The sequence below is a fragment of the Bacillus sp. P14.5 genome (assembly GCF_003316765.1).
Taxonomy (GTDB): Bacteria; Bacillota; Bacilli; order Bacillales; family Bacillaceae_B; genus Rossellomorea.
The window spans coordinates 1-57671 of record NZ_NIJF01000052.1 but is presented as its reverse complement, the minus strand read 5'-3'; the positions used below and the strand labels follow the sequence as shown (position 1 = coordinate 57671).

The 57671-nt window shown below is 43.7% G+C and carries 57 protein-coding genes, 3 pseudogenes and 2 other annotated features (1 of these 62 running past the window's edge); of the genes and pseudogenes, 13 read left to right on the top strand and 47 right to left on the bottom strand.

Annotated features, from left to right (window positions below; translation table 11 throughout):
* From B9Z54_RS06755 to acpS, 14 genes and pseudogenes are all read right to left on the bottom strand, one after another.
* A pseudogene (locus B9Z54_RS06755) lies at window positions 1-871 on the bottom strand (Tex family protein); it reaches 1264 nt to the left of the window's first position.
* Window positions 872-1584: 713 nt separating this feature from the next.
* The gene (locus tag B9Z54_RS06750) at window positions 1585-2181 is read right to left on the bottom strand and encodes a PP2C family serine/threonine-protein phosphatase (protein ID WP_113927695.1); all 597 of its coding nucleotides are present in this window, start codon (window positions 2179-2181) and stop codon (window positions 1585-1587) included.
* The gene (sigB, locus tag B9Z54_RS06745) at window positions 2178-2975 is read right to left on the bottom strand and encodes an RNA polymerase sigma factor SigB (RefSeq protein WP_113927694.1); all 798 of its coding nucleotides are present in this window, start codon (window positions 2973-2975) and stop codon (window positions 2178-2180) included. Before sigB ends, B9Z54_RS06750 begins: the two co-directional genes overlap by 4 nt.
* The gene (rsbW, locus tag B9Z54_RS06740; RefSeq protein ID WP_275887792.1) at window positions 2953-3420 is read right to left on the bottom strand and encodes an anti-sigma B factor RsbW; all 468 of its coding nucleotides are present in this window, start codon (window positions 3418-3420) and stop codon (window positions 2953-2955) included. Before rsbW ends, sigB begins: the two co-directional genes overlap by 23 nt.
* On the bottom strand, window positions 3420-3752 hold the full coding sequence (locus tag B9Z54_RS06735) for an anti-sigma factor antagonist (RefSeq protein WP_113927692.1): 333 nt from the start codon (window positions 3750-3752) through the stop codon (window positions 3420-3422). The genes rsbW and B9Z54_RS06735 overlap by 1 nt, the downstream gene beginning before the upstream one ends.
* A 70-nt stretch (window positions 3753-3822) precedes the next feature.
* The gene (locus B9Z54_RS06730) at window positions 3823-4833 is read right to left on the bottom strand and encodes a PP2C family protein-serine/threonine phosphatase (RefSeq protein WP_113927691.1); all 1011 of its coding nucleotides are present in this window, start codon (window positions 4831-4833) and stop codon (window positions 3823-3825) included.
* A gap of 10 nt (window positions 4834-4843) precedes the next feature.
* Window positions 4844-5245, bottom strand: a complete 402-nt coding sequence (locus B9Z54_RS06725; RefSeq protein ID WP_113927690.1) for an anti-sigma regulatory factor — start codon at window positions 5243-5245, stop codon at window positions 4844-4846.
* Window positions 5246-5248: 3 nt separating this feature from the next.
* The gene (locus B9Z54_RS06720) at window positions 5249-5605 is read right to left on the bottom strand and encodes an STAS domain-containing protein (protein ID WP_006838632.1); all 357 of its coding nucleotides are present in this window, start codon (window positions 5603-5605) and stop codon (window positions 5249-5251) included.
* Window positions 5602-6432 carry an RsbT co-antagonist protein RsbRA gene (locus B9Z54_RS06715; protein ID WP_113927689.1) on the bottom strand — a complete coding sequence of 277 codons (831 nt, stop codon included), beginning with the start codon at window positions 6430-6432 and terminating at the stop codon, window positions 5602-5604. Before B9Z54_RS06715 ends, B9Z54_RS06720 begins: the two co-directional genes overlap by 4 nt.
* 453 nt (window positions 6433-6885) lie before the next feature.
* Entirely contained in the window at window positions 6886-7236 is a 351-nt protein-coding gene (locus tag B9Z54_RS06710; protein ID WP_113927688.1) for a type II toxin-antitoxin system PemK/MazF family toxin, read from the bottom strand.
* Between the two features lie 4 nt (window positions 7237-7240).
* Window positions 7241-7522, bottom strand: coding sequence for a CopG family ribbon-helix-helix protein (locus tag B9Z54_RS06705; RefSeq protein WP_113927687.1), 282 nt, complete (start codon window positions 7520-7522; stop codon window positions 7241-7243).
* A gap of 259 nt (window positions 7523-7781) precedes the next feature.
* The gene (gene alr / locus B9Z54_RS06700; RefSeq protein ID WP_113927701.1) at window positions 7782-8966 is read right to left on the bottom strand and encodes an alanine racemase; all 1185 of its coding nucleotides are present in this window, start codon (window positions 8964-8966) and stop codon (window positions 7782-7784) included.
* Between the two features lie 670 nt (window positions 8967-9636).
* On the bottom strand, window positions 9637-10653 hold the full coding sequence (locus B9Z54_RS06695; RefSeq protein WP_113927686.1) for a LolA family protein: 1017 nt from the start codon (window positions 10651-10653) through the stop codon (window positions 9637-9639).
* A gap of 490 nt (window positions 10654-11143) precedes the next feature.
* The gene (gene acpS, locus B9Z54_RS06690) at window positions 11144-11497 is read right to left on the bottom strand and encodes a holo-ACP synthase (protein WP_113927685.1); all 354 of its coding nucleotides are present in this window, start codon (window positions 11495-11497) and stop codon (window positions 11144-11146) included.
* Window positions 11498-11669: 172 nt separating this feature from the next.
* Here acpS and B9Z54_RS06685 point away from each other — a divergent pair, with 172 nt between their 5' ends.
* Entirely contained in the window at window positions 11670-12272 is a 603-nt protein-coding gene (locus B9Z54_RS06685) for a rhomboid family intramembrane serine protease (RefSeq protein WP_113927684.1), read from the top strand.
* A 326-nt stretch (window positions 12273-12598) separates the two neighbouring features.
* Here the strand turns inward: B9Z54_RS06685 and B9Z54_RS06680 are convergent, their stop codons facing one another.
* The 6 genes from B9Z54_RS06680 to B9Z54_RS06660 form a co-directional block, all read right to left on the bottom strand.
* On the bottom strand, window positions 12599-14062 hold the full coding sequence (locus tag B9Z54_RS06680) for a PH domain-containing protein (RefSeq protein ID WP_113927683.1): 1464 nt from the start codon (window positions 14060-14062) through the stop codon (window positions 12599-12601).
* On the bottom strand, window positions 14055-14534 hold the full coding sequence (locus B9Z54_RS06675; RefSeq protein WP_113927682.1) for a PH domain-containing protein: 480 nt from the start codon (window positions 14532-14534) through the stop codon (window positions 14055-14057). Before B9Z54_RS06675 ends, B9Z54_RS06680 begins: the two co-directional genes overlap by 8 nt.
* Window positions 14535-14602: 68 nt before the next feature.
* A complete protein-coding gene (gene uvsE / locus B9Z54_RS06670; RefSeq protein ID WP_113927681.1) occupies window positions 14603-15568 on the bottom strand; it encodes a UV DNA damage repair endonuclease UvsE in 966 nt (321 codons plus the stop codon).
* 313 nt (window positions 15569-15881) lie between these two features.
* Window positions 15882-17348 (bottom strand): degradosome RNA helicase CshA, encoded by a 1467-nt coding sequence (gene cshA / locus B9Z54_RS06665; protein ID WP_113927680.1) that lies wholly within the window; start codon window positions 17346-17348, stop codon window positions 15882-15884.
* Between the two features lie 460 nt (window positions 17349-17808).
* The gene (locus tag B9Z54_RS26415) at window positions 17809-18027 is read right to left on the bottom strand and encodes an alpha/beta hydrolase (RefSeq protein WP_345840698.1); all 219 of its coding nucleotides are present in this window, start codon (window positions 18025-18027) and stop codon (window positions 17809-17811) included.
* Between the two features lie 5 nt (window positions 18028-18032).
* Window positions 18033-18494, bottom strand: a complete 462-nt coding sequence (locus tag B9Z54_RS06660) for an alpha/beta hydrolase (RefSeq protein ID WP_345840697.1) — start codon at window positions 18492-18494, stop codon at window positions 18033-18035.
* A gap of 84 nt (window positions 18495-18578) precedes the next feature.
* Here B9Z54_RS06660 and B9Z54_RS06655 point away from each other — a divergent pair.
* Window positions 18579-19106 (top strand): annotated as a pseudogene (locus B9Z54_RS06655) (HAD family hydrolase); the annotation flags it as partial.
* 233 nt (window positions 19107-19339) lie between these two features.
* On the opposite strand, the gene B9Z54_RS06645 reads toward B9Z54_RS06655, so the two are convergent.
* The 7 genes from B9Z54_RS06645 to B9Z54_RS06610 form a co-directional block, all read right to left on the bottom strand.
* The gene (locus B9Z54_RS06645; RefSeq protein WP_113927677.1) at window positions 19340-20719 is read right to left on the bottom strand and encodes a UDP-N-acetylmuramoyl-tripeptide--D-alanyl-D-alanine ligase; all 1380 of its coding nucleotides are present in this window, start codon (window positions 20717-20719) and stop codon (window positions 19340-19342) included.
* 121 nt (window positions 20720-20840) lie between these two features.
* Complete coding sequence (locus B9Z54_RS06640; protein WP_113927676.1) at window positions 20841-21917, bottom strand: D-alanine--D-alanine ligase; 1077 nt, start codon at window positions 21915-21917, stop codon at window positions 20841-20843.
* A gap of 393 nt (window positions 21918-22310) precedes the next feature.
* The gene (locus B9Z54_RS06635; RefSeq protein ID WP_113927675.1) at window positions 22311-22727 is read right to left on the bottom strand and encodes a universal stress protein; all 417 of its coding nucleotides are present in this window, start codon (window positions 22725-22727) and stop codon (window positions 22311-22313) included.
* An 890-nt stretch (window positions 22728-23617) separates the two neighbouring features.
* On the bottom strand, window positions 23618-25090 hold the full coding sequence (locus B9Z54_RS06625) for a SulP family inorganic anion transporter (RefSeq protein WP_481747782.1): 1473 nt from the start codon (window positions 25088-25090) through the stop codon (window positions 23618-23620).
* Window positions 25091-25619: 529 nt separating this feature from the next.
* Window positions 25620-25775: a YjcZ family sporulation protein gene (locus B9Z54_RS26635; protein ID WP_397541241.1), complete on the bottom strand. Its 156-nt coding sequence runs from the start codon at window positions 25773-25775 to the stop codon at window positions 25620-25622.
* Window positions 25776-25923: 148 nt separating this feature from the next.
* On the bottom strand, window positions 25924-26763 hold the full coding sequence (locus tag B9Z54_RS06615) for a protein-glutamine gamma-glutamyltransferase (protein WP_187444452.1): 840 nt from the start codon (window positions 26761-26763) through the stop codon (window positions 25924-25926).
* A 271-nt stretch (window positions 26764-27034) separates the two neighbouring features.
* Entirely contained in the window at window positions 27035-27415 is a 381-nt protein-coding gene (locus B9Z54_RS06610; RefSeq protein ID WP_113927672.1) for a VOC family protein, read from the bottom strand.
* Between the two features lie 297 nt (window positions 27416-27712).
* On the opposite strand from B9Z54_RS06610, the gene B9Z54_RS06605 reads away from it, so the two are divergent.
* Window positions 27713-28282 carry a GNAT family N-acetyltransferase gene (locus B9Z54_RS06605; protein WP_113927671.1) on the top strand — a complete coding sequence of 190 codons (570 nt, stop codon included), beginning with the start codon at window positions 27713-27715 and terminating at the stop codon, window positions 28280-28282.
* A 380-nt stretch (window positions 28283-28662) separates the two neighbouring features.
* Here B9Z54_RS06605 and B9Z54_RS06600 read toward each other — a convergent pair whose 3' ends face one another.
* Window positions 28663-29481 (bottom strand): hypothetical protein, encoded by an 819-nt coding sequence (locus tag B9Z54_RS06600; protein WP_113927698.1) that lies wholly within the window; start codon window positions 29479-29481, stop codon window positions 28663-28665.
* A gap of 114 nt (window positions 29482-29595) precedes the next feature.
* On the opposite strand from B9Z54_RS06600, the gene mgtE reads away from it, so the two are divergent.
* From mgtE to argS, 3 genes are all read left to right on the top strand, one after another.
* Window positions 29596-30954: a magnesium transporter gene (gene mgtE / locus B9Z54_RS06595; protein WP_113927670.1), complete on the top strand. Its 1359-nt coding sequence runs from the start codon at window positions 29596-29598 to the stop codon at window positions 30952-30954.
* 646 nt (window positions 30955-31600) lie between these two features.
* A complete protein-coding gene (locus tag B9Z54_RS06585) occupies window positions 31601-32779 on the top strand; it encodes an FtsW/RodA/SpoVE family cell cycle protein (protein ID WP_187444453.1) in 1179 nt (392 codons plus the stop codon).
* Window positions 32780-32837: 58 nt separating this feature from the next.
* Window positions 32838-33044, top strand: a binding site (T-box leader).
* A 74-nt stretch (window positions 33045-33118) separates the two neighbouring features.
* On the top strand, window positions 33119-34807 hold the full coding sequence (gene argS / locus B9Z54_RS06580) for an arginine--tRNA ligase (RefSeq protein ID WP_113927667.1): 1689 nt from the start codon (window positions 33119-33121) through the stop codon (window positions 34805-34807).
* Between the two features lie 225 nt (window positions 34808-35032).
* Here argS and B9Z54_RS06575 read toward each other — a convergent pair whose 3' ends face one another.
* The 4 genes from B9Z54_RS06575 to B9Z54_RS25215 form a co-directional block, all read right to left on the bottom strand.
* Window positions 35033-35848 carry a DUF368 domain-containing protein gene (locus B9Z54_RS06575; RefSeq protein ID WP_187444454.1) on the bottom strand — a complete coding sequence of 272 codons (816 nt, stop codon included), beginning with the start codon at window positions 35846-35848 and terminating at the stop codon, window positions 35033-35035.
* A gap of 345 nt (window positions 35849-36193) precedes the next feature.
* Complete coding sequence (locus tag B9Z54_RS06570) at window positions 36194-37111, bottom strand: diacylglycerol/lipid kinase family protein (RefSeq protein ID WP_113927666.1); 918 nt, start codon at window positions 37109-37111, stop codon at window positions 36194-36196.
* Between the two features lie 95 nt (window positions 37112-37206).
* Window positions 37207-37491: a hypothetical protein gene (locus B9Z54_RS06565; RefSeq protein WP_240189831.1), complete on the bottom strand. Its 285-nt coding sequence runs from the start codon at window positions 37489-37491 to the stop codon at window positions 37207-37209.
* Window positions 37492-37563: 72 nt separating this feature from the next.
* Entirely contained in the window at window positions 37564-37713 is a 150-nt protein-coding gene (locus tag B9Z54_RS25215; RefSeq protein ID WP_187442897.1) for an Lmo0850 family protein, read from the bottom strand.
* Window positions 37714-38234: 521 nt separating this feature from the next.
* On the opposite strand from B9Z54_RS25215, the gene safA reads away from it, so the two are divergent.
* From safA to B9Z54_RS24720, 4 genes and pseudogenes are all read left to right on the top strand, one after another.
* Window positions 38235-38855: a SafA/ExsA family spore coat assembly protein gene (safA, locus tag B9Z54_RS06560; RefSeq protein ID WP_113927665.1), complete on the top strand. Its 621-nt coding sequence runs from the start codon at window positions 38235-38237 to the stop codon at window positions 38853-38855.
* Between the two features lie 105 nt (window positions 38856-38960).
* Window positions 38961-39482: a hypothetical protein gene (locus B9Z54_RS06555; RefSeq protein ID WP_113927664.1), complete on the top strand. Its 522-nt coding sequence runs from the start codon at window positions 38961-38963 to the stop codon at window positions 39480-39482.
* Between the two features lie 88 nt (window positions 39483-39570).
* A pseudogene (locus B9Z54_RS06550) lies at window positions 39571-39908 on the top strand (CBS domain-containing protein).
* A gap of 225 nt (window positions 39909-40133) precedes the next feature.
* A complete protein-coding gene (locus tag B9Z54_RS24720) occupies window positions 40134-40292 on the top strand; it encodes a hypothetical protein (RefSeq protein ID WP_162785118.1) in 159 nt (52 codons plus the stop codon).
* On the opposite strand, the gene B9Z54_RS06545 is transcribed toward B9Z54_RS24720, so the two are convergent.
* The 3 genes from B9Z54_RS06545 to B9Z54_RS06535 form a co-directional block, all read right to left on the bottom strand.
* Window positions 40275-40781 carry an NUDIX hydrolase gene (locus B9Z54_RS06545; protein WP_113927663.1) on the bottom strand — a complete coding sequence of 169 codons (507 nt, stop codon included), beginning with the start codon at window positions 40779-40781 and terminating at the stop codon, window positions 40275-40277. The two genes, B9Z54_RS24720 and B9Z54_RS06545, sit on opposite strands and share 18 nt — an antisense overlap.
* Complete coding sequence (locus tag B9Z54_RS06540) at window positions 40778-41365, bottom strand: histidine phosphatase family protein (protein ID WP_113927662.1); 588 nt, start codon at window positions 41363-41365, stop codon at window positions 40778-40780. Before B9Z54_RS06540 ends, B9Z54_RS06545 begins: the two co-directional genes overlap by 4 nt.
* A 767-nt stretch (window positions 41366-42132) precedes the next feature.
* Entirely contained in the window at window positions 42133-43515 is a 1383-nt protein-coding gene (locus B9Z54_RS06535; RefSeq protein ID WP_113927661.1) for an L-cystine transporter, read from the bottom strand.
* Between the two features lie 252 nt (window positions 43516-43767).
* Here B9Z54_RS06535 and cls point away from each other — a divergent pair, with 252 nt between their 5' ends.
* Window positions 43768-45216, top strand: a complete 1449-nt coding sequence (gene cls / locus B9Z54_RS06530; protein ID WP_113927660.1) for a cardiolipin synthase — start codon at window positions 43768-43770, stop codon at window positions 45214-45216.
* Window positions 45217-45366: 150 nt separating this feature from the next.
* Here the strand turns inward: cls and B9Z54_RS06525 are convergent, their stop codons facing one another.
* The 4 genes from B9Z54_RS06525 to B9Z54_RS06510 all read right to left on the bottom strand — a co-directional run bounded on the left by B9Z54_RS06525 (window position 45367) and on the right by B9Z54_RS06510 (window position 48970).
* Entirely contained in the window at window positions 45367-46263 is an 897-nt protein-coding gene (locus B9Z54_RS06525) for a 3-hydroxyacyl-CoA dehydrogenase (RefSeq protein WP_113927659.1), read from the bottom strand.
* A gap of 185 nt (window positions 46264-46448) precedes the next feature.
* Window positions 46449-47465: an NAD-dependent epimerase/dehydratase family protein gene (locus B9Z54_RS06520; RefSeq protein ID WP_113927658.1), complete on the bottom strand. Its 1017-nt coding sequence runs from the start codon at window positions 47463-47465 to the stop codon at window positions 46449-46451.
* Between the two features lie 13 nt (window positions 47466-47478).
* Window positions 47479-48069 carry a hypothetical protein gene (locus tag B9Z54_RS06515; protein ID WP_113927657.1) on the bottom strand — a complete coding sequence of 197 codons (591 nt, stop codon included), beginning with the start codon at window positions 48067-48069 and terminating at the stop codon, window positions 47479-47481.
* A 145-nt stretch (window positions 48070-48214) separates the two neighbouring features.
* A complete protein-coding gene (locus tag B9Z54_RS06510; protein WP_113927656.1) occupies window positions 48215-48970 on the bottom strand; it encodes a (S)-benzoin forming benzil reductase in 756 nt (251 codons plus the stop codon).
* A 40-nt stretch (window positions 48971-49010) separates the two neighbouring features.
* Between B9Z54_RS06510 and B9Z54_RS24715 the strand changes: the two genes are divergently transcribed.
* Window positions 49011-49169 (top strand): hypothetical protein, encoded by a 159-nt coding sequence (locus tag B9Z54_RS24715; protein WP_162785117.1) that lies wholly within the window; start codon window positions 49011-49013, stop codon window positions 49167-49169.
* A 235-nt stretch (window positions 49170-49404) separates the two neighbouring features.
* On the opposite strand, the gene B9Z54_RS06505 is transcribed toward B9Z54_RS24715, so the two are convergent.
* From B9Z54_RS06505 to B9Z54_RS25570, 8 genes are all read right to left on the bottom strand, one after another.
* Window positions 49405-50088: an ABC transporter permease subunit gene (locus B9Z54_RS06505; protein ID WP_162785116.1), complete on the bottom strand. Its 684-nt coding sequence runs from the start codon at window positions 50086-50088 to the stop codon at window positions 49405-49407.
* 12 nt (window positions 50089-50100) lie between these two features.
* On the bottom strand, window positions 50101-51387 hold the full coding sequence (locus B9Z54_RS06500; protein WP_113927654.1) for an ABC transporter permease subunit: 1287 nt from the start codon (window positions 51385-51387) through the stop codon (window positions 50101-50103).
* 298 nt (window positions 51388-51685) lie between these two features.
* Window positions 51686-52606: a DUF1002 domain-containing protein gene (locus B9Z54_RS06495; RefSeq protein WP_113927653.1), complete on the bottom strand. Its 921-nt coding sequence runs from the start codon at window positions 52604-52606 to the stop codon at window positions 51686-51688.
* A gap of 71 nt (window positions 52607-52677) precedes the next feature.
* Window positions 52678-53205, bottom strand: coding sequence for a GNAT family N-acetyltransferase (locus tag B9Z54_RS06490; RefSeq protein ID WP_113927652.1), 528 nt, complete (start codon window positions 53203-53205; stop codon window positions 52678-52680).
* Window positions 53206-53372: 167 nt separating this feature from the next.
* Entirely contained in the window at window positions 53373-53573 is a 201-nt protein-coding gene (locus B9Z54_RS06485) for a cold-shock protein (protein ID WP_113927651.1), read from the bottom strand.
* 116 nt (window positions 53574-53689) lie between these two features.
* Complete coding sequence (gene tyrS, locus B9Z54_RS06480) at window positions 53690-54937, bottom strand: tyrosine--tRNA ligase (RefSeq protein WP_113927650.1); 1248 nt, start codon at window positions 54935-54937, stop codon at window positions 53690-53692.
* 115 nt (window positions 54938-55052) lie between these two features.
* Window positions 55053-55463 (bottom strand) — a binding site (T-box leader).
* Between the two features lie 161 nt (window positions 55464-55624).
* Window positions 55625-55852, bottom strand: coding sequence for a hypothetical protein (locus tag B9Z54_RS25575; RefSeq protein ID WP_240189829.1), 228 nt, complete (start codon window positions 55850-55852; stop codon window positions 55625-55627).
* Entirely contained in the window at window positions 55849-56136 is a 288-nt protein-coding gene (locus B9Z54_RS25570; RefSeq protein ID WP_240189828.1) for a CBO0543 family protein, read from the bottom strand. The genes B9Z54_RS25575 and B9Z54_RS25570 overlap by 4 nt, the downstream gene beginning before the upstream one ends.
* Before the next feature lie 203 nt (window positions 56137-56339).
* Between B9Z54_RS25570 and liaG the strand changes: the two genes are divergently transcribed.
* Window positions 56340-57206, top strand: coding sequence for a LiaG family protein (gene liaG / locus B9Z54_RS06470; RefSeq protein WP_113927649.1), 867 nt, complete (start codon window positions 56340-56342; stop codon window positions 57204-57206).
* Window positions 57207-57671 lie beyond the last annotated feature (465 nt).

Sequence of the window (57671 nt, the reverse complement as noted above, 5' to 3'; positions counted from 1 at the left end):
GGTCTTCCGCCTTCTCCGTTAAATTATTTCTGATTTCTCTTTCGATCGAAGGCTGAATCAAACGTTTGTAGCTGTCTTCCACAGCTTGTTCAATCACTTTCGACACCGCTGATTCTTTCTTGATGACATTTTTGACAAGGAAGTTATGTGCCCGCTCTGCATTGGGTTCAATAGAAGCTTTCAGAATCCCTTCCTTTTCCCCCCTGTTTATGGCGAGGACACGGTGAGGCACAATCTTGCTAACCGGTTCACTATAGTCATAATACATTTCAAACACATTCTTCTCATCCTGAGCATCTTTTTTCACGGAAGTCACTAAGGTTCCTGTCTTGAACGTGTCATTCCGTATCCATTCTCTATACTTCGCATTGTCAGAAACGAGTTCCGCTATAATATCTTGCGCACCTGCAATAGCATCTTCGACTGAATTTACTTCATGCTCCTCAGAAATATACTTTTCCGCTTCGCTTTGTAAGTTCCCGTTCACAGGAAAAGACAATATCCATTGCGCCAACGGTTCCAGCCCTTTCTCCTTCGCGACAGTCGCTTTCGTTCTCCGTTTTTGTTTGTAAGGCCTATATAGGTCTCCGACTACTTGAAGCTTATCTGCTTTTTCAATATCGTTTTTCAATTCCGGCGTCATCTTTCCCTGCTCTTCAATTAAGCGGAGAACTTCTTCTTTACGGTTCTGCAGGTTCTGTACATAATTCCACGCATCCATGATAGCCCGGATCTGAACTTCATCCAATGCACCCGTCTGCTCTTTACGATAGCGGGCAATGAATGGCACCGTATTTCCTTCATCCAGAAGAGAGATTACACTCTGGATCTGCTTTATATTGATTGCTAGGTCTTTAGAAATTTTCTCTATAAGATTGGTCTTTTCTTTTAATAACGTCACTACTGCATAACCTCCAGTTTATTTCTTTACTTATCAAGTTTACCATAGCTTTCTGTATATATACGGCTTGAGTATGGTGCATTCCTTCTGGCCTTTTTTCTTTAACTCTTTTCGGATCATATACAAAGCAGAATGTTTTCTGTGTCAGTTTATTATAAAGGCTCTTTTCGTAAACTTTGTTGCTATTTAATATGTAATTCGGAAAATAATGCCGGAATTCCCCCGAAATATCCTGGTAAGCAAGAAAGAAATGAGCTACACCCTCCGTTTATAGAGAAAACCTTCGTATCCGGGGAAAAATCCGGCTCTTGGGATTTTTCCGAAAGCAACAATCAATGCGAAAACAGCCATTATAAAAAGCACAGTTCGAAAAGATTGTGGCCATAGAGAAGTAAGGTATTTCCGCTTCAGGCGTATAACCACGCTGGGATAGGCGGTGAATTAAAAAGCGGAAGCGGCAAAGTCAGCACAGAAAAGGAAATGTTCAATAGCGAAAAAGGGCTTTCCTATTATTCTCTTGGGGTTATTTGAGCACGATGGGCTAGCGGAAAAAATAAGGGGAGATTTCCCCTTTAATTGCAGATTGAACCTCATCTTGCAGGTGAATAGAGGATATTTTTCCCTCTAATTGTTAAAGAGCAAGCGTCCCTTCAAGAGCCATACAAAAAGAAAAAGCCTACTCCTTAGAGTAAGCTCCCTACTATAAAAGTTGTATCATCTATCGGCTCTGCCAAATGCATGCTGATTTCATCATTGATGTTTCTTAAAGAATTGCTTGTCTGCAGCAAGGTTTTAATATTGGTGATATTCAATCCATCAGAATGCAGCAAGAATTTTGATTGGGGTTCATAAGTGAATCTTTGCGTTCGGTACTTTTGGGGTCTGCCCGAAAGATAGCCAGTCACTGGCAGGGGATACGTCATCTTGCCTACCGAAGAATAAAGATAGAAACGTATATTGCCTACACAGCTATATTCGAATTCATTACTGTCATAGTAGACTTTCATGATTGCCACAGCTGCGCCTCTTTTATGCATTAATTCATCGTTGCAATAGTTCATTAAAGTGGAGACATCTTCTTGATGATGTCTTTCCACCAATTCCACTACAGCATTCGAGGATTCATATGCAAACTTTCCGCTTCCCAAACCATCTGCCAGTATGCAGATAAAGTAGTCGTCAGTGGATGTAAAAAAGAAGCTGTCACCGCAATAAGAGTTTTGACCTTTTGACACTTGCTTGGCATAGACCTCAATTTGATCTTGAACTAAATGGGTCATTCAGAATAACTCTCCGAATTTCTCATTTCTGCATCGATAGCTTCCTTCAACTTCTTGATTGCCCGCCTTTGGAGTCTGGATACATGCATCTGTGAAATCCCCAATTTATCTCCGGCGTCTTTTTGGCTGAGGTTATCCAAATAAGTATATTGAATAATAAGCCTTTCTCTCTCTGATAAAACATGAAGTACTTTTTCCAGAACAAGTTTCTGGTTAATTCTCTCATAGCCCTCATCTATACTGCCGACAATGTCCAGCAGCGTGACAGTACTTCCTTCTGAGTCTGCCTCGATAGAATGGTCCACAGACAAAGCCTGATAACTCTTGCCCATCTCCATTGCTTCCAAAACTTCTTCTTCTGTCACTTCAAGATACTCTGCAATCTCATCAACTCTCGGGGACCTTTCCAATGTATTGGTAAGCTCTTCGACAGTCGATTTGATTTTAGGGCCTAATTCCTTGATTCGTCTTGGCACATGCACACTCCAAGTCTTATCACGGAGGAAACGCTTAATTTCGCCCACAATTGTAGGAATCGCAAATGCTTCAAAAGTCTTTCCAAAGGAATCATCATATCGGCGGATGGCACCTAACAAGCCAATCATACCTACTTGAACAATATCCTCGTGGAATGATTTCCCCTTCGAATATTTGCGGGCTATGGAAATAACAAGGTTTTCATAGTGCAGCACCAGATTACTCTGGGCTTCCTCGTCATTTTCTTCTTGATATGCTTTTATCCACTGTTTTACTTTCTCTTTTGTTTGCTGGTTAGGTTGAGATAGTTTCGGCATCCGTCTCCACCTGCTCTCCTTCTAGGAACTTAGTCATAAAGACTGTTACCCCTTCTTGATGGTGGACTTTCACCTCATCCATCAGACTTTCAATAAGGTACAGCCCAAGCCCGCCTTCTCTTAGAAACTCCACAGAGTTTTCCGCATCGTATGGACCGACTTCTTCACGGGTCTTTTTAAAATCAAAGCTTTCACCATTATCTGCTACCATAACTTCCAAACGTTCATTATATAAAGCAAATCCGACGATGACTTCCCCGGTTTCATCCCTGTAGGCATGCTGGACCGCATTGGTGATCGCTTCGCTGGTAGCAATTTTCAAGTCTTCAATTGCATCATAGGTAAAACCCATTCTGCTGGCAATCCCGGAAAGAGTCAGTCGAATTACACCAACGTATTCTGGTTTAGCAGGAATCTTCATCTCGATGTAGTCAAAATCTTGCATTATTCTACGCCACCTTTTACCTCGGAATTAATATTCATAATATCTCCAAGTCCTGTAATATCAAACAGGCGTCTTAAGCGTTCTGATAAACCAGTAAGGTAAAGTTGACCACCGTTTGCATTAATGGTTTTGAATAAGCCCACAAAAACCCCTAAGCCTGTACTGTCCATATAGGAAACCTCGGAAAGATCCACGTTCATGACCACATTCTCCTCTTCGGCAGAAGAGCTCAGTGCATCTTTAAGTTTAGGGGCCGTGTACGCGTCTATTTCCCCATTTATTTTTACGTCGATCACTTTATCATTTTCATTTAAATCTATCGTCAAATTCATCAATTTCACCTCTTCTGAACAAATCCATTGCTATATTCGTTTACCCTATCGAGCGAATATTAAACATTTATCAACAAATTCTTTTTAGAATGATGAGTGTGAAGTCATCCCGCAGCTGGAAGTGCTGCAGTCTTTCCAGCTCTTTATAGACACTCGTGACAATATCCTGGGCAGGGAGATGGATGTATTTTTCAATATAAGCAACCAGATCTTCCCTTTCAATGAACCCTTCTTCTGTACGGCATTCCGTCACACCATCCGATAGCAGGATGATGAGGTCGCCGACATTGACCTGCCTCTCATACTGGTGGTACTTGGCTCTCTTGTCTACTCCAAGCAGGAGCCCCTTTGCATCAAGGTCTTCAAATTCGTTGGTCTGGGAGTTATAAATAAAGCCGGGTTCATGTCCGGCAGAAGAATAGTTGAATACATGCTTGTAAGGATCATACATACCATAGAACATAGTGATGAACATGCTTGGGTCTACATTCATTTCCACTACTCGATTCAGGCTTTCCAAGACAGAACTTGGATAATGCCTGTGTTCTGGAAGGCTGTCCATGGCATACTTGATCATGGACATACACAGCGCCGCAGGTATCCCTTTTCCGATGACATCGGCAATCGCAACGCTTATATAGTCGTTGTCATCCTGGACAAAGTGATAGTAATCTCCATTCATTCTCTTGGCAGGCACACTCAGCGCCCCGACATCAAGTGAATCAATTTCAGGGACGGTTGTGCCGAGGAGCGTCTGCTGCATGTTGGAAGCAATTTCAATTTCATTATTCAGTTCCTGCTGCTTAGAGCGCAGGCTTTGATGTTCTCTATAGGCAAATCCATAACCTATCATTACCTCTAGTAAAATATCAAAAGAGTCCAGCACACTTTCTGATAGGCCGGGTTCCATATCGAGCATGATGCTCTTATGGAGGCTGATGATTTCTTCCGGGGAGATGTTGTGTTCAATCGACTTGCGGCTGAACTTCTGCCCAAGGTACAACGCCTGTTCGTCCTGTGCCTTCAAATAGTTTTCGATGATTTCTTTATATTTCACATCCATCAATTCTCTAAAATCCATGTCACTCCCCCTAGCGGAGCCACTTTGTAGCTCTTATATCGGTTCCTTCTCCCGGGGTGGACTCAACATTGAATTCATCCATCAATCGTTTCACACCCGGCAGTCCGGCTCCAAGGCCTCCTGAAGTTGAAAAGCCGTCTTCCATTACTTTTCTGATATCCTTTATTCCTGGACCTTCATCCAAAGCAATTATACGAACACCGCTTTTTCCGTTTTCACTTAACTTCTCTATACATATTTGCCCCTGTCCGGCATAGAGATATATATTTCTAGCCAATTCAGAGATTGCTGTGGTTATCCGGGCTTGGTCGACAGTGCCAAATCCCAAATCCTTCGCTACATTCCTGCCAAGCTGTCGGGCCGCAACGATATCCCACTCATTTGTAATTTTAACGCAGGATTGGATTTCCATTCACTAGTCCCCCAATTCCTGTTGTAATTTCTCCAAACCTTTTTCTAAATCCAACGCTGTCAGGACATCATCCAGATGAATGCCAAGTTCAATCAGTGTGATTGCAACAGCCGGCTGAATTCCAGTGATGACAACTTTCGCTCCCATCAGCCTTGACATATTGATCACGTCACCCAGAACCTTGGCAATGAAGGAGTCGATGAAATCGATGGAAGTGATATCGATCACAACGCCGCGGGCGCTTGTTTCGTGAATTTTATGCAGCAGATCTTCCTGAAACTGAAGTGCTGTTTGGTCGTCAAGTTCCCATTGGATAGATATTAACAGACAATCGTGCAGTTTTAAAATTGGTATTCTCACTTTGTTCCCTCCGTTGAAACAATTTTTCTATTCGTCATTTCCAAGGCTTTTTCAATGCCCTTTCTTAATGTACTGTTAGTGCTGAATTGATTCAGATCAATGCCCAGGTTCACAATTGTCTGGGCAATTTCCGGCCTGATCCCAACAAGCATGCACTGAGCACCCACAAGCCTTACAGCTTCAGAAGCTTGAATGATATGGTGTGCCACCATCGTATCCACCACCGGTACCCCGGTAATATCTATCAGAACGACTTCTGCCCGGTGTTTCACAACCCCCGTCAGCAGGTTCTCCATGATCAGCCTTGCCCGCTCCGTATCAATAGTTCCCACGAGGGGCATGACGGAAATCTTTTCAAAGACAGGAATCAGCGGTGCTGAAAGTTCTTGAAGAGCAATCTTTTGCAGGGAAACCGTTCTTTCCCATGTCTTTGCATATGCATTGACAATTTCGTTATACATTGGTGAAAGCCACTTGTCAAAGTACTCAACCGCTTCCATATGATTTTCCTTATTGATTGTCCCATTTTCGTTCAGGAAGTCATAAACGATTCGACCAAACATCCTTAAGCCGGAAGTGACAAAAGTCAAAGGCCAGCCCAGCCCGACAATCTTTTCGGAAAAATCCGCAAGCCTTACAGAGTACTCTTCGGAATCCTCAAGATTTGAGACGACCAAATCAACGAATTCATGGCTTGTCTTAATGAAAACCTGGTCCGACACGACACCGGTCACAAAATCATCTGATTCATCCTTCATAATCTCTATCCATTTGGTGACAAACTCCGATTTATTCTCTTTGATTGTTCCAATTAAATCGTTAAACATCTAGTCCTCCCTATATTATCATAAAAATTTTCCGTTCCTTGTCAGAGGCGCCAGTTGTAACCTCGATTTAAAGATAGTAAAAATATATGAAGACATAACCGGAACCGGAATCACCCTGTCCTGCTCGAAAATTTATATCAAGAAACAGAATATCTAATTACCTAACTGAGTGTTTTACCCCTAATCTCTTCTATTATAAATATTTTTTCAGTATTTGTCATATATTGTCCACTTTATAACAGACAATGCACACAATCCAGCCGCAAACATAACTTAAAAGAATTATGATATGCAAGTGTACTACCGGTAACAAGGTTTTCTTACAGCCGGTATATTCACCTTTTTCTTCGCAGGCGTAAGTGCAGTCCTTATGGCAGACAGCACCGCCAGCTCGCCACTACAAATTTCAGCCAATATAAAAAAGAACACCCTTCCCTGAAGAGCGTTCTTTTGTCAAAACTGTATGAGGCCCACACTGATCTGAAGGGCATCATCCACTTTTTCCATCATTTCATCATCTAGATGTGTAATCTTATCCGTTAAACGCTGTTTGTCGATCGTTCGAATCTGTTCGAGCAAGATAACGGAATCTCTTTCAAAGCCATATCGCTTTGCGTCAATCTCAACATGAGTAGGCAGTTTAGCTTTTTGGATCTGGGCTGTGATGGCAGCCACAATCACAGTGGGACTGAACCGATTGCCGATATCGTTCTGTATGACAAGAACAGGCCGAACGCCTCCTTGCTCGGATCCGACTACTGGGGAAAGGTCCGCAAAAAAGACGTCACCACGCTTGACAATCAAAGGATTAGCCTCCACTCACTAAACGTTCGACTGTATGGTCTGCCTCATATTCCGCCTGGATGGCTTCAGAAGCGATGGCAAGGTTGATCTTTGCCATTTCCATATATCCACGTCTCATTGTTTCACGGATTTGGCGCTTCTTACGTTCACGAAGATACATTTTAGTCGCACGATAGATATACTCATTGCGATTTACATTTTCTTGTTCTGCAAAGCCGTCTAATTCTGTAACGAGCTGTTGCGGTAAGCGAATTAAGATTTCTGTTGTTGTGCTGGATTCAGACACAAACTACACCTCCACCAATCACTATGAACCGTTTCATTTTACTACCATGACTATCATACCATCAAATGCCTGAAGATAAAAGACTTAAAATAAAATCCTTCTCTATTATCGGCCTATCCCTTGGAGAATTATGCATCTTTTACCTGATTCTCCGAATTCTGAAGAATGGACAATGATTTTTGTCCGCCACCGCTTCCAACATTATCGCTTCAATCAGAAAATTTGGGCTCAGAACAATTTCAGTACAAGAAGCACGTCTTTACTTTTTATAAAACCCGCTGGTGGAAAGCAGCTGATTGGATACTTCCACAGGGGCTCCGGCCTTGATATAAATTCTTGGCACCCGGTTGGAAATGATGCAAGGCACTTCATAATTGATGGTATCAAGGTTCCCCGCAATCTCATCCATTGATATAAAATCCTCTCCCTGTCTCCCAATCAGGGTCACTTTTGTTCCTGGCTTAATTTCGCCAGGGAGGCTGATCATGCATTGATCCATGCAGATCCGGCCTACAATCGGAGCACGTTCTCCCTCAACCAAAACCTCCTGCCCCTGAAGTTTCCTTAACCAGCCGTCAGCATAGCCAATGGGCAATGTCCCTATCCATTCATTTCTTTCTGTTTCGTATGTGGCGCCGTAGCTGACCTTTTCACCAGCTTGCAATTCTTTTACTTGTACCACCCTTGTGTGAAGGGAGAAGACTTGTTCCAATGGAAACGGCAAAAGGCTTTTCATTTCCTGTGACGGCGAAAGTCCATACATGGCTATTCCGGCTCTTACAGCATTAAAATGAGATTCCGGATGAGATAGCGTTGCCGCGCTGTTTGAGCTGTGGATATATCTGGGACGTTCTGACAGAACCGAGATCATTTTTTTAAAGACCGTCAATTGCCTGTCAAAATAATGCCTGTCCAGCTCGTCAGCTGTGGCGAAATGGGTGAATATTCCTTCAAGCCTGAATTTGTTTCCTTTCCGGATGAACGCTTCAATCTCCTGCAGCTCTTCTGAAGTGCGCACCCCTATGCGTCCCATCCCGGTATCACACTTTATATGCAGGTTCAGCACTCCCTCTTCGTCCAGCAGACATTCTTTTGCTGATTGGAGCCATCCATAATCAAAAACGGTCAGCGAAATCTGATGATTTAACGCCAGGAATGCATCCTCCGCCCTTGTGGCCCCCAGCACTAAAATAGGAGCATCTATACCATGCTCCCTCAGCGAGATGGCCTCATCCAAAAACGCCACAGCAAGCCCTCCCGCCCCTGCCTTTAGGGCTGTACGGGCTGTTTGGATATCTCCATGACCGTATGCATTGGCTTTGACCACGGCGAACATCGTGACATCCTCCGGTAAATGCTGCTTGATATTTTGAACATTTTTATATAAATTATCTAAATCGATTTCCACCCAGGTATCTCTGAAGAAACGGGTTTGAGCTATCACTGAATTCACTTCCTCTTCCTGTAACAAAAACTGCTTAACTTTATAGGACAGCGTATTATAAACTTGATTATCCACGCAGACCAATCCGGCTGTCAAAGCCCATATTACCTATTAGCCACCGAAAACCGCCAGTGCCTCAAACGTTTAAGAAACTGGCGCTTGCCGGAAAAATGGGATTTTGAGAAGGCTGCTTTCTCATATATCACAGCTCTAGGAAATAACATTAGAGCCCGATATTTCCCATAAATTTCTCTCTGAATTTCTTACTCACCAGGATACTTCAGGTGAAATATTTTTTTGCGAAATTGATATTTATGAAAAGAGCCTTTTTGAAATTATATCAAATACCGGAATGATTTATCTAACTCCAGCCGTCACAAGGGGAAAACTCCCAAAAGTGATTGCTTCACTTCAAACTTCTGGATTTCCAAAAAAAGCTGCGATTCCGACGGCCGCTCATACTCATTATAAGAGGCTGTGTTCATGAAGATTATTGCTTACCAAGAGCCGGTTCACGGATTCTAAGGGTTTTTTCTCTGAATGGCGGGATCAGCCATTTTCTTTCTTACCAGGATAGAATTGCACCAATATTCTTCGCATTAAATACCAGCGAAGTTTGATGAGCTCTACAAAAATAGGAGCCGCCCTATTAGAGCAGCTCCTCGTAACTTTATTTCACCATCGACCCTTGAACGGAACGGGCGATTTCTGTCATTTCTTCCGGAGTCAAATCATTGGAAGCAAGCATATAATCAACACCATCATACGTCCAAGTAATGGAGCGGTCGGTCATGGCAGCAACCGTAAATCCAAGATCCTGGATTTCGCCGTTTACTGTCGTGGAAACCGTCACAGCCGGAACGACTGTTGATTTCTCCTGTACCAAGGTGAATGACTTTTCACCGTCATAAGTAAGAACCACACGTTTACCATCATCAGTCTTCACTTCTTTTTCCTCCACAAGCTCTGCCCCTTTTTCAGCAGCTGCAAGCGGATAATTCACAGTGAATTCACTGTCTCCGACGCTTGCGGTCACAGGCATCTCCAGCTGGGCGCCAGTCATATTCTTCTTCATATCAAAATCATTTTTATCAAATGCCGCTTTTGTATCCATTTTCGAAAATTCAACCGTCACAAGCGCATTGCGGTCTGCATCCATCACTTTCACAGAAGCAGGCGTCAAATCCTTCTTGTTAAAGCTGATTTCCTGGACAGGAAGCATTTGGCTGTTTTGATATCGTGTTGCCGTTTCGAATACATAGTGATCCTTTGTTTCACTGAACTTTGCTTCTTTGTCATTTTCAATATCTTTCACCAATGACTCAAAAAGATAAGCCTGGCTGCTGTTATTCGGCCAGTCGCTTTCAAACTTGAAGCTTTTGTTCAACGCGGGCGTCAACACGAAGACTCCTTCATCATTGCGCAAAATCATCTGGCTTTGTTCTTTTGCAGGATTAGATAAATTCACGCGGTAATAATTAGGATCATTATGCCATATATCCACATCATACGTCTGCGGCTCATCACCGACCTGAAGAGTCATCTTGGCTTTCGCTTTATATCCCTTCATATCTTCCGCTTTGGCAGTCAAATCCTTAAGAACATCTTCCTGTGACTTAGCGCCGCAGGCTGCAAGCATCAATATCGACAAAATCGCCGCAACCAAAACCACTAACTTCTTTTTCATCCTTTCAACCCCTTTTATCTCAGTTAACGTATTTGAGAGAGGGGAAAACCAGACAGCAAGAATGAACCATTCCCATTTAAGCCGCTCACCATCCGCCGTCCAAATTCCTTCGGGAACAGCAATCCTTCACCGGCTGGTCTTGTCTCTCCTATTGCACTATGAATATATGAGACAACCTTGGGGTTTATGCTAGGAAAGATGACAAGCCCGGAAAATTTATTGGATGCGGGATTGGGGGTTATCTGCTCATTCCAAAGGGTTATTTGGTGAGGGAATTGAAGAACAAGAGGTGTTGCACCCCTTCAACCAGATGTTTTTCAGGAGGGCGGGGAGCTTCACTGATATCTGCCCCGGTTTACGCTGAATGGTCTCAACAGGAATCCCCAAAACCAAACAAGGGACCTTCACTTTGAAAATTTTTTTCCAGAAACTCCCTAACTATAAAAGAATTAATTTACACTCTAAAAGCGCGGTGGACAAAAATACAATCCTAGACCTCTTCGATAATAACCTGTGCAGCAGCGAAGTCCCGGCTGTGCGTGATAGAAAGGTGCACACCTTTTTCAACAGGAAGCGCAATATATGGCTTGCCCAAAGAATCTTTCCTCACTTCAATATCCATAAACGAAAGGTCCCCTCCGATACCTGTACCTCGCGCTTTGGCGAAGGCTTCTTTTGCAGCAAACCTTCCGGCAAGAAATTCATGCCTGCGTTCCCCTGTTAAAGAGCTGTAATGATCGATCTCCGCAACCGTTAAAATCCTTCTTATGAATTTAGGCTGCCTTTCTACAAGCTGTGCAATTCTTTTGATTTCCACAATATCCAGGCCGATTCCTCTGATCATGTAAATCCTCCTCATTCTATTTCTTTCTTATGTAACATATTATTAGTACAAGTTTCTCTCTTGTATCCTTACTGCACATCAGACTACACACTTACCGTCCCAGCATGTAGAATGTTAATCATGTATGGAAGGAAATCCATCTGGACATACCGCTTATTAAAGGAGGCAATATATGTTTATCCGGACAGAAAGTTTTTCTCAATTCATCCGTCTTTATCCAATAGTTTCTCTTATTATACTCATTCATCTGCTGTTATTCAGTGTGACCCTGATTCCATTTCTTCCCGAGATATGGGTTTATGAGCATCTTGCCGGAATCAACCTATTAATATACAACGGAGAATGGTGGAGACTGATCACTCCCATTTTCGTTCATTTAGGTTTTGCTCACCTTTTATTCAACTCTTTTTCACTTATTCTTTTCGCTCCTCCACTGGAAAGAATGCTTGGAAAAGCAGGGTTCACCTTAGTTTATCTCAGCTGCGGCGTCATCGCCAATGCCGCTACCTACTTTCTAAAGCCGCTCACCTATAATCATGTTGGCGCTTCGGGAGCGATATTCGGTTTGTTCGGCATTTACGTCGGGATGACCCTGTTTCATAAACACCTTATTTCACAGCAAAATAAGCAGGTCATCATTCCGATTGTTGTCATCGGGCTGGTCATGACATTCTTTCAGTCGAACATCAATATCACTGCCCATCTCTTCGGCTTGCTTGCAGGGGTTATCATCTCCTGGCAGCTGATCCCTTTCATGGTCAAAAAACGGTATTAACATACCAATAATCCATTCCGGCAGCAGGAGCCCATCGATGCCTGCTTGCTTGAAAATTGGTGCTGTTAACAGGATGGTTTTAGCAACATCATGGCTTATAAAAAAGTTGATGCTGTTAACAGGGTGGTTTTACAGCATCGAAAACTCACAAAAAGAATGTTGATGCTGTAAAAAGGACGTTTCTACAGCATAGAATCATTAAATAGAAAACGGCATCCACTGGGATCTCCCTCAAGTGGATGCCGTTTTCATTTACCAGGCTAAGCCAAAAGGCAAATCACAATAGCATGGCTGACCGGTTCTGGGCCCTAGTCTCACCAGCTTTCTTAGAGACTTTGCTTCTCTGGATAATACCAGTGATAGATGCTCCTCACGCTTTCATCGTCCAGGTCAATAACCTTGCCAGCTGCCCCGGCCTCGCCTGATTTCACAGTGGCCGTAACATTTGCCAGCTCTTTTTTTGTCTGAAATAAATTTTGAGTGGTTTCTAAAGATTGAATACGATACTTTTTCATGAATAGTGTACTCTTCTCAATAAAACGGTGTCTCAAAGTGAGCTGAGTGTCGTTGATACTCCAGCCCGCACTGCGGTATTTAGCATACCCAAACAGCCAAAACGGCAGATAAAGCAGCAAGGACCAAAGACCAAGCGGCCAAAAGGCGATGGACAGCCCTATGACAGCTGCAGTTACAAGCAGACTTTCCCTGAACAAATATCTTTTTAAGGATCTTTTCGGCACCGGGTGCAAATCAACGTTAAAATCGTACTCAGGGAGAACATTTTTCAAAATTTCCGCTACCTTCCGCTTTTTTACCATTGGCAGGATTTGAATAGTGCTGCTTTCCTTTTCCAATATAGATCCGCCGGCACTCTCTATTTTTACTGCCGCAAAACCCAGAGGCTGTCTGAGAATATTCTCTTCCATTCTGACACCCTGGATTCTATTGAGTGGTACAGTCATCTGCTTCTTTTCCAATAAGCCCCTTGTGATAATGAGGTCATCTCCCTGCTTTCTGACGGTGAAATCAGCATAAACAAGCAGAGTGCCAATGATTGCTATAATCCAGGCAAGAAGGAGTCCAGCAGTCACGACAATTGTCACAAGCAGAACACCACTGCGCACAAACTGTTCCACTTCATTAAAAACCCGCTCATATGGAATGAGTTCATCAAATTGCGATAGAAAGATCAGCACCCCTGATATCACAACCCCGGCTCCTCCTGAAGTAGTCGCCATCAGAAGCAAATCCTTGAAGGTCATCTTAAAAACCACTTCTCCAGAATCTTGGACAACCTGTTTTTCTTCTTCTGCTACTTTGTTTCTTTTCGAGGCTTTCGCTTCATTAATGATTCTCTGCAGTTCTCCGGCTTCCGCCTTACTAATTGCGGTCAGCTCGGCTTCTGCCTGCTTCATATCGGTAGATCCGGCTGTTTCAACCTTTACCTTTACAAGCCCGAACGGCCTTTGCAGAATTCCTTCCGTCAGGTCCAGGCTTTGGATTCTTTCAAATGGGATGTACCTCTTTTTCTTGACGAACAATCCGTATTCTATCCTTAGCTCCCCATCTTCAAGCCAGTAGGAAAAGCGGAGCCATTTGATAATTCCCACGATGAGGAGAACGACCAGGACCGCCGCTCCAATGATAAACGGAAGCCAGCCCCAGATCCCCTCAGCACTCTCTCCTCTGTTGATAAAAACAAGAAACACGAACGGTATAATGAGTTCTTTAAGCTGTTTAAGAAAGTTTGCGACCGCCGAAATCGGGTGAAGCTTCTTTTTCTCAGACATCATCTTCAGCCACCCTTGCCAGTGAAGAAATGGAATTCCGAAGATCATCTGCCTCGTACATATCCAGTGCTGGTATTTCATGCGTCGTGGCGGCAGTTGAGATAGTTATACTCGCCAGGCCATACTTCCTCAGCAGCGGACCCTGAACAGTATCAACATGCTGAACCCTTACCATCGGCACCAGGGTTCTCTTTACAAAAAAGACTCCTCTTTGAAGCTCAATCTCCTGCTCCCTTACTTCATAACGCCATCTTTTCCAACGGATCACCGGCAGCAGAAAAGCGAAGAAATATGTATATACAATAGCAACCGCAACGGCCGCTGCCGGTATCCAAAACTGCCATTCATAAATGAAAGCCAATACAACCGATGCGATCGCCAGGATGATGACGGCCGCTGAATGTAAAAGACCAGACCACCTCCATACCGGGAGTGCCTTTTCTGAAATTCTTGTGTTCGGTTCACTAACCATCGTTCTGCCTCCAATCGATTTCTTTCCTTCTCCATTGTATACGATTGCAAGGGCTTTTAAGTTTCAATTCACGATAATATTTCAAAAGAGGCTCCATCAATCCATCGGAGACCGCCATGATCCTTAAGATCTTCCACCAGCCTGAACAGGGCATCATCCTTCTTCTTAGCTTCAATCATACAATCAATTTCATCGACAGTACCTTTAATGCCATTTATAAAATCCATGAACATGGCAGGATCTATGTATTCGGCATGTGCCTTGAAATCACTTGCCGAACGGGGACTCGAAATATGCATTTTCACCGGCAGAGACGAGTTCTCCCAGGTACCCGCTACCCTTTCCCAATCCGCTTCCCAGCCTTTTTCATTATGAGCCAAATGATGGTGATAATCGAAAACCATTGGAATTCCGAGCTTTTCACATAAATATAAAGTATCCTGCAGCGTAAAGACGGTATCATCATTCTCCAGGATGACCAATTCCTGAAGCGGAACCGGCGTCAGTCCCCAGTTGTGGATAAACTGTTCCAAAGCCTTTTCTTTATCTTCGTAGGCTCCGCCGACATGAAGGACACAGCGGTGGTTAGGAGCTACATCCATGCCTCTCAGCAGCGCTTCGTGGATCTTCAATGTCTGCATTGTATTCTTCAGAGTATCCTTGTTACTTGTGTTGAGAAGAACAAAGTGATCAGGGTGAAAACCCACCCGCTGAGGATGTTTCCTAATAAAGTCACCAATCTCACGGAGAGGCTCTTTCAAGGCTCTCATGAATTTCCAATCCCTTAGCTCCGGATGATTCGCAAGGGGAATTAGTTTGGAACTGAACCGAAAGAATCTAATGTCGTGTGCCAGATTATGCTTAAGGAGCCTCAGACAGTTCTGCAGATTGCTGACCGCTATCCGTTCAAGCTTCCGCAGGCCGGCCTCCCGATCCTTAAGTTGTGAAAATTGCTTAAACGTCATCGTCTGAGATGGTGATGCATTCTCAAGGTGCACACTCATCGCTACATACCCAAGTCGAACTATTGTCATTTCTGCACCCGCCTTTTTTGGAGTTAGTATCTGTCAAGACGGCTCTTTCTATCAAGAAATGATTGTTAAGTTTGCGGAGGACTGGATAAATAATGGCCGCCGGCTAGGCTGGGGTTATCAGCAAAACAGGAAATGCCTCCTCCTTCCTGGATATGTATTTTCGATAAGATATGTAGGTAGGTGGAGCTGCTTCAGTTGCGAGGGGCGCATTTTCGTACTGATATGTATGAAGGCGGCCTCTATGGACTCGAGAACTTTTTCAAAAATTCCATAAAAAAACCATCTCCCGAAGGAAATGGTTTCAATATTGATATTAAGATTCTCTTTGCTGCTTACGGCGAGGAGGGTTCTTAGAACGGCCTCTGGAAGAAGAGTAACCTTGTCTTCCTCCGCCTTTGCCTCCGCGTGAAGAAGATCCTTTTTTGTAGTCGCGATTTCCACCGCCGCGTCCGCCTTTGTTCGGAAGAGGTCTTTCTTCCGAGATTTGGACTGGAGTATCATCCGGCTCTTTCGTCATAAGACGAAGAGCTGCAGCTACGATTTCTACGCTGTCATGGTCTTCAAGAAGTTCTTTCGCCATACCGCGGTAGTTTTGCAATTCGTTGGATTTCACTGTTTCAACCAGCTTTTCCATTGCAAGGCGCTGCTGCCCTTCCAATGCTTCGTTGGAGCTAGGCGGCTTCATTTGCGTCATGCTCTTCTTCGTTGTTTTCTCAACGATACGAAGGTAACCCATTTCTCTTGGTGTAACAAACGTAAGTGCCATACCTTCTTTACCTGCACGTCCTGTACGTCCAATACGGTGAACGTAGCTTTCAGGGTCTTGAGGGATATCGAAGTTGTACACGTGGGTTACGCCTGAGATATCCAATCCACGGGCTGCAACATCTGTAGCGACAAGAACATCGATGCGGCCTTCTTTGAACTGGCGAAGAACCGTCATACGTTTCGCCTGGCTTAAGTCACCATGGATACCCTCTGCAGAGTAGCCTCTTAGTGTCAATGCACGAGCCAGTTCATCAACACGGCGCTTTGTGCGGCCGAAAATGATCGCAAGTTCAGGTGATTGAACATCAAGTAAACGGGAAAGCACGTCAAATTTTTCTTTTTCATGAGCTTTTACATAGTACTGCTCGATGTGCGGTACAGTCATCTCTTTTGATTTCACACTAACTGTTTCAGGGTCTGTCATGAAGTTATTCGCAATCTTGCGGATCGGTCCCGGCATTGTTGCTGAGAACAATAGCGTCTGGCGCTCATCCGGTACATTTTTCAAGATTGATTCGATATCTTCGATGAATCCCATGTTAAGCATTTCATCCGCTTCATCCAGAACAAGCGTGCTTACGTTTCCAAGCTTCAATGTTCTGCGGTTGATATGGTCAAGCATACGTCCTGGTGTACCCACGATGATATGAGGGTTCTTCTTCATCGCGCGGATCTGGCGCTGGATATCCTGCCCGCCGTATACCGCTAATACGTTGATTCTTTTATCCTGGCCGATTTTGTAAAGCTCTTCGGAAACCTGGATAGCCAATTCACGTGTAGGGGCAATGATAAGTCCTTGGACGTTCGGATTTTTTACATCGATCTTTTCTACCATCGGAATACCGAAAGCAGTTGTTTTACCAGTACCTGTCTGAGCCTGGCCGATAACATCCTTGCCTTCAAGCGCCAACGGAATCGCACCTGATTGGATTGGTGTAGCTTCTTCAAAGCCCATGCGGTTGACGGCCTTTAATGTACTAGAACTTAAGTTTAACTCTGAAAACTTTGTCAATTTCTCATTCTCCTTTTGTTTAGGACAGTTTTCGCATTATTTGTTGCATTTCGAATCCGGAATCATCCGAATTCCTGCAGACATCTGCTCTATTCCCTAAAGATCCTGAAGGGAGAGCGAATGATACAAAGAAATATTTCCACTCTAATAGCAACAAAGCTCACGAAAAAAGCCTTGGTTATTGATGTATATATTATATGACATGGTCTACATTTTCCTAAAGAGAACCCGGCTATAGTCTAAGCTCCCTTACAATCAGGGACATGGATCTTACCGAGAATATATTTAATGTGAAAGCCGTGTTTTCCTTATCGGCAAAGTATTTGGGAATTAGTACCCTACAAAAAAAATTACTCTTCTTAAAGAAGAGTTTGCACAAAAAAATGTGAACAATGTTATGGATATGTTACCACTAATAGAAAAGAATTTCAATCAAAGTAAAATTGTCTTGCTATTCACTTTACTTGTCAAGGAATATTTTCACCTTCTCGAACAGCTCTTCACTGTCGTCACTGTGGCAGATGAGGTGCTTCGCTTCATCCGAAAAATATCTTTCCTTTTCTTTATATGTAATTTCTTCATACAAGAAATCCGCACTTTTCGGAGGGACGATGCCGTCTTTTTTCCCTTGTGCAATGAACACCGGAACTTCAATTTCTTTCAGCAGCGGCTTCGCCATGAGAACTACTTTCCTGAATTGGTAGGTTGCCGATAAAGGTGTATCTTTAATTTTTTCTTATACCTTACATACAGCTCATTATTGGTCAATTCCCCCCGGAGAACATCCTGGATCATATCCTTGATGTCACTGAGGAGCTGCTTCGGGTTGACATAGTAGGCAGCCGCACTCAGCAGGACCAGCTTACTCACGGGATATTTGACAGTGAGATAACTTGCAATCAACCCGCCCATCGAGAAACCAATTACATAAACTTCATCACATTCATTTAACAGGATATGCAACTCTTTCTCGGCATGTTCAATCCACTCGTCCGCCTTCTTGCCTCTCAAATCAAGGGACTCACCATGGCCCGGCAGTGTCGGGACGGCGATTTTCCAATCTGTATGATGTTCAAGATATTTCGCAATAGGGTCTACTTCGTAAGGTCCGCCTGTAAAACCATGTATAATTAAACATCCATTCATCATTATCACCGTTTTCGAGGTATTATATTTATGGTTACACCCTTTTTTAATGATTATTGAATTATTTCCTCAAGGAGGGGTTTTATGAAAGCCATCTTATTCGATCTTGACCGGACATTGCATGATAGGGATTCATCGGTTCTCGCATTCTTGAAGGCTCAGCATCAGAACTTGAACAGTATGGACACTTTACCAATTCCCCCATCTTTTATTGACCGGTTCATTGAGCTCGAATGCAAAGGGTATGTTTGGAAAGATAAAGTGTATGCCGCTTTAACAAAGGAATTCAATCTTCCGCTGTCTCCTGAAGAACTGCTTCATGACTACAGGACCGGTTTTCACCAGCACTGTCTGGAGATGGAGGGTGCTTCCGATATACTGGGTGTACTTAAATCATCAGGATATAAGCTCGGTATGATCACGAACGGCCAGACAGATGTACAGAACAAAACCATCGATGTCCTTGGGCTGCGTGATTATTTCGATTGTATTATCATTTCTGAAGAAGCCGGGGTAAAAAACCAGATATCCGGATTTTCGAAATGGCTGCTGAAGCGCTCTGCGTTTTGCCGGAAGAATGTCTCTATGTTGGTGACCACTATGAAAATGATGTAGCTGCAGCCCGGCAAGCAGGCATGAAAGCAGCGTGGCTGTCAGAGGTCGGCTCCCTGAAGGAGGATTCCACCGCCAATACAAGAATTGCCTCTTTGGCTGGACTGCGAGAGTACTTAGCTGAATAATTGGCGCCAGGTACATATTGCTGATTTTGCACCTGGCACCCAACCTCGATTTGCAACAACTCAACCTGTACCTGGCACAAAGCACCCGGTGGAACTGGCCAACATTTAAGATTGCTGCAGCTGCTCGATGACCTCTTCCAGTTTCATTCCTCTTGAAGCCTTGAAAAGGAGAATTTCATCTCCATGAAGAATGCTTTTGAGCTTATTGCTCAGTTCTTGTTTGTCATCAAAATGGATGACATTCTCTTCGCCGATTTTTTCGGCAGCACCTTTTGCCGTCTGCTTCGCAAGGTTTCCAAAAGTGAATACCAGATCGATTTTTCCTTTTTGGACTTCCTGGCCGACTTCATAATGGTAAGCCTCTTCCTTCGGCCCCAATTCGAGCATGTCACCGGCAACAAGGATTTTTCTGCTGTAGCCGTCGAGCTCTGACAGAAGATGAATGGCCGCTCTCATGGAAGTCGGACTGGCGTTGTAAGCATCGTTAAGGATTTTCTCCCCGCGCTTTCCTTCCATCATTTCCATTCTCATTTGCGTCAATTTTAACTGCTGAAAGGCTTGCGGCATTTCTTTATACTCTATACCCATTTCTTTGGCAATAAGCATGGAAGCCAGCGCGTTCATAACGTTATGTCCGCCTAAAACCGGGAGAACAATTTCTGTATGGGGGTCGGCATTCACTTTGAACACACTTCCGGATTCGATGGTTTTCACTTCAAGCGGATACAGGGTATTTTCCTTGCCCCCTCCAAAGGTCTCAACTTTAAAGGGCCAATCTTCGTTGATTCTTTCTTTTAACAAGGGCTCTTCTCCGTAATACACAAACAAGCCGTCTTCCTTTAATCCGCTGATGATTTCCAGCTTGGCTTGGGCGATACCTTCCCTTGATCCGAGGTCCTGCAGATGTGATTCACCGATATTGGTGATGATGGCTGCATCCGGACGCGCAATATCCGATAACTTTTCTATCTCGCCAAATCCGCTCATGCCCATTTCCAGCACGGCGACCTCAGTGCCTTTTTCGAGATCAAGGATGGTCAACGGAAGGCCGATATGGCTGTTGTAGTTTCCTTGTGTCTTTTGAACTTTATATTTCAGGCTGAGGAGGTTCGCCACCATATCTTTTGTAGTCGTTTTTCCATTGCTTCCTGTAATACCGACGACCTTGATGCCCAGCTCATTGCGGTAAGCCGTGGAAAGTTTTTGCAATGCCTCAAGGCTGTCCTCCACTATAATGACCGGCAGACCATCTGGAGGATTCGGGACATCCTTTTCCCAAAGTGACGCACTTGCCCCCCTCTCGATTGCTCCTTCAACAAACTTATGTCCGTCCACATTTTCCCCTTTGAAAGGAATGAATAATTGACCTTCTTCTATCTTCCTGGAATCAATCGATACCCCTCGGATGGTTACATCAGCGAATACCGATACATCATTTTCCACTTTGATCATCTTGGCTAAATCGCCCAATGATTTCTTTATCATTTCCGACAGCTCCCTTTTATTCGCCCATTTTCCTTTATTATAGGCTCATTTTTAAACTTTGTTACTCTTCAGTATGTATAAAAGAAGAGAGCTGACCAGTCGTTCGTCAGCCCTTCTTGTCTTACATCGTATGTTTAATGTTCTGCTTCTCAGCGTGACGTTCTTTAGCAAGCTGGACAAGGCGCTCGATCAATTCAGGGTACTCGACTCCGCTGTGCTTCCAAAGAAGCGGGAACATGCTGAATGGAGTAAACCCAGGCATGGTATTGACTTCGTTCATATAAATCCCGCCGTCTTCAGTTAAAAAGAAGTCCGCGCGCACCAAACCGGAACAATCCAATGCTTTAAAAGAATCAACCGCAATCCGCTTCATATCCTCGTATATATGCTCCGGGATTTCGGCCGGAATGATAAGAGCCGTGTCACCATCTTCATATTTTGCTTTGTAATCATAAAAGTCCTTTTTTGGAAGGATTTCACCAGGAACAGAACATTCCGGTTCATCATTCCCGAGGACACCCAGCTCTATTTCCCTGGCTTTAACACCCTGCTCGATGATAATTTTGCGATCGAATTGGAAGGCTTCTTTAAATGCAAGAATCAGCTCTTCCCGGGAAGAAGCCTTGCTGATGCCGACAGAAGATCCAAGGTTTGCCGGCTTTACGAAGCAAGGGTAGCCCAGTTCTTTTTCTACATCGAGATAAGCGGCTTCAGGGTCGCTTTCCCATGTTTTCTTTAAGTACCATACATAGTTCACTTGCGGAATTCCTGCCTGTGCATACAGGTTCTTCATGATGACTTTGTCCATCCCCGCAGCTGATGCCAAGACGCCGTTTCCGACGTAAGGAAGATTTAAAAGCTCCAGCATTCCCTGTACTGTACCGTCTTCCCCATTCGGGCCATGAAGGAGCGGGAGGATGACATCGAATGTGCCGCCTTCACTTTCTTCCGGGCTCAATGTCGTGCTCAACGCATTGGGAGCAATCGCTTCTCCTTCGGTGAATGCCAGTTCCTTTGCATTTTCAACAGGCCCTTGAAGCTGAGGCCCTTTTACCCACTGGCCCTCTTCAGAAATATAGATAGGGTGTATGTCATATTTATCATTATCAAGTGCGCCGATTACAGCTTTTGCTGTCTGCAATGAGACCTGGTGCTCAGCTGATTTGCCGCCGTATAGTAAACAGATTTTCGTTTTCATAGTATAGCCTCCAATGAAGAAGTAAGATGTTTCTATTTTATCACTTTCGCATAAAAGCGGAAGAAGGATTATTCAGGAAAAGCAAAATAAGTGTTTCATTGATTTCGCTTTGTGACTGAATGAGCCGCTTAGCATATGAAATGTATATAATTTATGTTATTAACCTATGTATTAAGATGAATGTCCCGCTACCTGCTTTTCAGGCGCATGTAAAATATACCCTCCGTACATCCCCCATCAAACATGCTTATTATGAGAGAATTGCGCTTGAGCTATTCCTGATCAAAGCGAAAGACATTTTAACACAGCAACGCACTGAAAGGGACGGTCCCTTGCAGTGCGTTACTGTGTTAAAGAGTTCGACAAATTCCAGCATATTCCGGGTGGTGACTGTCACTTTACCACCAGGACAGGCCTGTCAGCTTTTTGCACGACTTTATGGCTGACGCTTCCCAGCACAAGTTCCTGCACGGCATTTAATCCTCTGCTGCCAATCACAATCATATTCATGTTTTCTTTTTCGGCACAAGTGATGATTTCTTCGGCAGGATCTCCTCTTGTCAGATTGACAGAATAGGCGATTCCCGCTTGTTCCAGAACTCTCGAGACCGGCTTTAGCTTTTCTTCCCGCTCCTTATGCCTTGCTCCGGGATTCATACCGAGCCAGGCATCATGCTTGGATGCTTCATGATCGATAACATGCACGACCATCAATCTATAATCCGCATTGCCTTTCAGAAGGGCTGCCACATGCTCCGCCGCTTTGCTAGCATGGGGCGATCCGTCAGATGCCAGCAGTATCGATTTCATCCCTCAACACCTCTTTTTCTTTTATTTTATCAAATGAATACTTTTATAAAAATATCCTTTTTTCCCGACTTTTTGTCTTTTTTATCTAACTTTGCAATACTATACGTCTTTCTTCCTGGTTTTGTGTCGCATTAAAGATTTCAGTAATGAAACTAAAAGGGAGTATAGTTTCTGGTGTGAGGGAATCCCCGCTGCTACTCTTAATGAGATGGTCTTGCTGATTTCCGATTCAGGTGCGGGGCTCCGCGGGGCGGCCGGTGAGCCTCTCAGCGGGGCTGGACGCTTCAATAGGTAAACAACAACGCCCCTAAACAACGCCTGTAATAAAGGGAAAATTTCCCCTTATTTAAGAAAATCGCACCCAAAACAGCTTAAATAGAGGGAGAAATTCCCTCTATATGCTTAAAAACCGGCGAAAATGGTTTCTTTTACTCGGCTTAAGGGGAAAAATTACCCTTATTTAACTTGAATAGAGTTCTATTTTGCATCTTAACGGGAAAAATTCCCCTTATTTTTAAATGGCTCTTTTCTGAGAGGCTGTTGCTTTTTAATGCTATTTTATCCTCCTCCCCTTTTACGTAGAAGGATTGGAGCGGGAGGCGTGCGACCTCCTGCGGGAGTAGCGGTCGTCTAGTTGCAGCGCCTAGCCCCTCGGGGTCGCGCGCTTGGAGCGGAAATCCATTCCTTTTAAACAGCCACAATCTTTGCGAAAACAGCCTTTTAAATATACTTGGTTACTCATTAAGACTTTTACTAATTCATAAATATTTAACTTACGATAAGGAAATTTGCCAATAAAAAAACGCACTGCAAATTCAGAAGTGAATTCACAGCGCGCTTTGCACCTTAATGTTTCCCGGTTATCCGTAAAAGAACAGTCTTTTTATCTATTAATGCCCAGAAAGTTTTGCGCCTTCTTTATCGTGGACAGCCAGTTTGTCTATAAGATTCGAGCTTGCCTCGTTCATGCCTTTCAGCGTAACCGATGCGCCTGATGCTCTCAGCTTGAGCACAATCCGGTCAATCGCATTGACACCCGAATCATCCCAAATATGCGCTTTGCTAAGATCTATTTCTACCTTCTCTGCATTTTCATTATAATCAAATGATGCAATCAGGTCCGTGACAGACGCAAAGAAAATCTGTCCTGTTACCTGGTAAACTCTTTTCCCGGTTGTCTTCTCAATAAATGAGTGAACATGTACTTCCGAGATTTTCGCCGCGAAGAATATAGCGCTCAAAATAATACCCGCAAATACACCCTTAGACAAATCATGAGTAACGACTACAACTGAAACCGTCACGACCATGACCAACGAGTCAGTGATCGGTGCTTTTTTCAGAGACTTCAATGAACCCCAGTCAAAAGTACCGATTGAAACCATGATCATGACCCCGACTAATGCCGCCATCGGAATTTGCACCACAAGATCGCCGAGCACCAGGATAAGGAACATCAGGAACACCCCTGCCACTAAGGCAGATAAACGTCCGCGTCCGCCTGATTTAACATTGATGACCGACTGGCCTATCATGGCACAGCCTGCCATACCGCCGAAGAAGCCGGCGACGATGTTTGCGATCCCCTGTCCTTTACTTTCTTGATTCTTATCACTTGCTGTGTCTGTCATATCATCGACAATCGAAGCAGTTAACAAGGATTCAAGAAGCCCGACCATCGCCAAGGCAATTGAATAAGGGAAAATGATAGCCAGCGTTTCAAAGTTGAACGGAATTTCCGGCACTAGGAATAGTGGCAGAGACCTGGTCAACTCTCCCATATCGCCCACCGTTTTGACGCCTAATCCCCCAAAGATAACAATCATCGAGATAACGATGATGGCAATGAGCGGAGATGGAACAACCTTCGTAAATCTAGGAAGAACATAAATAATGGCAAGCGCACCAGCAATCAGAGCATACACCATCATGCCTTCACCTAAAAAGTGGGGAACCTGCGCCATGAAAATCAAAATGGCAAGGGCGTTTACGAATCCCACCATCACGGAACGAGGAATAAATTTCATGAATCTTCCCAGCTTGAATACACCGAAAAGAATCTGAAGGACCCCGGTTAAAATGGTCGCGGCAAAAAGGTATTGAAGCCCATGATCTGCGACTAACGTAACCATCAGCAACGCCATCGCACCGGTCGCGGCTGAAATCATTCCAGGGCGTCCACCGACAAAAGCAATCACAACAGCAATACAGAAGGAAGCATATAAACCTACCATCGGATCGACACCCGCAATGATGGAAAACGCAATCGCTTCCGGAATCAAAGCCAAAGCAACGACGATACCGGCAAGGACATCTCCCCTGATATTGCCAAACCATTCAGTTTTATAGTTTTTGAACAAAATCTGCACCTCTTTCCATGCTCTTTTCGTACCTGTTATTTGCAGGCATACAGCGGTCCATTTAATCCTTACCACCAGGAAAAATCCCCAGCCGCAGCAGCAAATGATACGAAACCAGCATTCTATTAAAATTTTTCTTTTCCCATAGAAAAGACACCGACCAAAACATGAGTAATCATACCTTTTATTGTGAAACTACACAAGAGGTTATGTAAGCGGTAATTAACAGGTTTTACTTCAGTTATCTTCATTTTCCATCACTATACGTCTTATATGAAAAAAATAAGTTCTGAGGACGTTGTATTATTCCGAACTGAGACAGAATTTTTTAATTATATCATTTTGAGGCAGGTCTGCTGCCATCTGGCCTACAATGCCACCTTCAAACAGCTGAACAGAAATTCTGCTCCTGAATTCACTTTCAGGGGATTTAAGGCTTTTTTTCAAAATAGAGCACTAATATTCAACAAGCGAGTCCGATACAAAAATCCCTGCACAAAGGAATTGTACAGGGATTTTTGTGTTTTTTATATTAGCACTTAGGGATGAAGGATGCGCCAACGATGATCAACAGGATGAACAACACCACAATCAATACAAAGTCTCCATATCCGCGGGCTGGAGCCACTGGAGCACAATAACCATAAGCTGGCGAAGTATACGCCGGAGAAACAGCAGTTGGAGCCATATTCACGTTAGCTCCCATTACAGGTGCTGCATTTGCATTTCCATACATTCTAATTCACTTCCTTATAGGGCATATTTATCACTAGTTATCATACTCCGCAGTACCGGATTATGAGCCCGTCAACCTTAAAAATGGGTGAACGCCTTGTTTATGTGAATAACCCTTTATTAAGGTAAGAAAGATGCCGTATGCAGGAAATAGAGCTCTTGTTGTGATGAACAACGATGTGCTGTTTGAATTTTCTGTTTCTCTGCGCAGCTCCGTACTGCATCAAGTTGGTAAAAGTCAGCCTGGTCACCAAGCTTGATAAATAGGCTGGCTGGCTGCTATCCGGATTCCTGACACTATTTAGAAATTCTATCATTTTATCAGCGGTGCTTATCCCGAAACCATGCCCGAAAAACTGCCCGTCTTCCAGAACAACCGCGTTCACGCCTCTGTACCAGGGATTTTCTGAACTATAGTCAGGATTATTAAAATAGACGACATCCCCCGGCAGGTAATGATCACCGTAGAAAGTGTTGATGGCTAGATCGGGGTCAGCATGCCAGCTGTATAAATAGATGTCTTGAAAAAGAGAATCGAAGGATGATTGGCTGATACTTTTCGATACAGCATGATAAAAGATGATCATGCAGGCCGTCGCACATTCAAAGGCATACAGAGCACTGTTACTGTAAATGTCCTGCACAGCTTCAGACGGCCTCACATCCGGCCGCAGCCTGAACCCCCCAGCTGGCGTCAATTCCCAATAGGCCGGGTTGCACGCAGCATACTGAAAGGTTGTGAACACCACTTTGGTCCCGCTCATTTCCTTAGCACTTTCGATCATATTCCTGCGGGTTTGCAATTCAAATAATAGGTCCTTCATTGTAGGATAAGAATACACGCTTTTGGTATCCAGCATTCTCTTTGCGATTTCTTCTTCGATGCTCTCCAGGTTCAATGATCCCACCTGCTGAACCGGCCTCCCTGCTACTTCTATCATGAGATATCCCATCCCAGCTTAATGATTTTGTTACTACCTATCGTATTCCTGCCGGGTGTTAAAATGTGATCTTATATGGAAACTGCCTGCTTTCCCTGCAGGTTTGATACGAAGACATCAGAAAAAGGACGAACCGGTTATAATTTCGTCCTTTTCATCTTATAAAATTTTTATCATAACTCTCACAAGAGCAAGCGTTTTGGATTACATGCAGTCTTTCACATGAGCAGGCGCCTTCCCAAGTCTTTCCCATATCATCGAAGTTTAGTTTTTATAGCGGTGTGCAAATCTCTATATAATGTCCGTCTGGGTCTTCAACGTAAGCAACCACTTGTCCCCAAGGTTTTTCTGTCGGTTCCAGCAGGACAGCCACTCCTTCACTCCTCAGCTTTTCAACAATTCCGCGGACATCCTCTGTGACCAGACCGATTTCAAAAGTTTGTTCTCTGCGTTTCTCGTCCGGAATCGGCAATCCTGTGATTTCTCTCCCGGATTCTCTAGTATTGAAAGAAAGAGTGGTTCCTCCCGTTTCAAGCTCTATATAAGTCCCTGCCTCCATTTTTACCTTCAAACCAAGTAAATCCCTGTAAAAGCGTATGGTATTCTCAAGACTTTCTACATACAAAATGATATAGCCTAATTTAAGGTTCATTATAATCCTCCTTTTGTTGAGTTCTCTTTCATTATTCGATCTTTACACCTTGATTCCTTTTAAGAGATTGTTGCTTTTTAATACTATTTTATCCTCCTCCCCTTTTTTACCTGGAAGGATTGGAGCAGAACGTCTAGTTCCAGCAGCCAGCGCCTGGAGTACTATTAAACAGACACAATATTTACAAAAACAACCTTTAAAAAATGCCCTTTTCTTTAGAGACAAAGCCATATATGGTTAAATATAAGTAGAAGTAATTTTCTGATTACAGTACAGGTAACTAGGAGAGATAGAATCATGATTATAGGACCTAAAGTGACATTGAGAATGACAGAGCCGGAAGATCTGCCGGAGTTATTTAAGCTGATTTACGGTGAAGATGGTACTCCTCCAGAATGGAAAGACTGGGATGCTCCTTATTTTCCCTTCAGCAGGCCAAACTATAAGTCTTACATAAAAGGCACGGCCAAAAAAATCAAAGACGGAAGAGACAACCAGAGAATGGTGATCCTGGTTGATGATATTATCATTGGCACCGTCAATTATTACTGGGAAAACCAAGATACCAAATGGCTGGAAGCCGGCATCGGGATATACCGCCCCGACTACTGGAATGGCGGATTCGGAACAGAAGCTTTGGCGATATGGGTGGAGCATCTTTTCCAGACCCTCGATATCCCCCGGGTCGGCATAACCACCTGGTCGGGCAACGAGCGGATGATGAAAGCAGCGGAGAAAGTCGGCATGATTCTCGAGGGAAGGTTGCGAAAATGCCGGTATTATAATGGAGAATACTACGATTCCATCCGGATGGGCATTCTCCGAGAAGAATGGGAAGAGAAGAAGCCTGGGTTTTTGAGGGGTTGACCCGGGTGGTTGAGCCTGGCTCAGTTTCTGTTTTTTGAGCCTGGCTCAGTTTCTGTTTTTGAGCCTGGCTCAGTTCACGCCTTTTGAGCCTGGCTCAGTTTACGCCTTTTGAGCCTGGCTCAGTTTACGCTTTTGAGCCTGGCTCAGTTCACGCCTTTTGAGCCTGGCTCAATTCCTGCTTTTTGAGCCTGGCTCAGTTCACGCCTTTTGAGCCTGGCTCAATTCCTGCTTTTTGAGCCTGGCTCAGTTCACGCCTTTTGAGCCTGGCTCAGTTTCTCAGGACCTCTCACTTTAACGCTTTAATGCCTGAAAAGGGACAGTCCCTTTTCGCGCACTAAAGCATTAAAAAACCAGATTAAGCCCGGGCTTAATCTGGTTTTTTAGTTGATATAGAGGCTCCACTCTTTGGCTTTTTTATCAAAAACGAAGTACGCGTAGGGCTGTTTGGCGGAACGCACCTGATAATCTTCGTACATGGAATCCATATGCAGATAGTCGCCCATTACCCAAACCGGGACCTTGAGGCTTCCTCTCCCTTTGACTGTTTTTTCAAGAGAAATGGCCACTCCCTCTTTAATCTTATCCTTGAGTGTGTAAATCACTTCTGTTGGAATCGGCGGAAGATTTGTGATCTTTTGGCTTGGAAGGAGGCGTTTAAGCGATTTGTCTCCCTTTTGATGCAGAAGCTTATTCGAAATGGAGTTCCCCAGCATGCAGTAAAAGTCATTGGTATAGCGGTAATAAATTTTATTGAACCATCCGTCGTCATGCGCCAGGTAGACGAAACGGTTATTCAATTTTGAATAGAAAGGAGAATTGAGGCTTTGTTTGGTATGGCCCAAATAAAGGATTTCAGCAAGCTCCTGTCCGTTCAGCTGGTCGAGACCGTCCACTTCTTCAAAGTCGATCCAGCAGAAATCTCCGTAACTGTATATATTATCACCCGCTAATTTACTGACCTCTTTCTTACTTGTATACTCCATCATTGTATTTATATTGAAAGAGCCATGATCAAATTGATGCTTAATCATCAGCAAATTATTGAGGGGATTCGGCAGGTTCTGTGAAAAATCACGAAACTCCAGACCGTAAGACATCACATAGTGGAGCGCTTCATTTTGATGTACGTAGATGACGTCTTTGAAATTGGCGTTTTGTTTCAGTTGTACCACTTCCCTTATTTTGGAATCCAAGTTCATAACGTTAATTTTATCAAATTTTGGCGAAAATAATATTTTATTATCATTACAATTTTCCAATCAAGTTTATGATTATAATAGAAAATGTAACCTTTACCGAAAAGAGGGCGGATTATGCTGAAAACATTGCCTCAAGACCAACTGACTCTGCTGACAATCAAAGCACTTAAAGATGGCAGGAAAAATGACCTCCAGCAGATCATCGAAGAGCTGCAGCCGTATGATATGGCTTCTATTTATACGAGTCTTCCCGAAAAGCACCAGACTCGATTTCTCCTACAATTAACCATACCCGTTCTGGCGGATATGATTCAGGAACTTACCCCCGATGAACAATTTGCCGCATTGCAAAAAGTTGGAAAAGAACGGTCCGGCAAGGTTCTAGACGATATGGACAATGATGATATCGCTTCATTGCTCGATAACCTGTCACCAGGGAGAGTTGAACAATTCCTGTCCGGCATGACAGCAGAAGAGTCTTCAATTGTCCAGGACATGATGAATTACCCGCCGGAAACAGCAGGCCGCTTGATGACAAACCGGTTTGTCTGGATACGGAACTATTATTCTGTCAGGGAAGCGGTGGAAAAACTAAAGTCTTTCGCCGACTTCGCGGAAACGATTAACTATCTTTATGTAGTGGATGAAGATCGAAAATTAGTCGGTGTCGTCTCCTACAGGGACCTGCTCCTGGCTGAAGCGGAACACATGATTAAAGACATCATGTATACACGTGTGATTTCAATCGGACTGGAAACTGACCAGGAGGAAGCGGCGAGACTCATTGAACGCTATGACTTTCTCGCCATACCGGTCATTGATGAAGGGGGAATACTAAAAGGAATCATTACATTTGATGATATTATCGACGTCGTCATACAGGAGGCCAATGAAGACATTGAAAAATTATCAGCTTCCGGTAAAGCCATTGATTTCGATACTAAATCTCATGTCGCTGCTTACCGGCGACTGCCATGGCTGATTCTTCTTCTATTTATCGGCTTGGTCTCCGGAAGCATCATCGCTTCTTTTGAAGAGACATTATCCCAAGCCGTGGCTCTGGCCTTCTTCATGCCGATGATTGCCGGAATGACCGGCAACACCGGAACACAATCTTTGGCTGTCGTCGTCCGGGGACTAGCTTCGCGTGATATTGACACAAAGACCGTAATGAAGCTGATCGGCCGTGAATTCTGGGTTGCCATTATTATCGGCATTACCTGTTCTCTTTTGATTGCGGCGATCGCTTATGTGTGGCAGGGAAGTATCATCCTTGGGTTTGTTGTGGGTACATCCCTTTTGCTGACGCTGATTATCGGGACAATGGCCGGTACTGTGATTCCCTTGATACTATATAAATTGAAAGTGGATCCAGCTGTAGCATCGGGACCACTGATCACGACCATCAATGATATCCTGTCTCTCTTGATTTACTTTGGCATTGCTTCATTTTTTATTAAGTCTTTGATGTAGCAATCCTGTTTGCACTGTATATACTGCTTTGACTTAGTATGCGGGCCGTTGAAAGGGCAGTTTCCCTTCGATATCGGTCCGTATTTCTACTTTGCGGGCCAGTGAGAGGGTGATTCCCCTCGGATAACGGACCGTATTTCTACTTTGCTGGCCAGTGAGAGGATATTTCCCCTTGGATAACGGACCGTATTTCCGCTTTAAGGGCCGTTGACAAGACAGATTCCCTTCGACAACGGTCCATATTTCTACTTTGCGGGCCGCAGATATGAACGTCCCCCTACAATACGTCCCTTTCCCCAGAAGCAGCCTAGCGGAAAAGGATATCCCCGGTGCATTTGTAAAAGCCCTCATTCTTAAAAGCTTTAAATTCCTATTTTCGGGTAATAGAAACGAAGACTGCGACAAAGCTCTGAAATTCCTGCTAACTGATCATTGTCCATATAAAATTTCTTTGTTAGAGTTAATTTGATACAGCGCCCTCCAGCTTAGTACAACCATATTATTTAAGCGGGCATGGAATTCAAGGCTTAGTCTTAAACCTCTCTATCAAACACCCAAAAATTTACTAACCGAAAACATTTTTAAATTTCGCGTACTTACATTAAACTGTATTATAGAATTCAATTAGAAATTTAGGTGAATGCAAATGGAAACCCGACAGCGTTTTTCAGATAAAATCGATTGGGGATTAATCTTTTTACTGTTTCTCTTCTTCATAGTCAGTGTTATTGCTATCAGCAGCGCCCAGACTACAGGGCAATATGAAGACATTAACTTTGTTTTCCTCCAGGCCCGCTGGTATGTAGTGGGATTCATTATTATAGGGCTCGCCTTGTTGTTTGATCCCGACCAGTACAAAAGACTTGCTTGGTATGCATACGGAATAGGCGTATTACTCTTGATGGCCCTTATTGTAGCTCCTGAAAGCATTGCCGAGACCCGGAATGGAGCGAAAAGCTGGTTTGTAATTCCCGGCTTGGGATCGATTCAGCCGTCGGAGTTCATGAAGACCTTTTTAATTCTTGCCCTCGCAAGGGTAATAAGCAGCCACCATGAAAACAATCCCGCCAAAACCATTAAAACGGATCTTATCCTGTTTGTGAAAATCGGGGCCGTCACAATGGTCCCTCTTGGACTGATCATGCAGCAGCCCGACCTGGGAACCTCTCTCGTGATCGTCGCTATTGTCAGCGGATTGATCCTTGTTTCAGGAATCACGTGGAAATTGATTGTCCCTATTTTCACCGGGGTTGCTGCCATAGGGGGGACTATCCTCGCGTTGGTTGTTTATGCTCCGCAGATACTGGAGAAATATCTTAAAGTCCAGCCTTATCAGTTCGGCCGGATCTATTCGTGGCTCGACCCTTACAACTATCAAAAGCAAGAAGGCTACCATCTCGTCAACTCCCTGAAAGCCATCGGATCCGGTCAGGTATTCGGAAAAGGCTATCAGGATAAGCAGGTATATATTCCAGAAAACCATACTGATTTCATCTTCAGTGTCATCGGCGAGGAGTTCGGATTCATCGGCGCGAGCATCGTCATCAGTTTGTTCTTCCTGTTAATCTATCATTTGACAAAGACCGCTCTTGATATTAAAGAACCTTTCAGCGCCTATGTGTGTGCAGGGGTCATCAGCATGATCACCTTCCACGTATTCCAGAATATCGGCATGACGATTCAACTTCTGCCGATTACAGGTATCCCGCTTCCTTTCGTCAGTTATGGAGGAAGTGCGTTAATGGGGAACATGCTGGCTCTCGGATTGGTATTCAGCATGAGGTTTTACCATAAAAACTATATGTTTTCTTCAGACGATTCATAATATTTCTCTCGGAAGGTTTCCTTTCGCAGGGGAAGTGTGTATAATACTTTCTAACAATATTAGTTCGATGACAAAGAGAGTAGTTTCGAGGCAGGAATTTCAGAGAGCCGGGGATGGTGGAAGCCCGGTGTTCCCCTTGGAATGAAACGCACTTTGGAGAAGCATATCTGAACCATTCAGTAGGGTATGCCGGGTACATCCCGTTATCTGATGAGCTGCCCTGTTTGGGGAAGAAGAGTGGTACCGCGGGAAACCCGTCTCTATTTTAGAGACGGGTTTTTTTGTTTCCTCAAAAACTCTCTTGTCATCCAACACTTACTATTTCTGGAGGTGGAAGCGATGAATTTATACGATTTTTATGCAAGTCTGCTGGAGAAGCACCTGGGTGAAGACATGAGCAAGGATGAAATTAATGCCGTCATTGAAACACCGAAGTTTTCCCATCAGGGAGATCTTTCGTTTCCTTGTTTTCAATTGGCGAAAAAGAAAAAGCAGTCTCCTGCAGCGATCGCAGGAGATTTAGCACAGTCCCTCAGCAGCTCTTTCCTGGCAAAAGCGGAAGCAGCCGGGCCTTATGTGAACATCTTTTTCAACGGAAAGGCGACAGGAGCCGAAATCATGAAGGGAATCCTGTCTCAGGGAGACGAATTTGGCAGACACTACTTCGGGAAAGACAAGGTCATTACCATCGACATGTCGTCACCCAATATCGCAAAGCCATTCTCGATGGGTCACTTGCGTTCAACCGTCATAGGCAATTCGATTGCGCTGATTGCTGAAAAATGCGGTTTTGAAACGGTGAAAATCAATTATATCGGTGATTGGGGCACCCAATTCGGGAAGTTGATCACCGCCTACAAGAAATGGGGAGATGAGAACAAGGTTAAAGAAAACCCGATCCCCGAGCTTTTCAGTCTCTATAAAAAGTTCCATGAAGAAGCAGAATCAGACCCTGGCCTCAATGACCAAGGAAGAAAAGCGTTCAAACAATTGGAAGACGGCGATCCCGAGACGGTTGAACTTTGGACTTGGTTCAAGAATGAATCCCTGGACGCCTTCCAGGAAATTTACAACCTGCTTGGTGTTTCCTTTGACTCCTACCACGGCGAATCTTTTTACAATGATAAAATGGAAGCTGCAGTGGAATTGATTAAAGAGAAAGGGCTGCTCGAGACATCAGAAGGGGCTGAGGTTGTCCGGCTTGACGATGAAGGCCTGCCTCCTTCCCTCATAAAGAAATCGGATGGAGCGACCCTCTATGCGACCCGGGATATCGCCGCTGCCCTTTACAGAAAAAAGACTTACGATTTCTCCCACGCCCTTTATGTGGTCGGCCAGGAGCAGACGATCCACTTTCGCCAATTGTTTGCTGTGCTGGAAAAACTAGAAATGCCATGGGCTGATAAGATGGTGCATGTGCCGTTCGGGCTGTTCCTTCAAGGCGGGAAAAAAATGTCTACAAGAAAAGGAAGAGTCACGCTCCTTGAGGATGTTCTGAAGGAAGCCATCAATATGGCAGCCTCCAATATTAAAGAGAAAAACCCTGGTCTCGAGAATGCAGAAGAAACCGCACGTTCGGTTGGTACCGGTGCTGTCATTTTTCATGACCTTAAAAATGACCGGATGAACGATGTGGAGTTTTCCTTGGAGGATATGCTGACATTCGAGGGTGAAACAGGTCCATATGTCCAATACACGCATGCGCGTGCTCAGTCACTGTTAAGGAAAGCCGGGACACAAGAACAAAAGGAATTCGCCGGCTTGGAGGACCCGGAGAGCTGGGAACTCATCAAGACTCTGAACAAGTATCCTGAGGTGATTGAAGAAGCTTATAAATACTACTCGCCATCCGTAGTTGCTAAGTATATTTTATCCGTCAGTAAAGCCTTCAATAAGTACTATGGAAAAACAAGAATTCTGGAGGAAAATGAAGAATTACCTTCACGGCTGATGCTGGTGAATTCTGTTGCCGATATCCTATGTGACGGGCTCAGCCTTCTGGGCATTAAAGCTCCAACGAAAATGTAAGTTGTCGATATTTCCCGAGAAATTTTTTAGCTGATTGACAATCTGCAGGCTTTAAGTAATTTAAAAGCAGGAATCCACAAATGGACTCCTGCTTTTTTGCAGCTGCATTTACAGGAGGCCGATGCTTGTCATGAACATCCAGCGATGTCTAAAGTCCGTGTCCCGAAAACAAAAGCCCCCACTTGCAAGTTTTGTATACTCGCAAGTGGGGCTGCTACTATTGTCTTATGAATATTCGATTCGTCCAAGCACCCTCGCAAAAAATAGACCGGCGAGGAATGTAAGAACACTTGCGATAATCTGGCCCGTACTCTCAGGAATTCCCGGATAAATAACAACGATGGATCCGATGACAAGCCCGATGATGAGAGCATAGGTCGCTGATGAATACTTTTCCAGGAAGAACTTGATCACTTTACTCATAAAGATGATTCCAAAAAGAATTCCAAGCCCGACGATGAAAATGATATCCAGTTGAAAATTGGATATACCTCCGATGACAGTTGAATAGACACCGATAATAAGCAAAATGAAAGAACCGCTGATACCAGGCAGGATCATTGCAGCACTTGCGATGAAGCCTGAGAAAAACAGCATAATGTAAGTTCCGGCCGTCATTTCCTGGATCACTGCTGTTTCTTCCGATTTGAAGAACACCATGGATGCTACTATGAGAGCTCCAATCAGCAGTAGTACATAATGAGTCCGTTTAAAGTGATATTTCATCTCTGACTTCTTTGCCAGATAAGGAATAACTCCGATAATCAATCCCATGAATAAAAATTGGGTCGGGGCGGGATAGTGCTCAAAAAGCCATTCAATAAGCCTTGCAAGCAAAAGGATGGAGGTGACCACTCCTATCCCCAGGGGAATCAAAAACCTTAAGTGTGTTTTCCACTCTTTACTGAAAATTCCGTTGATGGCCGCAATTAATCGATCGTAAATCCCGAGCATAACCGCGATCGTTCCGCCGCTGACACCAGGAATCACATCACTCGCGCCCATGATCATACCTCTATATATATTTTTCCATTCCCACATTCTATGGTCTCCTTTATACTTCTAATCTTTTAATTTCTAAATATATTGTTCCATTGTCCTACAACATTTTATCATCATTAGAGATAATTTTCTATTCATGTTTTACTCCCTTGCCGCCATTATCAAAATAACTATATTGTCGTAGAATCCCCGTCACCTGATTTTTTTATGGGATAGTAAGGATTCTCTCTTATCAAGGAGAGCAGCTCTTTGTTTCTTGCTTACCAGGATAATTGCGGCGAAGCATGGTGTTACCTTTCAAAGTTTGAAAGAGTCAAAAATAAAAAGCATTTCAATTCAGGGCGCATTCAGCGTTTCTGCATCCTGAAGTGAACTGCTTAAAAATCAATCTGCTGTTTCTTTTCTTTCTTCCTCCCCTACAATGAAGGGAATATGGTGTTTCATTACTTCCATTCTTGTTGGAGTTTCCGTATAAACTTCCCCGTCCATATCGATATTTTGGATGGGTGAAGTACTTATGGAGGCTGTGTGCGCTTGGAAATGCAGGATTTCCCCGCTTTTCTCATTCAGTTTGCCGGTACCTTTTGCTGCCAGCAGTTCTTTTAGCAGCTTGAATCCAGCTTCTTTAATAATGAAAATATCAACAACACCATCATTATATTTCTGAGGAGGCAATGGCAGCTCACTCGTACCGATGAACCGTCCATTAGCAACAAATACCATGACTGCTTCTTCTTCAACGGCTTTGCCATCTATTTCTGCTTGAACCGTGAAAATCTTCGCTTCCTGCAAAGTCTGGAATGCACTCAGGTAATAGCTCAGCTTGCCAAATACCCCTTTTACCGCCTCGTTAACATTCTTGGAAGCATCAGCAATAATTCCGAGTCCCCAGAAGTTAGAAAAGTACCGGTCGTTTGCTTTGACGATATCGATTTCTTCTGTTCCGCCATGCTTGATCAGCTGTGCAGCCTGCTTGATATCCTGAGGTATCCTTAGCGAACGGCTGAAGTCATTGCATGTCCCAGCTGGAAGAATGGCGGCTTTCGGCCTGACCGGAAGTTCAGCCAATCCATTGATGCACTCATGGACAGTCCCGTCTCCTCCAAGGATAATGAGAAGCTCGTAGCTTCCCCCTTTCTCCCTGCACACCCGTTCTGCATCGGATTTATCTTTGGTGCCGTACAGCGTCAATTCATCGCAGCATGAGGACAGCTCACCTATACAGTTCCCCAAGGTAGCATCCATGTCGTCCTGACCTGCTTTTCCATTATAGATGAGTAAAGCGTTTTTATAGCGATTCATATAAACTTCAGCCCCTAACTAATTTGACTCCTATCATTGATTACATTACCACTTTTGCACAATAAAAAAACACCTAACAAAATGTTAGATGCGGATCAGGCTGTATTCGAATCATCTCGGGGAACCGTTTTCATGGCTTTGTAAGCAAAGGCCAATCTTCCTTTAATGTAAGATTGGGGGTCGTAGGCTATATTTTCGTTTCTAATCCTCGAAATCTCCACCTCTGCAAAGGTGCCAAGGGCCCGGCATATGTTATCCAATGCCATCTTAAGCGCCTGCGGATCATTTGCCAGCTTCCTGTTCATACACTGGTATGAAAGCTCATCTGCCTTTCGCCTGATCCCTTTAAGCGTCTCTACATCAAACATGGATTCAGTCATATTCTTCCCTCCCCTTCCTTATAAGATTATATCGGAGGAAAGGTTTGATTATGTCTGTCCAACATTTCATTTTTACGAATCATGCGATAATGTTTTCGGCAAAGGCTGCAGGCTTTTCAGTGATTGAAAGACTTCCATCCTTGATTTGGTCTTAGTAATGTTAACACCGACTTTCGAGAGCTTCGAAACGATTTTCTTCATCCGTTCATTTTCGTTTGCCACTTTGTACACCCTCTCATAAAATTGTGTCTACTGATAATACGAATGAATCCAGGTTTGGTTTCATTTCTTTTCCGAAACTTTTAATTCCATTTTATATTACCACTTCAAAACCTTTTTAACCTTATTTTGAATATTTTTTAACTTTTCTTTTTCGAACATGAAACCTTTCTGTAATAAACCTGCAACTAAGGGGCTTTTGGTGTCTCCTCTAAATAGGCCGCCTTCAGATTCTGTTAAATTTCGGCAGGCCAGTGACTCTGGGGGCGCTCCCATTAAACTGGAATGCTGTGAGGCGGTATTTTAAGTAAAGGGATTTTCTTGCGATTAAAAAAATTGATGACTTTTTACTGCATCTACTCTTCCTCTTGCAGGCTTTTATGCTGTTTACACACGCTTTACTGCAACTGGTTTCTGCATGGCCCCCTCCAAAGCAACTGTTCCCATCTTCCATTTGATGCAGAGGCTTTTTAACTTTTTAATTTGCTTACATAAATAACAAGGAATAAGACACTATAAGTATCATGAAAACTAAAATTATTTCCATTGTCGTTCTGTTGTCCCTGGCTTTTGGGTTAATTGCTCCAACTATCTCTCTCGCAGCAGATGTTTATTATGTCCAAAAAGGAGATTCTCTTTGGAAAATCTCCAAAAAGTATAAAATCGGTCTTTCTGAAATCATTGATGCTAATACTCAAATTCAGAACCCTGATCTTATTTATCCAGGACAGAAAATTTCCATCCCTAACAAAGATGCCGTCAAAGGAATTGAAGGTGAAGTCATCAGGCTTACGAATCAGGAACGTGCCAAGAACGGCCTTTCCCCTCTAAAGTCAGACTGGCAGCTTTCAAGAGTGGCGCGTTACAAGTCTGCAGACATGAGAGATAAAGGATACTTTTCACATACGAGCCCAACGTATGGATCTCCATTTACGATGATGAAGAACTTCAACATCAACTACAGCTCGGCAGCTGAAAACATTGCCGCCGGCCAGCCTAGTGCAGAGGCCGTGGTAAAGGCCTGGATGGAAAGTCCCGGCCACAGAAAAAATATCCTGACACCAAGCTATACTCATATCGGAGTCGGATATGTTAAAGGTGGATCCTACGGGTCCTACTGGACGCAGATGTTCATTCAAAAATAAGGAGCTGACTCGTAAACAGAGCTGTTAATAGCAGCTCTGTTTGTTTTTGTCCTAATTATCTCCCCAAGGCATATATATGTTGTAAAAGCCCGGGGAGGAAATAATTTGAAAAAATTCTTAGTGCTTATGTGGTGCATGTTAACCTTGCTCGCAATTTCCCTGTCTTTATCTACCGCCTTTGCAGAAGATCCCATCATCAAAAGTATCGATGAAAAACTTCAATTGACTGATTCCTATTATCAAAAGGGTTCAGCCGGTGTTAAAGATTTCACCGACCTCATCATGGAGGTTGCCATTAATGAAGAAAAAGTGGAAAAGCAGAAAGTTAAGATGGTCTTTGTAAAATACACGATTGACCGTGACACCATTTTTCATTTCAATAAGCAGGAGATATTCTACTACAGCCTCGACAATGAGGCATTGCTTGAAAATGATGCGGTTATCGGGAATGCGGAATCAAAGAAATTTATTGCCGATCATCATGATGACTACCGCAAACAAATCAGTCCGGGATCTTTGGTTTTGATCCTCACACTCATCTTTGCCGCTGTCCTTGTATTCCCATATGTGATTTTCCTTGTTCAGCGAAACACCCCATCAGATGAGCGTTATCACCATAACCTGTAACGATTGAATTTGGATAAACTTTGAATGGTCTAAACAGAATTAAATCTGTGTAACCCTCCATACTAACTATGTACTGAGGGGAACCAGCATGAGAGTACGTGATGTTATGACAGCACATGCCGTAGCCTGCTCGGCACAAAATTCATTCCAGTCGGCTGCGGATAAAATGAGTTCATTAGGTGTCGGGGCCCTTCATGGTACGATTCAAGGTGTAATGTCAAACCACGTAGTAACTGTTTCTCCAGACGCCCCAATAGAGGAAGCGGCTGCTTTAATGTCGCAGCATCAAGTCCACCGCCTTCCAGTTGTGGCAAAGGGAAACCTGGTCCGCATGCTGGCATTGGGTGACTTGGCAGTACCGCAGCAGTCCATCAAAAAGCTGGCGCTGCAGTCAGTGAAATTTCAGAGAAAGACCGCCTTCATTAAAATGGAAAACGTCCGTTTACGAACGGACGTATTTTTAATTTCTTTTCAGATGCTTCTCTTGGAAGATTTTCTAAGGAAGGGATCCTTTGCAAAGAATGCATTATATACAGGCGTTGCATAAATGATCCGAATTACTCGTTTTTGGTTATTTTTTCATTTGAAGGGAGGATTTTACGTCTTTTTGTCGAAACTCCTTGTATTAGACTAATACAAGGAGGCAAATCCATGCGTTCTGCAAAACAACACCGTCGCGCTCCACGCAGCTACAGGCGTGCGAAGAACAAGACTGCTATGCTTGATAACTTTGTCGATTTCCTCTACATGATGATCGGGATCACGCTGATCACATGTGTACTGCTGCTAGTATTAAATTATGGTGTTTAAATCAGCCTTAGCTGCCTCTTTAAAAGCCTCCAAAGCCAATTCATGATCGTTGATTACATAAGGAATTTCAGCAGGCTCCACCCATATCCTGCATAACGACTCGTTATTCCTTATAAAAGGGCAGACCTCTTCAATATCCATACGAAAAAATAACTGGTACCCAATCAAAGGGTACTTTCCTTTTGGGTCAAACTCCGGATTCTTCTCATGGTTCACTTCAATCATGCCAATTCTATTGATTCTTCCTCTTACACAGCCTTCCTCCAGCACTTCTCTATGGAAGGCTTCTTCCGGGGTTTCTCCAGCTTCTATGTGGCCACCGGGAAAAGTGAATCCTCTTCCTTTTATATGGACCAGAAGAATCTTTCCTTTTTCAAAGCAGCAGCCATGAACACTGGTGATCTTTTCAACCGGGGGCATCGGGTCACATGTTTTCCAAGTCAAATCCACAAGACCGCTTCCCCACTGCACCTTGATCTTCCTGTTCATACACTTCTCTCCAGAGCCGGTGATTTCCACAAACGCGTTACCCTTTTAAGCTCTTCCCCGGCAAATTCGAGTTTATAAATATCCGGTTTTGTTGTGCTTTGCCAGAAATCGAGTGTTCCATAGGATGGATCCATTGCGCCCATGATAATGGTCATCACATGTCCATGGATGCCGATTGCTGCGCTTCCGCCTTCACACTTCTCTAATACTTCCTTTAATGCCGCAGTACCCCTGGCCTTCACTTCGTTATTGGTTTCGCCTCCAGGTAGACAGAGATCGGGATTTTCAAAAACTTTCCGCATAGCCTCCATCGGAGTTTCGATGACATAATCCTTTCCAGCCAGGTCTCTTTCCCGAAAACGCTCATCTACTTCTACCATTAGATCGCGTTCATCAGCTAACCCTTGGACAGTTTGAATTGCTCTGGTATAGGAACTGGAGTACACGGCGTCCAGTCTCTCTGATTTTAAAATTGCCTTTACACGCTCTGCGTCGGCCATCCCTTGTACAGATAATCCTCTTGTCTCTTCCTCTTCCAGGTTAAAGACCGAATGTGCGTGTCTAACCATATAGATGACTGTCATTCCTTTTCACCTATCCTTTCTACAACCAAATTCGTCATGAACCTTGGGATTCCTGCTATACCTCATGGAAATCTTTAGTATTTTTTACAACATCTTTCGCAAAGGTTGTGGCTGTTGAAAAAAACTATTTTCGCTCCTGCCGTATGATTTTGCGGGGCGGCGGGAGGTGATCTAAAAACAGAGAAGGCAAGCATTAAGGGCTTCTGCATGAGATAAAGAAATCACAATGAACAAAGTGAGCTGATATTTCCTTATCGCAAAGAAGTCCGCGCCTTAGACCATGCAGCTGGATTCGCCTGGATTAAGAGTGGTAGCGCCTTGGTCATCCCGGCGGGCTATCGGAAAAATAAGGGGAATTTTTCCCGTTAATTGCTGATCTAACCTCATTTTGTTGGTGAATAGAGGGAATTTTTCCCCTTATATAAAGAAAAAGCACCCATATTATAGGGGTTTGAGTCAAATAAGGGGAATTTCTCCCTCTATTTAAGCTATTTTTAGTCGTAATCATTAAATAAGGGGAATTTTTCCCTCTATTTGTTAAAGAGCAGCACACTTTTGACCCCGAGGGGCTGAGCGCTGTAACCGCAGGAGATCGTGCACCTTCCACTCCAACCAGTTGAAAAAAAGAAGACTATCCTCAAATAATTGAAAAAAGCCGACTCTCTTCCTTTTAGAGTCAGCTTTTTCTTTATTAATCAAAGTGGTTTTTCTAAAAATCAGCAGATCTCAGTGTCCTCCGGCTTAACCGGACAGGCCTTTACTTCAATCTACCCCTCTGAAACAGCAGGATTATCGTATACTTCCATATCCAATTCATCTGTCACTTTACTCGTGATCAGTCCCGACGTCATGGCTCCGCTGACATTGACTGCCGTCCGGCCCATATCGATCAGCGGCTCAATTGAGATGAGCAGCCCAGCCAAAGCAATCGGCAGGTCCATAGCCGAGAGGACAAGGATGGCTGCAAAGGTTGCGCCGCCGCCGACACCCGCTACGCCAAATGAACTGATGGCGACAATCACGATCAAGGTAAAGATAAAGGATGGTGTCATCGGGTTGATCCCTACTGTTGGAGCAATCATTACGGCAAGCATCGCCGGGTAGATGCCCGCACAGCCATTCTGACCGATTGACAATCCAAATGAACCGGAAAAGTTGGCAATTCCTTCCGAAACTCCCATATGCTTTGTTTGGGCATTGATTGTCAGCGGCAGTGTGCCTGCACTTGAACGGGAAGTAAAGGCAAAGGTCAGAACCGGGAAAGCCTTCTTCAAATAGGTCAGCGGGTTCAGCCCTGCCAGTGTCAGCATGATTAAGTGGATGGCCAGCATGACAATCAAGGCAGCGTATGATGCGCCAACAAATTTACCAAGTTTCAATATGGCATCAAAGTCACTGGTTGCAACTGTTTTAGCCATGATGGCAAAGACACCATATGGAGTCAGGCGCAGGACCAGTGTCACCACTCTCATGACAATGGCATAGATGGAATCTACAATTTTCTTAAAGAAATCCGCTGCTTCCCTGTCTTTACGATAGACACCAAGGTATGCGACTCCGATAAAGGCGGCAAATATGACAACCGCTATGGTCGAGGTGGCACGTTCCCCTGTGAAATCAAGGAATGGATTTGCCGGAAGAAGCTCCAGGATTCTTTGCGGATAATTCTGGCTTTCCATAGCAGTGGACCGCTCTTCCAGCGCTAATCCCCGTGAAGTTTCCGCCTCGCCTTGATCGATCTGAATCGCTTCAAGACCGAACCCCTGTGCTGCGGCAATCCCAACGGCAGCCGCAATGGCGGTTGTCCCGACTAACAAACCGATGATCAAAAGGGCAATCTTGCCGAGGTTGTTTCCGAGCTTAAGCTTGGTAAAAGCGGAAAGAATCGAAACAAAGACAAGAGGCATAACAACCATCTGCAGCAGCTTGATGTATCCTATGCCGACAATGTTATACCAATCAATCGACCGGGCGAGGGTTTCATCCGCCGGACCATACAGCCATTGAAGGATAAATCCAAACACAATCCCGAGTCCTAAGGCAGCGAAAACTCTTTTGGAGAATGACAAGTGTTTTTTCTGCATATAAAATAGGACTCCCGCAATGATGAGAAATGCGGCTAAATTTGCAAGAAGCGTCAAATTGGCCATTTCCTTCCCTCCCTATAAATGATGAATGATAGAAAAACAGCCGGTGCAGACTGCTGTTACAATTCTATGAAGGAAAAGGATAATGTATGTTAGATGCTTGGTGACAAGAGAAAGGCGGAACTTTTATATAGGTTTTAACGAAATTTCACTTTGGAAGGAAACGAAATAAGTTGTGCGGTTATGATAAAATGACTAACATACCAGAAAAATAGGCAACTGCACTTTATTTCATTTATTCAGAGGGGAATTTGTATGGATATCCTGAGTATTTTTCTTACGGTCCTTGTGGTTTTAAATATCGCTTTTGCTTCCGTCGTCGTTTTTCTTGAAAGACGTGATGCCGGGGCAACCTGGGCCTGGCTCATGGTCTTGCTTTTCATACCGGTGCTTGGATTTGTCATGTATTTGATTTTCGGACAGAACCTTACGCGGAAAAGGTTGTTTCAATGGGATGACATTCAAAAAATTGGGATTGAGGAACTGATTTCAAGGCAGATAGAAGAGATCAAAAGTGATCACTTTTCATTCAGGGACAGCACGGTGAGCAACAATAAAGAGTTGATTTATATGCACCTGATCAACAACGAAGCAGTCCTTACCCAGGATAATGACATCAAGGTTTTCACCCATGGAGAGGATAAATTCGATGCGCTGCTGAAGGATATTAGAGACGCAAGGAACCATATCCACTTTCAATACTACATATTACGAAGAGATGCCCTTGGCAAAAAGATTCTGAGCGCTCTTACGGAAAAAGCCAGGGAGGGAGTAAAAGTCCGGGTTCTGTATGACGAGATGGGATCAAGGACACTGAATAAAAGATTCTTCCGTGACCTGATTAAAGCAGGCGGTGAAGTCGAAGTGTTCTTCCCTTCACGCATTCCCTATATCAACCCCCGGCTGAATTATCGAAATCACCGCAAGCTTGTGATCATTGATGGGGTCACCGGTTACGTAGGCGGCTTTAATGTAGGCGATGAATACCTTGGACTGAATCCGCGATTTGGTTATTGGCGGGATACTCATCTGAGAATTGAAGGGAGCGCCGTCCTGGCCATGCAGACCCGGTTCATCCTTGATTGGAACCAGGCATCGGCTTCGAGAGACATCGATTTGGAGCGCCGTTACTTCCCTGAAGCGAAATTTCAAGGCAATGCCGGAGTCCAGATTGTCACCAGCGGACCCGATTCAGAATGGGAACAAATCAAGAATGGGTATATCCGGATGGTTTCATCTGCAAAAGAATCCATCTACATCCAGACCCCTTATTTTATTCCTGATACAAGCCTGCTGGACGCGCTCAGAATTGCCGCTCTATCCGGCATTGATGTCAGGATCATGATTCCGAATAAGCCTGACCATATGTTTGTCTACTGGGCAACGTTTTCCTATATCGGGGAGATGCTGAAAGCCGGAGCACGGATTTATATCTATGATAATGGCTTTATTCATGCCAAGACGATTGTCGTGGACAGTAAAACCTCTTCGGTCGGAACTGCCAACATCGACGTCCGCAGCTTCCGTTTGAACTTTGAGGTGAATGCCTTCATTTATGATGTTGAACTGTCGAAAGAGCTGGGAAAAATTTTCCTTAATGACATTCAACAATCAAGAGAACTGACTATGAAAGATTACTCAAAAAGGACCTTATGGATCCGTTTCAAGGAATCCATTTCCAGGCTTTTATCTCCCATCTTATAAGCTAAAAGGCAGCTTTCGCAGGCTGCCTTTTGCGCGCTTTAGTCCTTTACCGTCCTAAGAGGGACTGTCCCTCTTAGGACGGCAAACGCTAAAAGATCCCAAATTTAAAGGAGGCAGCTTTCTGAAGCCGCCTCCTTTATTGGTCTTCCATTATTTCAGGAAATCAGGGTCTTCGTAGGCCGGGTTCGGATACGTGTAGAACCCTTCTCCGGTTTCTCTTCCAAGCTTTCCTTTATCGATAAATTCCGTTTTCAGCATTGCTGCCAGCTTCGCAAATTCCTCTGAGCCCGTTGCTTCAGCTTTAGCACTTGAAATGTTGTAGGCAGTTGTAATGCCGACAATATCCAAAATCGCAAATGGACCCTTTGGTGCTCCGGTAGCGATCATCCACGTTTTATCGATGGTATGAGCATCGGATACATCTTTGACGAGCAGCATCTGTCCTGCCTCAAGGAAAGGAACCAGCAGGGAATTCAATATATACCCGGGCTGTTCTTTGTATAACGGCAGTGCAACCATGCCGATGGCTTTAGCGAATTTCAGCAGATCTTCAAATACGTTCTTGTCCGTTCCCGGATGTCCCATGACTTCTGCTGTGTTGTTTGTCCAAATTTCATTGGCAAAGTGCAGAGCCAGGAATTTTTCCGGACGCCCTGTCGCCTTAGCAAATTGGCTCGGCAGCAAAGTGGAAGAATTTGTCGCGAAAATAGTTTTTTCGGGCGCAGCACTGCCCAGCTTCTCATAAAATTCCGTTTTGATCTTCACAACTTCTGGTACTGCTTCGATTACAAGGTCAGCATCTTCTACAGCTTTTCCCAAATCCGAATAGAATGACATTCTGTCAAACGCCGCATCTACATCTTCTTGAGAAGCTCCTAAATCTTCCTGATAACGAGGCTTCAGGTTTATTACCCTGTCCTTCGCCTTCTCAAGCGCTTCATCATTAATGTCATAAACAGATACATTGAATCCGTGAAAAGCGGTCTGGAATGCAATCTGGCTTCCCAGTACTCCACTTCCGGCCACCGTGATATTTTTGTAGTTCATTGTACCTCTCCTTTCATATTTAACCCATATTTATTTATTACCACAATAGAGTCATAATAAATCAATGATATTATTATACTCCTATAATGGTAAAAAAAAGAAGTGAAACGCTTCCAGTGCAGGTCTTTTTTATCATTAACAATAAAAACCACAGTCCTAAAAAAGAACTGCGGCTAACGTTATTTTTATATATTATTTCTTGGTTGCTCCACAACAGACCAGCTTTTTAAAAGAGAGGCTTCCGTTTCTTCTGTCAGCCCTGCCTTCAATTCTTCTGGACCATGTGATTGTAACCATGACAGAGTGTCTTCAATTGTCTCCCTTGGATGCCGGAGAACAAGCCCTTTCTTCAAGGAGCGTGAATAATCGGCCAAAATAAAACCATCAGGGTACTTTTCATTGACCGGAATCCATAACGGAAGCTGGGTAAACGGTGTGATTTCCCTCTCTACTAAAAAGGAGTCATTTACCCAAACGGCTTCCGTATCCCTTGGAGCTATGAGTGCCAAATCTTCCACGAATTCCTTCATGCCGTACCCCTGCTTCGGTCCTGTCACGTTATAGGTCCCTGTTTCCAAGTCTTCAGCCATAAGAATGACCCATTGGGAGAGGTCACGCACATCTATCCATTGAATTTTCCGCTCTTTACACCCGGGAACAAGGACTTCTCCGCCTTTTGAGAACCTCTTGACCCAGTACGTGAACCTGTCCGTAGTATCGTCAGGCCCTACAATCAACCCCGGCCTAATGTTGAGAACCTTTCCCGGAAGGATTGCCTCAAGCTTTTCCTCACATAAGGCTTTTAGCGGGCCATAGGTTTCTCCATTCACTTCTTCGGTATCCGGGTTTTCCAAGCTGCCCGTTACATCTTCTTCCCGGGCTTCCCCTTTTTGAAAATCCTTATAAACGGAGATTGAGGAAATAAATATGTACCGGCGTATTCGTTCCTTTAATAGCGCAGCTGTCTGTTCCACTTTTCCAGGCGTGTAGCCGGATGTATCTATGACCACATCCCATTCACCTTTTTCCAATGCTTTCAAGTCACCGCTTTCTCGGTCACCCGTTAACTTCCCCGCTTCAGGAAACAGATGCGGATTGGTCTTCCCCCGGTTGAACAAAGTCACCTCATGCCCTTTCGAAATGGCCGATTGTGCTATATGCTTCCCTAAGAAAGAAGTTCCCCCTAATAATAAAATCCTCATCGCTTCTCCTCCTCTATTCTTTCTTGTAATCGGTCAGTATGATCTTAAATACATAGGCGGTATCAGCCATTTTCACACTTTCGGATAAAGAACCATCTTCGTTTATGGATAACCCCTCCAATGCATTTCCCTTCGAACCAATCCACGACACGAGATAAACCGCCTCATCTTTTACCAGCTTCGTTTTTTCACTGATAAAGGAACTAAATGAGGAGGAATCCATTCCCTCGATATCATGCTGATTCTCTAACAAACCGTTGACCATTCCATTCAAGATGATCAGATCATTATCCTGTCGGTCAAACCCAAAAGATATCAGGTCTTCGTTGAACTCCTTTTCAACCTGCCCTTTTGTGTATATCTGGTCTTCTGCTAATACACCATCCTTGTAGGTTTCCATGGCAAACTGAAGATCCTCATTCTCTGATAATTCACCGTTCAATTTAAAAAATTGAATGGCATCTACCCCTGTTTTGCTGATAAGGGTTTGCTCTTCTTCACTTAAAGGATAAGGGGTGATTGAAATATCATTGCTATCTTTTTCTGTACAGCCATTCAGCAGGAAGGCAGTTAATACCGCAAGAAATACAGCAGTCCTTTTCATTGATTAACCCCCTAGTACTCTCCTTCGTTTCTACTATATTATTAGAGATGGAGTGCCTTAATTCCTTTATTATGAATTCAATTTCCCACTGCCGGTGCAATGCTTAAAACAAAAAAAGCCGGCATGGATGCCAGCTCTAAACTCCCTATAAAAGGTCATTAATTTGATAGATTTTCCCGTTTTCAATTTCATCACTCTTTAATACTCTCACCAAAGCTCCAGCCACTGTTTCCGCGTCACGAAGCTTTCCTTCCTCCTTGTAATTCTTGAAGGTGTCGATATCGTTAAATGCTGACTTGGAAGACGAGCGGATGGTTGACTGCATATCCGTATCCATTATTCCCGGACTGAAAGCAAACACCTTGTGGCGGCTTTGCTGGTTTTCCAATTCCAAGGCGGTTGTCTGGGTGAACATGTTGATTGCCGCTTTGGTGCTGCAGTAGACGCTCCATCCGTGGACCGGACGGCTGCCTGCACCCGAAGAAACGTTGGCAATCACAAGTCTCGCATCTGAAGCTTCAGCTTTATTTAGAAACATATTGCTGATAATCATCGGTGAGAGGAAGTTCACGTTTACATGTTTCTCTGTTATCTCTTCATCGAGGTTCCCGGCTGTTTCTATAGGATCCACCATTCCTGCATTATTGATGAGGTAGACATCTTCCCCGCTTTCCTGAAAAACCATTCCGGCAATCTCTGTGAAAACTCCCTTTACTTCAGAAGGGCTGCTCAGATCACAAGAGTAATGAGTGTACTTTGCACTCTCCTTCTCGGCTGTCTCCTTCAGAGCCTCATTTTCCGAGCGTGAAACCGATATGACATTCAAGCCCTCCAAGAGCAGCTGTTTTGCTGCTGCAGCCCCAAGGCCTTTTGAAGCTCCAGTAATAATCGCATATGTCATGACAAATCACTCCTTTTTCCTGAGTATATATAATTCCGCTATGCCGATAAAGCGATTGGTTTTGGAACTGGTGAAGGATGTCCTGCCGCGGATGAAGAATTGCTTCGTGGCAGGAGTCCGCTATGCTGGCAGAATTCTCATAGAATGGATTGGGATCAGGTCTCTTCTTTTTCCCAGGCAAGAAGCAGCGGCTGAATAACAAATGTCAAGGCAAGGCCGCCAAGGAGGTATCTTCCCAAGCAGCTTAGTAAAAAAGGAATCATGAAGATGAGGAATGGAGTCCATTAATCAGGAAGCTATATTCCATAGCTAGATAACAAGAATGCGCCTCCTGTTTTTATTATGCGTAGAATCTCACAGGCAAATAGAACTCCAGATAGTTTTAGCAGAAAATGAAGAGAACCCGCTGCTCATATAGAAACAGCGGGTTCTGTTTAATGGTCCACCACTTTTGAAGGAGTAATGACAAAGTCTGTAGGTTGTACCGGCGGGGTAATATTTGGCTCCACTGTCTCTTCTTTTGTTCTTTTCCTTATAAAGACATTCACCCCGACCTTTTTCTGTTGAATCTCCTTCACGCCCTGGACGATCAGCTGCATAGCAATAATCGAGATCATAAAAGCAGCCAAGGGGGCCAGAACGATTGAATAGTTTCCTGTCATCAAAGCATTCTTCGTGGAGCTGATCAATCCAGACCATTCAAATGTTGAGGTTTTTGGCGGATCAGGCATGTCTCCCCTGGTGACAATTGTTCCTCCAAGGAATAAATGGAATAACCCCAGATGCACTAGAATAAACAGCACTTGTATGAACTGCTGTCCAAACAGGATAAACAATCTTGGAGCCATATGTGGGAAAAGGTGAGTCCATAAAATATGGCGATTGCTTCCTCCCATCAGCTTAGCATTCAAAATGAACTCATTTTTCGATAGCTCCCTCATTTCGTTGCCTATCAGGACAGTTGTCAGCGGGATGACAAGAATCGTCAAGATAAAGGCTTCGAATAACAGCCTCTCAAGCATCGAATATTCAATATCCGAGAAGGGGTCCTGCCAGAGAACCGGTCTCAAAAGAAGGTAAGCAATGATGCTCAGCGGAAGAAAATGAATGGAGTCCACCACTCGGGTAAGTCAATTTTTTCGATATTCATTAAGGTAAAAGTGATAATAAACCGACAGATAAAAACCGATCACAACCCTCAGTACCGCCACAACCAAGGCAAAAATCAGCGTGTATTTCGCCCCGACAATCAATTGATCCAAGATGCTGTACCCGAAGTAGTCCGAACCAAGGATCATAAGTTCTGACGGTTTATGCGGGGGCACACTTAAAAGCTTCCCGGCTTCATCCCGCAGCCAGATGACCTGTTCCACGGGGACCTTCGCAAAAATGGTATAAAGGATACTATAAGTGATAATCCCGAAAAGAGTAAGAAACCCGGCAGCAAACTTAGGATTTCTCATATGCTGGCGGAATAATTTCCAGAGCAGGGCAAGATATCCCCATATCTTCCACTCACCAATGTGTGTCCTGTCTTTCTTATACTTCGAATGATCTTCCACGTCATCTGCTCTCAGCCATGTATAGATCAGCTGGTAAAGAAAGAAAAAAGGTGTATAAATCAAGATTAGAGCAGCCGCTACGGTAATCGGTCTGAAATCCTCGACAATGTAATAGGTGATACCTCTCATATTAAAAACCGTTTCAATAATAAATAAACTTGACAGCATTCCCCATAAGATGATTTTGCCATGGTGAAAAACACTTGGTGATATATTTTTCAACACATAAGATCTCAGGATTTTCGTTTTGCCAAGACCTTTACTTCGCGCGAATTCCACGTGTGTCTTCAACAATTCCTCCTCTGTTACCAAAAGCAGGATTCTGTAAAAGGACAGCATGGGAATAATGGAGAGAGTAATGATTGGAGCAAGATAAACCTTTTCCTCTCCCAAAGCAGTAAACAGCATCAATTCCACTCCGAAAGATTTGTAGAAAAATACAATGAAAAGCTGCAGCAGGAATGCCACCATCAAGTCTGGAACCGTTTCGAGAAATCCCAGTGATTTTTTGATTGGGGACATCAGCCATTTTGGCAGCATTACCGTAAAATATGTAAGAATCAGTGCAAGACCCAAACCAGCCCCTAATGCTCCAAACAAAACCTGTAAGGAATAGAAGTAAGGCTCGATCAGCATATCAATGACATCGACTTCATACCCCTTGTACATATAAAACCATGTCTCTCTTTTTGATAAAGAAAAGGCGAATTTGAAGAATTCTTCCAGGTAGCCTATTCCGTTATAAATCCCTCTCTCTTTAAACGCATGAGGAGCTATACTGACAAAGATAATCCCCAGGATCCCAAGGAAATAATAGAATGGAACCCTAACTAGAAAGTATAATTTATTGCTCATACCCACCCTCCCTTATGTCATCATTTTAATATTATTGTAAAATTTGTGCAATTCAATTTACACTCACAAGGCCCTCTGCCAAAGGAATTATCCAGGCGCTGGATTTAAAATTGGACCTCAAATATTGCACAGCACTGCCTTGCAATAAGAAAGTACAGTCATTTGGAACTTGCTTTAATGCCGTCTGGCTTTCAGACTAAAAGTAAAAAGGACCATTTCCCGGGGAAATGGTCCTCTATCTTCATCTTGTTCGATCAAGACGCCAATGTGGATAGTAATTCATAGTAAATAATCCAGTTTATTTAAACAAATCCGCTATAGACTGAAATAAATTCCGGAAGAAGTCCAGGATGCCCTGCAAGAATCCTTTTCCTTCTTCACCAACCACTTCATCAAGCCTTTTTTTGATATCATTCGAGATATCTTCCAGCTGTCCTTTAACGTTATCGAAATTGATATCCAGATTTCTCATTTTATCGAATAAATCGATAAGCAGCTGGCGGTCTTCCGGGCTCAATTCGATATTCAGCTTCTGCAGCTGTTCATTCACAATTCTCTCGACATCTTCTTTAGTCGCAGGATTTTGCTCGGCAATCTGTTTTTTGATTTCTGTCAGAAGCTCACTGACCTTTTCCTGGTCCATTCCTTCTTCTTTTGCCAGTTCAGTGGCAATGCCCAGTTCTTCATTGGCCACTTCCATTCTGACTGTATCCAGCTTCTCGCCGCTTACTTCATAGGCTTTATAGATACCTGTAAGGGCAGAGTGGCCGCTCACCTTGATTGGCGATGCCACGATGACCGTTGCATCCTCGATTCCCGCTGTCAGCAGGGCATTAGCATACATTTCATCAGTCACTTCTGTGATATTGCCGGGTGTCGCCCGTTCTATGATAAGGCCTTCGCCTTTTTCTTTTCTCGTAATTTTAGCTGAAGAGTACATGTTTGCATTTCTGTCTTCACCCTGGATGTAGCGGGCGAGGTCTTCCCCTGTCACCGTGATTTCCTCTACCATTTCAGGGTCGTCCACTTCGAGGGCTTTCCTTACTTCTTCTTTCTTCTCTTCAGATAGGGATTCTCCCAACACAACAATTGGAAGCCCGAATTTTTCATTTATACTTTCTTTGTTTGTTTCATTATCTGACGCCATGACTGTACTGCTCGCGAATAGACCAAAAAAGACTGCAAGAATTAAAGCGATCTTACTCCATTGCTTCATCATTCAGATAGTTCTCCTTTTTTCTTAAAAGATAGCTTACAGGAACATCATATCACTTTATTCTTACAATATGTCTATTTTTTCTTCCATTCATTCTCCAGGATACTCATCTCCCAGAGGCTCCAGTACTCACTTTCATATCTTTGGACATCCCGTTTCAGCCCTTCTTTTTGGAACCCTGCCTTCTCGTAGCACTTGATGGCTGAATGGTTGAAATTATAAACACCCAGACTTACCCGATGAAGGCCCAGCTCATCAAAGGCCACTTTCAGGATCTCTTCCATCATGGCTTTCCCGACACCTTTTCCCCGGATTGACTCATCCCCTACGAGCACCCTGCAGACCCTCGCCGAATGATTCTCCCTGTCGATGCTCTCTAATGAGATATGTCCAACCGCTTTCCCTGATGCTTTCTCAATCACTTTATAGATGCGCTTTTCACTATTCTCTTGATTTGCCTTTTCTATATGGGAATGAAGGTTTTCCCTGGTAAGCGGATAACCGAAGCCCCCGCCGCCCCATTGAATATATTCTTTTTTGGAACTGAACCAACCGATTAACTGCTCAAAATCATTCTCCGTAAAATAGCTCAATTCAACCATTTCGGCACCACCCTTTTTTCCGAAGTATTACCCTATCCCTGCCCCTGACACACTATAGCCCTTTAAAGCACTAAAAGGGACTGTCGTTTTTAGTGCTTTAAAGGACTAAAATAAACCAAAAAAACAAGTTCCCGGGACCGGGAACTTGTTTTATCAGTTGGCTCATATTAGACTTTTTGAACGTTTGTCGCTTGAGGACCGCGTTGGCCGTCTTCGATATCGAAAGTTACTTCTTGGCCTTCGTCTAATGATTTGTACCCTTCACCTTGAATAGCTGAGAAGTGTACGAATACATCGTCTCCACCTTCGCGCTCGATGAATCCAAAACCTTTTTCACTGTTGAACCATTTTACTTTACCTTGTTCCATGTTTTCTTTTCCTCCTAATGTCTAACAAAACAAAAATTTCGTTATAGTATTTTACTTAATTTATTATACCCAGTGAAATCCGCCTTAAACATGATTTACCAGATTTTTTAAAAAAATTAACTTAATTTAATTTTTGTGAATTTCCGTTTTCCAACTCCGATGATCAAGCCGTCCGTCAAGGATACCTCGAGAGCCGGATCCTCCACTTTCTCCCCGCTGATCTTGACTCCGCCGTTGGCAATCATCCGGCGGGCTTCACTTTTCGAACTCAGCATTTCCAATTGGACAAGCAGCTCAAGAATCGGTACCGTTGTATCCCTTTTCCAAGGAACAACCGGGATATCATCCGGTACAGCCCCCTTCTGGAAGATCGCTTTGAATTGTTCCTGGGCTTTTTCTGCCGCTTCTTCACCGTGATACATTCTTACCAGCGTGCGGCCCAGAAGCATTTTTGCATCACGGGGGTGCAGACTTCCATTCCCAAGGCTTGCGCTGATTTCATTTTTCTCTTTCAAGGTCAAATCTGAAGCAAGTTCAAAGTATTTCTCCATCAACTCATCCGGAATCGACATGGTTTTCCCGAACATTTCTTTAGGATCTTCGTTGATGCCAATGTAATTGAGTTTCGACTTTGACATTTTCTCCTTGCCGTCAAGACCCTCCAGCAGCGGAAGCATCATGACAACCTGTTTTTCTTTTCCATAGTGCTCCTGTAATCCCCGTCCCATCAGGACATTGAAGTGCTGGTCAGTACCGCCGAGCTCTACATCGCTTTCGAGGACTACAGAATCGTAGCCTTGCATGAGCGGGTAGAAGAATTCATGAAGTGAAATCGGTCTTCCCGTCTTCAATCTTTCTGAAAAATCATTCCGTTCCAGAAGCCTCGCCACAGTTATGCTTCCAGCGAGATGGATAACGTCTTCCAGATTCAACGCCTTCAGCCACTTGGAGTTGTAGAAGAGTTCTACTCTTTCCTTATCCAGCACTTTGCCGAACTGCTCAAAGTAAGTTTGTGCGTTATGCTTCACCTCTTCATCTGTCAGCTGCTTCCTTGCCGTCGACTTGCCTGTTGGATCGCCGATTTTCCCAGTGAAATCCCCGATAATCAACTGAACAATATGACCATTTTCCTGGAATTGTCTTAATTTATTTAACACAACCGTATGGCCGATATGCACATCAGGAGCTGAAGGATCGAGCCCAAGCTTAATTTTCAGCGGTGTATCCGTCTTGATCGATTTAGCGATTTTTTGCTTCAGTTCGCCTTCCGGAATGATTTCCTGCGTTCCGCTCGCATAGATGCCGAACTGCCTTTCTACTTCATCCAACTGGTCTTTATTCAGGTCTTTCATCCAATCTGCCATCCTTGTTCTCCTCCTTTAAATATTTCGCACTTTTCCGCCTAGATTACGGCTTTTTATCCGCTGCAGATGTTCGGCTAAGTTCAGTATTTTAGAAAAATAAAAAACCACATCCCAAAAAAGGGACGTGGTTTATTGCACGCGGTACCACCCTCGTTGAAGATCGCTCTTCCACTTAAAAAGCGGAAGGGCCCCGCTCAGCGGCGTACGGACTGTTCCGGCCCCCCTGAGACAAAGGAATCACGAAGAACGAAGTGATTCGATGATGACTTATCGCAAGGAGGGGACGGGCAGTACGCTAGCCGTTGGGGCCCTAAAGCTGGATTCAGAACACAGACCTAATTTCTGAACCAAAAACTTTTCCACTTTCTTTTTTAGAAATAACGGTTCAAACCGTCCTTCGCTACTGAATGTTCACAAAGAAAGCTCGAGGAGGTAATTCACAGTCACCTATATACCGGTTTTCACCCTCCACCGGTTCTCTGGGATAGGGAGATGAGCTGCTACTTATTCCTGTCAACACTGATTTTTAAATTAGAAATAGTTTAACCAATCTGCCGATGAAACACAAGAAGTTTTTTTATTTCATTCTATCCCTGCGCCATTTTAAGTAAAGCCCCATTAAAATATATGTACCTATCACCAATACGAGGAAAACGGGAAGGCTTATATTAGCCATACAAACACCTTCTATTTCATATCTTCAAGAGATGGATGAAAGAACATTAGCAAGATCGCGATGATCGGGATGGAGAGAATCAAGGCAAGCAGTTTATTTTTAAAATGCAGCCGGAGCATCACGAACATGATGATGTTGAAAACAAGCGACCAGCTGACACTCCAGCCGTTTTCGTACACAAACAAGCCTCTTTTGTAAAATAGAAATTCGAGGAATGTAAAGTAAGCAATCCAGATCACCACATAAATATATGATTTTTTCCCTTTGGATAATAACGTAAATACAACATGATGACAATCGGCAGGACAAAGAAGGAGAACGTCAATTCGATCAGGGTGTGATTCAGCCAATCTACTGTAACAGCCTTATATTTCCATAAAGTATGATCATAAAATAAAAAATTATAAGCCAGGTTGCAGATTATGTAATATTGGACTGTCGGGTAGTAGTCCTGCCAGCGCTTCCAATCCACAAATTTTTTTGCAAAGATTATATACACAATAACCACAAGGAGCAAATACATGTTTTCATTCTCCCGTTTTAGTCTCAGTCTCTCTCTTTTTTACATCTTTTATAACTGTTGAACTGTTATTTCCTCCTTTTTATCCATCAAATGGCCTCTACGCCTCTGGCCTTACTAAAAAATAAACCGCCAGTGTCATTGTATAAAGTTGGTAAACGAAATAAGATAAAGATATCGAAAAGCTAATGAAATGAGGGAACACAATGAAAAATTTATTCGCCATTATCATCGCGGTGCTGGTTGTCGGTTCTGTATTACTTATCCTCAATGATCATACTTCACTGTTTGCTTCCGGAAAACGAACGGGAGATAACAGCGTGTCCGTCAATGATAAGGTGGATACCATTGAGATTGATGTCGCCAGCAGTAATACGGTGATCATTCCAGAGGATCGGGATGATGTAAAAGCAGAGCTGGAGGGAGACGGCAATTTAATTGTCAGCTCAAGAGGGGATGGAATCAAAGTTGAAGTAAAGAGAAAATGGTTCAGCTGGATGTCATTCAATCATGATTCTGAATTGACTGTTTTTATCCCAAAACAATTCGACCGCAGCATGGATATCAATATCGGCTCCGGCAGCTTGGAGTTTGCAGGGAATTCCTCTTCTAAACCGATGGTACTCGATACATTAAGAACAGACATGAGTTCTGGAAATCTTGAATTGACAGATATCAAGACAAACAAGTTTGTTCATAATGGCTCATCCGGAAGCCTGATCGTCGACCGGTTAACTACAGAGGACGGAATTGTCGATATCAGTTCCGGTGATGTCGAAATGACTGACTACTCCGGACCGTTGAAAGGAGACCTGTCCTCCGGTGAGATGGATGTCGAGATGGCTGAATTGAAAGGCGATATCCGCTTCGACCTCAGCTCCGGCAACGTCGAACTGGACCTTCCAGATAACAGTAGTTTTACCCTTACAGGCGAGGCAAGCAGCGGCAATATCTCCAATGAATTTCCGTTGAAGTCCGAAAAATTGGATGATGGCGATATCTCGGGTACTCATGGATCTGGTAAATATGAAATTGAGATATCTGTATCCAGCGGCGATGTGCGGATTTATTAGCAGCTCTTCAATATTTTAAAGCGTGAACAGGGCGTTTCCCTCTTCACGCTTTAAAGGACTAAAGGATTGGCGTCATGCCCATCCTTTAGTCTCTATTAGATCTCAAGAATGTCGCTTGAGACCTCTTATCTTTATTTTGGAGATTCCATGGGTCTCTAGAAGCTCGCTTGAAGCCTCTTATCTTTAATTTTGTGTTTCCTTGGGTCTCTAGAAGCCCGCTTGAAGCCTCTTAACTCTAATTTTGAAATTTCTTGGGTGTCTAGAAGCTCCCTTGAGACCTCTTAACTCTAATTTTGTGTTTCCTTGGGCCTCTAGAAGCCCTCTTGAGACCTCTTATCTTTAATTTTGTGTTTCCTTGGGTCTCTAGAAGCCTTCTTGATGCCTCTTAACTCTAATTTTGTGTTTTCATGGGTCTCTAGAAGCTCGGTTGAGGCCTCTTAACTCTAATTTTGTGTTTCCTTGGGG

Coding starts and splice junctions, on each gene's coding strand:
- B9Z54_RS06585 (WP_187444453.1), top strand. CDS start 31,601: ATGGAAACCCGACAGCGTTTTTCAGATAAAATCGATTGGGGATTAATC.
- B9Z54_RS06715 (WP_113927689.1), bottom strand. CDS start 6,432: ATGTTTAACGATTTAATTGGAACAATCAAAGAGAATAAATCGGAGTTT.
- B9Z54_RS06540 (WP_113927662.1), bottom strand. CDS start 41,365: ATGACAGTCATCTATATGGTTAGACACGCACATTCGGTCTTTAACCTG.
- B9Z54_RS06730 (WP_113927691.1), bottom strand. CDS start 4,833: ATGGATTTTAGAGAATTGATGGATGTGAAATATAAAGAAATCATCGAA.
- B9Z54_RS06600 (WP_113927698.1), bottom strand. CDS start 29,481: ATGAACTTGGATTCCAAAATAAGGGAAGTGGTACAACTGAAACAAAAC.
- B9Z54_RS06525 (WP_113927659.1), bottom strand. CDS start 46,263: ATGAACTACAAAAATATCACGGTGGCCGGAAGTGGAGTACTGGGAAGC.
- B9Z54_RS06640 (WP_113927676.1), bottom strand. CDS start 21,917: ATGAAAACGAAAATCTGTTTACTATACGGCGGCAAATCAGCTGAGCAC.
- B9Z54_RS06485 (WP_113927651.1), bottom strand. CDS start 53,573: ATGGAACAAGGTAAAGTAAAATGGTTCAACAGTGAAAAAGGTTTTGGA.
- B9Z54_RS06570 (WP_113927666.1), bottom strand. CDS start 37,111: ATGAATCGCTATAAAAACGCTTTACTCATCTATAATGGAAAAGCAGGT.
- mgtE (WP_113927670.1), top strand. CDS start 29,596: ATGCTGAAAACATTGCCTCAAGACCAACTGACTCTGCTGACAATCAAA.
- B9Z54_RS06725 (WP_113927690.1), bottom strand. CDS start 5,245: ATGGAAATCCAATCCTGCGTTAAAATTACAAATGAGTGGGATATCGTT.
- B9Z54_RS06535 (WP_113927661.1), bottom strand. CDS start 43,515: ATGGCCAATTTGACGCTTCTTGCAAATTTAGCCGCATTTCTCATCATT.
- B9Z54_RS06500 (WP_113927654.1), bottom strand. CDS start 51,387: ATGAGCAATAAATTATACTTTCTAGTTAGGGTTCCATTCTATTATTTC.
- B9Z54_RS06565 (WP_240189831.1), bottom strand. CDS start 37,491: ATGACTGAATCCATGTTTGATGTAGAGACGCTTAAAGGGATCAGGCGA.
- acpS (WP_113927685.1), bottom strand. CDS start 11,497: ATGATCAGAGGAATCGGCCTGGATATTGTGGAAATCAAAAGAATTGCA.
- uvsE (WP_113927681.1), bottom strand. CDS start 15,568: ATGACAATAGTTCGACTTGGGTATGTAGCGATGAGTGTGCACCTTGAG.
- B9Z54_RS06510 (WP_113927656.1), bottom strand. CDS start 48,970: ATGACATATGCGATTATTACTGGAGCTTCAAAAGGCCTTGGGGCTGCA.
- B9Z54_RS06635 (WP_113927675.1), bottom strand. CDS start 22,727: ATGAAATCGATACTGCTGGCATCTGACGGATCGCCCCATGCTAGCAAA.
- sigB (WP_113927694.1), bottom strand. CDS start 2,975: ATGCCGAAACTATCTCAACCTAACCAGCAAACAAAAGAGAAAGTAAAA.
- B9Z54_RS06615 (WP_187444452.1), bottom strand. CDS start 26,763: ATGATAGAAGTAGCAGGGAGGCCGGTTCAGCAGGTGGGATCATTGAAC.
- B9Z54_RS24715 (WP_162785117.1), top strand. CDS start 49,011: ATGCCGATAAAGCGATTGGTTTTGGAACTGGTGAAGGATGTCCTGCCG.
- B9Z54_RS06685 (WP_113927684.1), top strand. CDS start 11,670: ATGTTTATCCGGACAGAAAGTTTTTCTCAATTCATCCGTCTTTATCCA.
- B9Z54_RS06695 (WP_113927686.1), bottom strand. CDS start 10,653: ATGAAAAAGAAGTTAGTGGTTTTGGTTGCGGCGATTTTGTCGATATTG.
- B9Z54_RS25570 (WP_240189828.1), bottom strand. CDS start 56,136: ATGTATTTGCTCCTTGTGGTTATTGTGTATATAATCTTTGCAAAAAAA.
- B9Z54_RS06495 (WP_113927653.1), bottom strand. CDS start 52,606: ATGATGAAGCAATGGAGTAAGATCGCTTTAATTCTTGCAGTCTTTTTT.
- B9Z54_RS06645 (WP_113927677.1), bottom strand. CDS start 20,719: ATGATAAAGAAATCATTGGGCGATTTAGCCAAGATGATCAAAGTGGAA.
- B9Z54_RS06605 (WP_113927671.1), top strand. CDS start 27,713: ATGATTATAGGACCTAAAGTGACATTGAGAATGACAGAGCCGGAAGAT.
- liaG (WP_113927649.1), top strand. CDS start 56,340: ATGAAAAATTTATTCGCCATTATCATCGCGGTGCTGGTTGTCGGTTCT.
- B9Z54_RS06575 (WP_187444454.1), bottom strand. CDS start 35,848: ATGTGGGAATGGAAAAATATATATAGAGGTATGATCATGGGCGCGAGT.
- B9Z54_RS26415 (WP_345840698.1), bottom strand. CDS start 18,027: ATGGCGAAGCCGCTGCTGAAAGAAATTGAAGTTCCGGTGTTCATTGCA.
- cls (WP_113927660.1), top strand. CDS start 43,768: ATGGATATCCTGAGTATTTTTCTTACGGTCCTTGTGGTTTTAAATATC.
- B9Z54_RS06660 (WP_345840697.1), bottom strand. CDS start 18,494: ATGAATGGATGTTTAATTATACATGGTTTTACAGGCGGACCTTACGAA.
- B9Z54_RS06675 (WP_113927682.1), bottom strand. CDS start 14,534: ATGGTTAGTGAACCGAACACAAGAATTTCAGAAAAGGCACTCCCGGTA.
- argS (WP_113927667.1), top strand. CDS start 33,119: ATGAATTTATACGATTTTTATGCAAGTCTGCTGGAGAAGCACCTGGGT.
- safA (WP_113927665.1), top strand. CDS start 38,235: ATGAAAACTAAAATTATTTCCATTGTCGTTCTGTTGTCCCTGGCTTTT.
- B9Z54_RS06735 (WP_113927692.1), bottom strand. CDS start 3,752: ATGAATTTGACGATAGATTTAAATGAAAATGATAAAGTGATCGACGTA.
- B9Z54_RS06520 (WP_113927658.1), bottom strand. CDS start 47,465: ATGAGGATTTTATTATTAGGGGGAACTTCTTTCTTAGGGAAGCATATA.
- B9Z54_RS26635 (WP_397541241.1), bottom strand. CDS start 25,775: ATGGCTCCAACTGCTGTTTCTCCGGCGTATACTTCGCCAGCTTATGGT.
- B9Z54_RS06750 (WP_113927695.1), bottom strand. CDS start 2,181: ATGACCCATTTAGTTCAAGATCAAATTGAGGTCTATGCCAAGCAAGTG.
- B9Z54_RS06490 (WP_113927652.1), bottom strand. CDS start 53,205: ATGGTTGAATTGAGCTATTTTACGGAGAATGATTTTGAGCAGTTAATC.
- B9Z54_RS06610 (WP_113927672.1), bottom strand. CDS start 27,415: ATGAACCTTAAATTAGGCTATATCATTTTGTATGTAGAAAGTCTTGAG.
- tyrS (WP_113927650.1), bottom strand. CDS start 54,937: ATGGCAGATTGGATGAAAGACCTGAATAAAGACCAGTTGGATGAAGTA.
- B9Z54_RS06515 (WP_113927657.1), bottom strand. CDS start 48,069: ATGAAAAGGACTGCTGTATTTCTTGCGGTATTAACTGCCTTCCTGCTG.
- rsbW (WP_275887792.1), bottom strand. CDS start 3,420: ATGCAAGATTTTGACTACATCGAGATGAAGATTCCTGCTAAACCAGAA.
- B9Z54_RS06680 (WP_113927683.1), bottom strand. CDS start 14,062: ATGTCTGAGAAAAAGAAGCTTCACCCGATTTCGGCGGTCGCAAACTTT.
- B9Z54_RS24720 (WP_162785118.1), top strand. CDS start 40,134: ATGCGTTCTGCAAAACAACACCGTCGCGCTCCACGCAGCTACAGGCGT.
- B9Z54_RS06545 (WP_113927663.1), bottom strand. CDS start 40,781: ATGAACAGGAAGATCAAGGTGCAGTGGGGAAGCGGTCTTGTGGATTTG.